Origin of the sequence: Klebsiella sp. 2680, assembly GCF_900198535.1 — a bacterium.
Classification (GTDB): domain Bacteria; phylum Pseudomonadota; class Gammaproteobacteria; order Enterobacterales; family Enterobacteriaceae; genus Klebsiella; species Klebsiella indica.
The window spans coordinates 749,730-807,400 of the sequence record NZ_FZNJ01000002.1 but is presented as its reverse complement, the minus strand read 5'-3'; the positions used below and the strand labels follow the sequence as shown (position 1 = coordinate 807,400).

The window sequence follows — 57,671 nt, the reverse complement described above, 5'->3', positions numbered from 1 at the left end:
CAGCACCGGCGGCAACAGCCAGTACCAGCCCGCAAGCGCGATGGTCATAAACAGCAGGCTCACCAGCGCCAGACCCAGCGTCGAAGCCACCAGCACCCGACGATAGCCAAAGCGATTGACCACCTGCACCACGATGCGTTTCATACTCATACTGCCAAGCACCATCGGGATCATCATCAGACCGGCATGGAACGGCGTAAAGCCGAGGCCAATCTGCAAAAATACCGGGGTCATAAACGGCAGCATACCGCTGCCGATACGCCCGGCGAAGCTGCCGCCGAGTCCGAGGGCGAAAGTGCGATTACCAAACAGCTTCAGGCTGAATAGCGCGTTGAGATTGCCGCGGGCGTGCCACAGATAGAGCAGAATCGCCGCAATGCCGAGCGTCACCAGAACGGCCAGCCATAGTGGGGAGATACCGAGCCCTTTTTGACCGTCGAGCGCCAGGGTCAGGGTCGCCATTCCCGTCGCCAGCAGAATAAATCCCAAAATATCAAAGCGCTGCGTTTGCAGGGTGTAGTTGGGCATCAGGCACAGCGTGGCGATAGCGCCGACAATCCCCACCGGAATGTTAATCAGGAAGATCCAGTGCCAGGTCGCGTATTCCACCAGAATGCCGCCGAGCGCCGGGCCGAGCAAAGGGCCGACCTGGCCGGGCAAGGTGACGAAGGTCATCGCCGCCATATACTGCTCGCGGGGAACGATTTTCAGCACCGTCAGACGGCCAACGGGAACCATCATCGCGCCGCCGATGCCCTGTAACACGCGGGCGAGTATCAACTGATCGAGCGTACCGGCCTGGGCGCAGAACAGCGAACCGGTGGTAAACAGGATGATGGCGCTGAAAAAGGTATTACGCACGCCAACCCGGTCCGCCAGCCAGCCGCTGGCGGGCAGCATCACCGCCACCGTCAGCACATAAGAAACAATCACCATATGCATATGCAGCGGACTCTCTCCCAGACTTTTAGCCATTGAGGGGAGGGCGGTATTAACGATGGTGGTATCCAGAGACTGCATAAAGAAGCCGAATGCCACTATCCATAATTGCCAGCGTACGTTGGGCGGTAAATCGATCATTTTATTCACTTACCGGTTGCGGGCGTTTGCGTGCAAAACGCCGCTGTAGACGGTCGAAGAACAGATAGACCACCGGCGTGGTGTACAGGGTCAATAGCTGGCTCATCACCAGACCGCCGACAATCGTAATCCCTAGCGGCTGGCGTAGTTCGGCGCCATCACCGCCGGATAATACCAGCGGCAGCGCGCCAAATAACGCCGCCAGGGTCGTCATCATAATTGGGCGGAAGCGCAGCAGACAAGCCTGGAAGATAGCCTCTTCGGGCGGCAGGTTACCATTGCGCTGCGCTTCCAGCGCGAAATCGACCATCATAATGGCGTTTTTCTTCACGATACCAATTAACAGCATAATGCCAATCAGCGCGATGAGGCTGAATGGCGCATTGAAAAGTTCCAGCGCCAGCAACGCGCCGACGCCGGCGGAAGGGATCGTGGAGAGAATGGTCAACGGATGAACGTAGCTCTCATAGAGGATCCCCAGCACGATATAGACCGTGGCGATGGCGGCGAGGATCAGGATCACCTGTGCGTTCATCGTTTGCTGGAATATCTGCGCGGTACCGGCAAACGCGCCGCGCACGCTGGACGGCACGCCAAGCTGGGTCATCGCCCGGTTGATGGCGTCGCTGGCTTGCGACAGCGACTTACCGATCGGCAGGTTAAAGGCGATGGTCGATGCCGCCGACAGCCCCTGATGATTCACCGACAGCGGGGCGTTGGCCGGTTGCCATTTGGCGAATGAGGAGAGCGGAATTGGTTGACCTTCGCTGTTGATGACGAACATTTTATCCAGCGCGCTGACATCCTGGGTGTAAATCGGGTCGACTTCCATCACCACCTTGTACTGGTTCAACGGCTGGTAGATGGTCGAGATCTGCCGTTGGCCAAAGGCGTTATTTAGCAGGTTATTGGCATCCTGCACGCTGATGCCCAGCCGCGACATGGTATCGCGGTCATAGAGCAGCGCCATCTCCGCGCCGTTATTTTGGCTGTCCGAGTTCACATCGGCCAGCTCCGGCAGCGCCGCCAGCGCTTTACGGATTTTGGGCTCCCACTCCCGCAGCGCCGCAAGGTCATCCGACAGCAGGGTGTACTGGTAGCTGGCGTTGGCCTGACGACCGCCGACGCGAATATCCTGTACCGCCATCAGGAACAGGTTAGCGCCCGGCTCCCTGGCCAGCTTTTTACGCAGTCGGTCGATAATCTGCTGCGCCGTTTCATGGCGCTTATCGCGGGGCTTGAGGGTGATAAACATCATCCCGCTGTTGACCCGCGAGCCGCCGGTAAAACCGGTTACGTTATCGACAGCCGGATCTTCACGAATGATCTTCATAAAGTCCTGCAGCTTGCCGCGCATCGCCTGGAACGAAATGCTTTGATCGGCCTGAATACCGCCCATCAGCACCCCGGTATCCTGCTCCGGGAAGAACGTTTTTGGAATAGAGATATAGAGCCAGACGCTTAGCGCGATGGTAGCCAGCAGCACCAGGCCAGTCAGACGATGATGTTGCAGAACCCACTTCAGCGACTTACCGTATTGGACCTGAATCGCCACCAGCAGACGGCCAAAACCGCGCTTGCGCGTCGGCTCGTCGGGCTTGCCGCTTTTGAGCAGCCAGCCGCACATCATCGGTGTCAGGGTCAGCGACATCGCCAGCGAAATAGCGATCGCCACCGACAGGGTGACGGCGAATTCCCGCAGCAGCCTTCCCGGCAGGCCGCCCATCAGCAGCAGCGGCAGGAATACCGCCACCAGCGACAGGCTCATCGACAGCACGGTAAAACCGACTTCCCGGCTTCCCTGTAGCGCCGCCTGCAGCGGTTTCATACCCGCTTCAAGATGGCGAGCGATGTTTTCCAGCACCACGATAGCGTCATCGACCACGAAACCGGTGGCGATGGTCAGCGCCATCAGCGACAGGTTATTGAGGCTGAAACCGCACAAATACATCGCCGCGAAGGTGCCTATCAGCGATACCGGAACCGCCACCGCCGGGATCAGCGTCGCCCGTCCTGAGCGCAGGAACAGGAATACCACGAGGATCACCAGCGCGACGGCGATCACCAGGGTTTGTTCGACCTCTTCCAGCGACGCGCGGATGGTTGGCGAGCGGTCCTGAGCGATTTGCAGATCGATAGACGCCGGGATCGTGCGCTGTAGTTCCGGCAGACGAGCGCGAATGCTGTCTACCGTATCAATAATATTGGCTTCCGGCAGCTTGCGGATCATCAGCAAAATCGCCGGTTTGGCGTTGGTCATCCCGGCGTTGCGCACATCCTGCACCGAATCGGTGACATTGGCTACGTCGCCCAGTCGCACCGGCGAGCCGTTGTTGTAGTGCACGATGAGCGGCTGATATTCGGCGGCGGTTTTCAGTTCGTCGTTGGTTGCTACCTGCCAGCGGCGGGTACTGTCTTCCAGCGCGCCCTGCGGCCTACGCACGTTGGCGCTGCTGATGGCGGTGCGCACCGCGTCCAGGGATACGCCCTGGTTAAACAGCGCCTGCGGGTTAAGGTCTACGCGCACCGCTGGCAGCGAACTGCCGCCGACGTCAACGTCGCCGACGCCGGCAATCTGGGAAAGGGTCTGCGCCAGTTGGGTGGAGGCGAAATCATAGAGCTCGCCCTGGGAGTACGTCTCCGAGGTGAGGGTGAGGATCATGATCGGCGCATCGGACGGGTTGGCCTTGCGGTAAGTCGGGCGCCCCGGCATGCCGCTCGGCAGCAGGCTTTGGGCGGCGTTAATCGCCGCCTGCACGTCGCGTGCGGCGCCGTTGATATCGCGGTCAAAGTTGAACTCCAGAATGATCCGCGTACTGCCAAGAGAACTGGTGGAGGTCATCTCATTGACCCCGGCAATCCGCCCCAGCGAGCGTTCCAGCGGCGTCGCCACCGAAGAGGCCATGGTTTCCGGCGATGCGCCGGGCAGCGACGCGCTGATCATAATCACCGGAAAATCCACCTGCGGCAGCGGCGCCACCGGCAGCAGGCGGAAACCGAGCACCCCGCACAGGGTGATAGCAAGCGAAATCAGAATCGTCGCCACTGGCCGGTAAATGAAGAGCGCGAAAAACTTCACTTACGCCTCCTCTTCATGCCGTGGGAACCGACGCTTCATATACAGCGACAGGCGGTCGAACAGCAGATAGATAACCGGTGTGGTAAACAGGGTCAGCACCTGACTTAGCATCAGGCCACCGACCATACCGATCCCCAGCGGCCGACGTAGTTCCGCGCCAACGCCGGTACTGAGCATCAGCGGCAGCGCGCCGAGCAGGGCGGCTAGAGTGGTCATCAGGATCGGGCGAAAACGCAGCAGACAGGCCTGATAGATCGCCTCGCGCGGCGGCATGCCCTGTTCGCGTTCGGCGGCCAGCGCAAAGTCGATCATAATGATGGCGTTTTTCTTGACGATGCCGATCAGCAGGATGATGCCGATAATGGCGATAACGTCCAGTTCGCTCCCGGCCAGCCACAGCGCCAGCAGCGCGCCGACCCCGGCAGTCGGCAGGGTGGACAAAATAGTGATCGGGTGAATAAAGCTTTCATACAGTACGCCGAGCACGATATACATCGCCACCACCGCGGCAATCACCAGCCAGACAGTGCTGTTGAGCGCCGACTGGAAGGCGAGGCTACTGCCCTGGAACTGGGTGCGGATATCGCTCGGGAAGTCCAGCGCCTGTTCCGCGCCAAGAATCGCCTCTACCGCATCGCCCAGCGAATAGTTGTCCGGCACGTTAAACGAAATCGTGGTTACCGGGAACTGATCGAGATGGTTAATCGACAGCGGCGTAAAACGCTGTTCAATTCCGGCGATGGATTTCAGCGGCACAATTCCGCCATCGCTGCTGGTCAGGCGGATATTATCCAGCGCCGCCAGCCCTGGGGTGGTTCGGGTATCATGCTCCAGCACCACGCGATACTGGTTTGCCTGGGTATAGATGGTGGAGATCAGGCGCTGGCCGAAGGCGTTATACAGGGCGTTATCAACATCGGCCATGCTGATGCCAAGACGGCTGGCGCTATCGCGATCAACGTTAATATACGCCGCCAGGCCCTTATCCTGCCAGTCGCTGCTGACGTCGGAGAGCTGCGGCAATGCCTGCAGGCGGCTCATCAACTGCGGGACCCAGTTGCTGAGCGCATCGAGCGAGTTGGCCTGCAGGGTGAACTGGTACTGGGTGCGGCTGACGGTGGTATCAATGGTCAGATCCTGGACCGGCTGGAGATAGAGTTCGACGCCGGGAAGGCCGTCCACCGCGTTTTGCAGACGGGCAATCACCGTTTGCACGCGATCGTCACGTTCATCCAGCGGCTTGAGGTTGATTTGCAGGCGAGCGCTGTTCAGCGCCGGGTTGGTACCGTCCACCCCGACATATGACGTCAGGCTCTCTACCGCCGGATCCTTAAGAAGGATTGCCGAGACCTGCTGTTGACGCTCGGCCATGTTGGCAAATGACGCCGACTGCGGCGCCTGCAGCGTACCCTGAATAATGCCGTTGTCCTGAATCGGGAAGAAGCCTTTTGGAATAAAGACCCACAGCATAATAGACAACATCAGGGTGCCGAGCGTCACGCTCAGGGTCAGCCAGGGATGATTCAGCACCCGACCCAGCCAGCGGCCATAAACGGCGATAACCTGCTCAAAAAAGCGTTCGCTGGCGCGGGAAAAGCGGTTTTGCTTGCGCAGCGAGTCATGGCTCAGCATGCGGGCGCACATCATTGGCGTCAGGGTCAGCGACACCACTGCCGAAATCAGGATCGCCATCGCCAGGGTAATGGCGAACTCGCGGAACAGGCGGCCAACGATATCGCCCATAAACAGCAGCGGGATCAGCACCGCGATCAGGGAGAAGGTGAGGGAGATAATGGTAAAACCGATCTCCCCGGCCCCTTTCAGCGCGGCGGCCAGCGGTTTTTCGCCTTTCTCGATATAGCGCGAAATGTTTTCGATAACCACGATGGCGTCATCGACGACAAACCCGGTGGCGATGGTCAGGGCCATCAGCGTCAGGTTGTTTATTGAGAAATCGAGGAACACCATCACCGCGAAGGTGCCGACCAGCGAGAGAGGCACGGCGATGCCGGGAATAATGGTGGCCGGAACGTTGCGCAGGAACAGATAGATAATCATCACCACCAGGGCGATAGCCAGCATCAGCTCAAATTGCGTGTCGCTGACCGAAGCGCGAATATTGGTGGTGCGGTCGGAAAGCACCTGCACTTTAACGGATTTAGGCAGGCTTTCGGTCAGTTGCGGCAGCATCTGGCGGATGCTGTCGGCGGTGGCGATGATATTGGCCCCCGGCTGGCGCTGGACGTTCATGACGATCGCCCGCTGATTGTTAGCCCATGCTCCGAGCCAGCTGTTTTCCGCGCCCTGTTCAACGGTGGCGACGTCGCCGAGGCGGATGGGCGCCCCGTTCTGATACGCGATAATCAGGCGACGGTAATCTTCCGCCGTCTGCATCTGATCGTTGGCGGAAAGCGTCACCGCGCGGGACGGGCCGTCAAGGCTCCCCTTCGCCGAATTGACGTTGGCGCTGGTAATTGCGGTACGGATTGTTTCACTGGTCAGGCCGAGGGCGGCAATGGCCTGGGCGTTAAGTTTTACGCGTACCGCCGGGCGCTGACCGCCCGCGAGAGTCACCAGACCGACGCCGGATACCTGAGAGATTTTCTGCGCCACGCGGGTTTCCACCATATCCTCGACCTGGGTCATTGGAATAGCGGAGGAGGTGACCGAAAGCGTCATAATCGGCGGGTCGGCGGGGTTAACTTTGCTGTAGACCGGCGGGTCGGGGAGGTCTGACGGCAGCAGGTTAGTGGCGGCGTTGATCGCCGCCTGCACTTCCTGCTCGGCGACATCCAGCGGCAGCGTCAACTGGAACTGAAGCGTGACCACGGAAGCGCCGCCGGAACTCTGGGACGACATTTGCTTAAGACCGGACATCTGGCCAAACTGGCGTTCAAGCGGGGCGGTGATCGACGAGGTGACCACGTCCGGGCTGGCGCCAGGGTAGAGCGTTACCACCTGAATTGTCGGGTAATCCACTTCCGGCAGCGCCGAAACCGGTAAAAAACGGTAGCCGATAATCCCGGCCAGCATAATGGCCACCATTAACAGCGTTGTCGCTACCGGGCGTAGGATAAACAGACGGGAAGGGCCACCCGTACTGCTCGGCGGTAACACTTGCATCAGGAGCGCGCTCCTTTTTTACCGTGTTCGCCGCGGGGGGCTTCCGCCGGTTCGGCGGCGCCGGTGGCCTTGAGGGCGTCCACCACTTCAACCTTCGCGCCTTCCGTCAGACGGTCAATACCGTCCGTCACGACGCGATCTCCGGCAGAAAGACCGGCGTTAATGACCACCTTCAGGCTGTCCTGGATACCTGGCGTCACGTTGTGTTTGCTGACTTGATTTTCGTCGTTCAGCACCCAGACGAAATGCCCTTCATTGCCCATTTGCAGCGCAGCGGCTGGGATCACCACTGCGTTTTGTTCGGTATCAACCAGCATGCGGGCGTTCACGAATTGATTGGGAAACAGGGCGTCATCCTGGTTATTAAAGCGCGCTTTAAGTTTGATGGTGCCGGTGGTGGCGTCAATCTGGTTATCAAGACTTAGCAGATAACCTTCGCTAATTTTCTGTTTGTTGGTGCGATCCCAGGCTTCGACGACCAGTTTTTTGCCCGCTTTTTGCGCCTGAACGACCGTGGCGATTTGGCTTTCCGGTAGGGTAAAGACCAGGTCGATAGGGTGGGTTTGCGTCAGAACCACAATCCCGGTGGTATCTCCGCTGGCGATCTGATTGCCGATATCAACCTGCTTTAGTCCGACCCGGCCATCGATCGGCGCAGTGATGCGGCTCCAGTTCAGCTGCAGCTGCGCGCTGGCAACGTTAGCTTCATCGGCTTTGATGGTGGCCTGGGTTTCATCGACCAGCGATTGCTGAGTATCGAGCTCCTGACGTGAAACCAGATTCGTTTTGGCCAGTTGTTGATAGCGCGCCAGATCGCGGCGGGCGTTTGCCAGGGTAGCCTGGTCTTTTGCCAGTTCGGCCTGTGCCTGGGCGAGGTTAACTTTAAACTGGCTGGGGTCGATTTCCGCCAGCAGATCGCCGGCTTTCACCTGCTGACCTTCGGTAAAGTGGATAGCCAGAAGCTGGCCGTCGACGCGGCTGCGTACGGTGACGGTATTCGCCGCCGTCACCGTACCGAGGCCGGAAAGATAGCGAGGCACCGATTCGCGGGTAGCCGTCGCCGCCTGTACAGGCGCCAGAGTGGCGCCAAAACGACCATGTCGTCCGCCACCTGACCCTGGTGCCTTAGCGCCCTGGCCTGTTGCCGCAGGAGGCTGACCGTTCGCCGTTTCGCGTCCCTGCCAAAACCAGTACGCGCCACCAGCGACGATCGCCACGACCAGTACCGCCGCCCAACGGTGTTTATTGCTATCTTTCATTACGTTGCTATCTCATCCTGAAACAATTCACGGCATGATACTAGTTTAGTCAGCGAACGCAGCTTAAAAATGGAGGAATTATGAAAAGAGTGTTGGATATATCTGGAAAATATGCTTTTTTCTGAGTAAGTTAGGTGAATATTCCTAAAACCATCCTCGGAACGTCACGACGCCAGGCGAGAGCTGTGCAAAGATGAAATTTATCAACAAAAAGAAATGGCTGCTGGCAGGTGGTGGCGCGACGGTGTTGCTTAGCGTTCTCCTGACAAATTCTCTTATGCTGCATATTCAGCGGGGTCGTTTATCTGACCAGGGCCGTGAGTTACTGAGCCATGCTGAAAATGTGACCGCGCAAATCGTCTCTTCCATCAGTCATGTTCAGGCGCGACGCATTAATAGCTGCGGTACGCAGGCGATTGTGGCTTTGCGGGAGATTGTCTGGCAATATTCAAATGTTGAAGATTTAGGCATTGTTGAGAAGGGAAAACTGGTCTGTACCGCTAATTGGGGGATGTTCGAAAAACCGTTGTTATTGCCTGATAATAAATATGTCGTGTCGAACGGTTATAATATTTACAAAGGGATGAAAAATTACCTTCCCTATGGTGTTGTCATGGATATGACTCAATATGATAATATCGTCTCTTTTACCTCTCCATTCGCCTTTCGTTCATTCTCGCAGCAGAACAGGGGGCTGAATTTTTCATTGAGCACCTTAAACGGTCGTCATGTTTTCCTCAATGAGAATAAAACGAATGGAAATTCAGCGTCATTAGTAAAAGTCAGGTTGTGCAGCAGTCAATATGATTTGTGCGCCCATTTGGCTGAAAGTAAACAGGGTTTCCATTCACTTCCCCTGGCCTTTATGGCATTAATCATCAGTCTCGCTTTTATTGTTGGGGTGGTGTTTGTCTACGCCATTCTGAGCTATCTTAATGCGCGACGTTCGCTGGAGTTTCGGCTGAAGAAAGCGCTCGTTAATCAAAAAATCTATCTGGAGTATCAACCGATAGTCTGCGCGAAAAATGAACGCATTGTGGGGGTGGAAGCGCTGGTTCGCTGGCATGACAAGATCTTCGGCCAGGTATCGCCTGAACTGTTTATTTCGATGGCGGAAAAGCTGAATGTGTATAACGAGATCTCGACGCTGGTTGTTAAAAAATCGATCAGAGAATTAAAACCGATTCTGAATGCGGATAAGAATTTCACGCTGGCGATGAATATTGGTAAGTATGAAATTAATGATCCCCGCTTTCTTGCGCGCCTTGTGCTCATCTTACGCGATAATCATATTCGTCCGCAGCAGATTAAAATTGAGATTACTGAGCGAAGTGACGAATATTATAAAAAAATTGCCGCATTCTCACGAGAGGCGATGAATCGTGGTTTAAAAATTGCGCTCGATGATTTCGGTACCGGGGCATCAAATTTACTGTGGTTAACCGAAGTCTTTTATGATGAGGTCAAACTGGATAAGTTTTTTGTCAACGGGCTAAAGAATGCGTATAAGCGCACTATTCTGATGTCGATTCTCGATGTGGTCTACGGGCTGAATAAACAGATTGTTTTTGAAGGCGTGGAAAGCAAAAGGGATTTTGAATTTGTTAAATCCTTCGATGAAAATGCGTTGATTCAGGGATGGTATTTTTACAAAGCGATGCCGATTAAAAAACTGATTGGGCTGGTGCTGGCGGATAATAACCCTATCCGGGAATAACGCATCCGGTAAGGCGAATAGCGGTTGGTTTTATTGTTGGCCGGAAGCCTTTAGTTAAAAGGTGGTTTTGGCGAAAATGTCGCATTTTTAGTTTTCGCCTGGTTTTGCTTAGTGGACTGTTCCGTTCACTATAAATACGAGGATATTGGTCATCTTCGCAGCCTGTGAACGGCATGGGGGCGTTTCGCCCGCCCCCATGACCCCCGGCATTGCGCTGAAAACCTGCCGCTGCGCGGTCCGCTCCACTCCGGCTTCATCTGGCGGACCGGGCGGGACTCGACGCTACTCGTCCCATCCCTGGGACTCGCCCTTCCAGGGCCAGCGCAAGCGCTGTTCAAAATTGCTCCCGGCAATTTTGTCCCTGTCTCGACCCGCCCTCTGGCCGCCGTCCTGGCGGCCAGTCCTGGATGCGCGCCTGCGTTCCCGCCAGGTTTCCTTGATGCGCCCAACCCCGCTGCGGTGAGTCAACAATCAATCTGTAACTACCCGGGCGCTGAACGTTATAAAAAAACAACCTAAACTCGTCATCCGGCAAACTGCATCAGGGCAGCAAACGAATAAACGCCATCAAGCTTTCGCCAAAACTCCGCTGAAAAACATTCGCGCTGATAAACGAAACATTCCCCAAAAACGTGCATAACTGCCTCGCCTTATCCGATAAAGCGTACGTCCTTTACAGCGGAATGCGTCGTCCCCGCGGGCGTATACAGCGTAAATCGGAGGTGACGGCGGGCGATTCAGCCTGACTGGTGGCGGCATCTATTTAATAATCAATTAACCCGTTCCGGGAATAATACAGACCAATGCCATCAGAGGGTTATCAATGCATTTTACCCAAGCTATCGCTCGTTTACCGGCCGCGACCTGCGGCGCCGGGCAAACAACCGCCCGGTTAGGGGCACCGGATGTTGCCAATACCACGCGTCAGTTTCTCGCCTATATAGAAACCTTATTACGACTTGGCCTCAAGGTCACCGTGCTGCCTGCCGCAGAGGATTATCCGGACGCGCACTTTGTTGAAGATACCGCCGTGGTGATGCCAGAACTGGCGGTGATTACCCATCCGGGCGCGCCGAGCCGTCGGGGAGAAGTCGATACCATCGCGCCGCTTCTGGCGGGTTTCCGTCCGCTGGTACAGATGAGTGAGCGTGGGCATATGGATGGCGGCGACGTACTGCTGGTGGATAAACAGTTTTTTATCGGCCTGACGGCGCGCACTGACGAGCAGGGGATCCGCGAGTTTGCCGCAGCCGTTGAGCCCCACGGCTATCGCGTGACGGCGGTTGACGTCAGTGCCGGCCTGCATCTGAAATCGATCGTCAACTATGTTGGCCGCAATACGCTGCTGCTGACGGAAGGCTATGTTAATCACCCGGCGTTTAGCGGTTTTAACCGCATTGTTATCCCGGAGGAGGAGTCCTACGCCGGAAATACGCTGTGGATCAACGATACCTTAATTACGCCGCAAGGTTATCCCTACACCCTGGGGAAAATCGGTCAACTGGGCATGCCCATCGTACAGCTTGATACCAGCGAATTTAAGAAGATGGATGGCGGTCTGACCTGCCTCTCACTGCGTTTTTAATCATCGCGCCAACTCCGGGGAAACCGAAAATGAAAACACGCCTTGCCGCTTTACTGGCCTGTATGGCGCTGAGCGCGCCGCTGGCCGCCCAGCAGTTTGACACGATCAGTTTTGGTGTTGATGGTGGCTATCCGCCCTTTGACGTTCTGGCCCCCAGCGGGGACATTACTGGCTTTGATATTGATATCGCCAACGCGCTTTGCACGCAGCTGAAGGCCAAATGCGTTTTCGTTAAGCAGCCGTTTGAGAGCATGATCGCCGCCCTCAATGCGCATAAATTCGATGCCATTATCGCTTCGCTCAATATTACCGATGAGCGCAAAAAGGAAGTGGATTTCACCGATCGCTACTATCGCAGCGCGGCGCAGCTGGTGGCGCGCAAAGGGAGCCCGCTGCTGCCGGATGCCGCCAGTCTGAAGGGCAAAACCGTTGGCGTGCAGACCGGCTCCACCCATGAAGCGTTTGCAAAGGCAAACTGGGCCAGTCATGGCGTGAAGATCGTCAGTTACGCTAACCAGGACAACGTTTATCTCGACTTGCTTTCCGGGCGCATTGACGCCTCTCTGCAGGATAATATCCAGGCGGCGACCGGCTTTATTGATACGCCTCGTGGGCAGAAATTTGCCTTTGCCGGCCCGGTTATTCAGGATGGCGGCATCTCTTCCGACGTCGGGATTGCAGTCAATAAAGACAACCCGGCGCTGCGCGATGCGTTAAATGGCGCCATTAAGGCAATCCGCGCTGATGGCACCTACGATGCCATCCAGAAAAAATACTTTAGCTTTGATATTTATGGCAAATAAATCGTGAAGGCGAGGGTGCCGGTTGTTGACTGGCGCCCGTTTCTGACCCCCGTGGAAGGCTGAACATGGTCGCAGACTATTTACCATTACTGTTACGCGGCGCGGCGGTTTCGCTGTGCGTGATGTTCTCTTCATTACTGGTGGCCCTGCTGCTGGGGCTGGTTAACGCGCTGATTAAACTGTTTGGCCCGCCGTGGCTGCGGGTGTTTTCTACCGGCTATACCACGCTGGTGCGCGGTATCCCGGAACTGGTGATTATGCTGCTGCTGTTTTTTGGCGGCGAAATGCTGGTGAATCAACTGCTGGGGCTGGTCGGGCTGGGGCCCGTTCGTTTCAATACCTTTATTTCCGGCGTACTGGCAATTGGCTTTGTATTTGGCGCTTACTACACGGAGACGTTTCGCGGCGCGTTTCTTACCGTCGAGAGCGGGCAAACCGAAGCGGCGCAGGCATACGGAATGCGTCCGTGGACGGTATTTCGCCGGGTGATGTTACCGCAGATGCTGAGCTTTGCTATTCCAGGGATCAACAATAACTGGCTGGGGCTGATGAAAGCATCGGCGCTGGTCTCGATCCTCGGTCTGGAGGATATGGTATGGCTGGCCGAACAGGCTGGCCGCGCCACGCAAAAACCGTTTTTGTTCTACTTTCTGGTGTCGCTGATTTATATGGTTATCACCGCGCTTTCCAGCTGGCTGTTTAACCGTCTGGCGAAACGTTATGCTCTGCGTTCTTCAACGGCGGGGGCGACGCTATGAATCTGCAAACCTTTATCGCGGCGATTCCCGGCTATTTATGGAGCGATGGCAACGGCGCGGCGAGCGGTCTGGCAGTGACCGCGGAGCTGTTTTTACTCGCCATCGTTCCCGGCATGGCGCTGGCGATATTGATGGCGGTAGGGCAGGTTTACGGCCCGCGGGTGCTGTCGATACCCATTCGCGCGTTGACCTGGTTTTTCCGCAGCACGCCGCTTTACCTGCAATTGATGCTGATTTATTACGGGCTGTCGCAGTTCGATATCGTGCAGATGGGCTGGCAGAATGACCAGCCATTCTGGCTGCTGTTCCGCGATGCCACCTTCTGCGCCACCCTGGCGCTGGTACTGAATACTTCGGCCTACGTTGCGGAACTGCTGGCGGGCATGATGTTGACTTTCCCGCGCCAGGAGTGGATCACCGGCGAGGCTTACGGTATGGGAAAATGGCAAATTGTCCGCCGTCTTGTTCTGCCTGCCACGCTCAGACGCGGGATCCCGGCGCTGAATAATGAAATGGTCTTTTTACTGCACGCGACATCCCTGGCCAGCACCGTGACATTACTGGACATCACCGGCGTGGCGCGGGCTTTCTACGCCATGACCTATTCGCCGTTTATTCCGTTTCTGATGGCCGCCGCGCTGTATCTGCTTTGCACCTTTATGCTGATTTTCGCCTTTTCACGCGCCGAACGGCGCTGGCTGGCCTTTGTTCGCCGCGGCTGATCAGGTGCGCTTAATGGACTGCAGCTCAGTCAGGGTGACGATTTTATCGACATGGAACTTTTTACTGGTTAGCCATCTGTCCGCCAGCTGGCAGTAGTGGGTCATGCTACGGCAGCCGATGCGCACCAGAAAGTCGAAGCTGCCGCTGACCAGCCAGCAATCCAGCACTTCCGGCGTCTGGCGCATTTCCTGTTCGAACATCGGCTGCGAGCGGCCATGGTCGGCCAGCGCGATTTGCGCCTGAACGATAAAAGCGTGCTCCGGATCGGGCAGTTCAATGATGGCGCTGTAGCCGCGGATAATGCCCTCGCGCTCAAGGCTACGCACGCGTTCCAGACAGGGACGCGCAGTGAGATTTACCTGCTCCGAGAGCTTCTGATAAGAAATGCGGCCATCCCGGCGCAGGATTTCAAGGATTTTATAATCGATACGGTCAAGCCGGGCTTTCTTTACCACAACCAGGACGTCCAATGAGAATTAAACACTATACATTACCTGAGCATGTCCTCAGTGGGCAGCGGCAATTAAGCCATTTTCATTTCGGCGAGCCCGGAACAGGAGAAAAAGTCTATCTGCAGGCGGGACTGCACGCCGATGAAATTCCGGGCATGCTGGTTCTCCATTATCTTAAAAGATTATTGAACCAGGCGGAACGGCGCGGTGAGCTGCGAGGCGAAATCATTCTGGTGCCGGTGGCGAATCCGCCAGGACTGGCGCAGGTGCTGCTCAATAGCGGCATTGGCCGCTTCGATCTCGTAAGCGGGCGTAATTTTAATCGCGATTTTCCCGATCTGGCGGCACTGGCGTGTCAGCGCCTGGACGCGACATCGCCGGCGTCCAGCGCGGGGTATCTGCAACGGGTGCGCGCGGCAATGCAGAGCGCGTTAGCGGCTGAGCCCGTCGGCAACGAGGTTCAGGCGCTGCGCCATCATTTATTGAGCCTCGCCTGCGACGCCGACCTGGTGTTGGATCTGCACTGTGACGATCGGGCGATTTTGCATCTGTACGCCGATCCGGCCTGGCAGAGTGAGGCTGGCGTGCTGGCGGCGTTTCTCGGTATCGGCGTCGTGCTGCTGTCACAGGAGAGCGGAGGTAACTCATTTGATGAGGCCTGCGGCCTGCCGTGGCATCGTCTGGCTGCCCGTTATCCATCGTGGCAACCGCGCCAGCCCGGCTGTATGGCGGTCACCGTCGAGCTGCGTGGTCAGCAGGATGTGAATCACGCCACCGCCTGCGATGACGCCGAACGGCTGTACCGCTACCTGCAATACCGTGGCGTGCTGGCGGGCGTTAAGCCTGCGGTTCCGCCGCAGGAAACGGTGATGCTGCCGTTTTCCGCCGGAGAAATTGTTACCGCCCCGGCGACGGGAATTTTAGTGCAGTTGAAACAGCCTGGTGAATGGGTCAGCCGCGATGATGTGGTCGCTGAAATCATTGATCCGCTCAGTGATAGTGTCAACGCGGTCCGTCCGAAATCGGGCGGTGTGATCTATGCCAGTCGTCGGGCGCCATTTGTGACGTTAGGGGCGGAAATCATGAAAATCGCCGGAGAGCAGCCGTTCAGCGGCGGGGGCGGGCTGGCGATGTAAGCGGCAGCGAACCATCACTTTTATCACCTGCCTGGAAAAACGTCCCTGTCGATCGCCCATATGATCTGGCCGTATACCTGCGCGCCCCCGGCGTGGTCAGGACATTAACACGTGAACAGGGGGCTGCAGTTCCCCGCAGGCGCGGGCGATGCTCTGACAGGCTAATTCCAACTGGGCATCATCCAGCGCGTAGGCCAGCCGCAGATATCCTGGCATCCCAAATGCGGTTCCCGGGAGGGTGGCGACATGGGCTGCGGTTAACAGGTAATCGGCAACCGCGACGTCATCATGGAGCCGATCGCCCGCCGGGGTCGATTGACCGATCAGGCCGGAGCAATTCGCGAAGACATAAAATGCGGCCTGCGGCGTCGCCGCGCTGACTCCGTTGACCTCATCAATCAGCGCCATTACCCGATTGCGGCGTTGAGTGAGGATAGCCAGCCACTGGGGCAGGAAATCGGCGGGGTGGTTGAGGGCGGCGACCCCCGCCGCCTGCGCCAGCGAACATGGGTTGGAGGTGCTCTGCGACTGCAAAATGGTCATCGCGGAAATTAACCACGCGGGCCCGGCCGCGTAGCCCAGGCGCCAGCCGGTCATGGAAAAGCCCTTTGAGAGCCCATTCACCGTCAGAATGCGATCGCGTAGTCCGGGCGCAATCTGCGCCAGCGTGCAGAATGGTGCGCCGTCGTAGCGCAGCGCCTCATAGATATCATCTGCCAGAATCAGCACCTGCGGTGCGGCCAGCAGCACCTCCGCCAGCGCCAGCAATTCCGCGCGGCTGTACAGCGCTCCCGTGGGATTGGAGGGCGAGTTGAGGATCAGCCAGCGGGTATGCGGGGTAATGGCGGCGGCCAGAGATTGCGGCGTGAGTTTCCAGCCGTTTTGCTCGCTGGTCGGAACGATGACGGGTTCGCCATCCGCCAGCGCGACCATATCGGGATAGGAGACCCAGTACGGCGCGGGGATAATGGCCTGCAAACCACTGCTTAGCGTCGCCTGCAGCGCATTGAAAATCAGCTGCTTAGCCCCCGTTCCGGCAATGATCTCCTGGGGGGTAAAGCGCAGGTCGTTGTCGCGGGCGAATTTATCCATGATGGCGGCTTTCAGGGCGACGGTACCGCCGACGGCGGTGTATTTTGTTTCACCCTGGTGGATAGCGTTGATACCGGCCTGGCCGATCGCCGCCGGTGTGGCAAAATCCAGTTCACCGAGGCCAAGGCTAATAATGTCGATCCCCTGCTGCTGGAGAGCGCGTACCCGATCGGCAATGGCCGCCGTCGGCGATGGGCGAACTCGCCGCATGCGCGGCGCGAGAAATGGTGCTGACATAGTGTTCTCTTTGGTTAAACGCCGCGTTAAATCGGGCGGCGTATTCATCTTTTCAGGAATCTCAGGCCGTTAGCGTGACGCCGCTGCGCGTGTCGGCGGCAAGGCGCAGAAGCTCCGCCCGGGTTTCGGCAATCACTTCCGGGCTGACATCGATCAGCGGCGAACGCACATGTCCGCCGTTGAAGCCGCGCAGATTCATGGCGGCTTTCACCAGTTGCGGCTGGCCGTGGCGACGGGCCAGGGCGCGGAAGCCGTACCATAAGCGGTGTAATTCTCTGGCGGTGGCGGCATCGCCTTGCTCCAGCGCCCGGAAGCTGGCTAACACCAGCTCGGGCAGGGCGCCGCTGTTGGTGGTACTGATCCCGTCGAAGCCGCACATCATGGGGCCTAAAAACGCCAGATCGGAGGCACAGAACAGACGCACACGGCCGGATAAGCGGTTGGCGATTTGATCGATGACGGTCGGATTGAGATCGCCCTGTTTGATACCCACCACCTGCGGGATATCCGCCAGTTGCTCCAGAAGAGCAGGGGATAAGGTGATGCCGATGCCCGGCGCGTTGTAGACCAGAATCCCGGTTCTGGATAACGGCGCCATTTGCTGGAAAAAGCTTACGATTTGCGCATCGGTGACTTCGGAAACAAAAGGCGGCGTGACCATCGGCAGGCCGCCGAGGTCGCCTGCCAGCGTGGTCAGTTCGCGAACCACCCGGGCGTCGGAACCCGCGCTGCACAGCATAACCGGAACGCGATCGCCCACGACTTGCATAACGTGGCGGAAAATCGCGGCGCGCTCCTCAACGCTGAGCGTCGGGAATTCGCCATAGGTTCCGCCGATCAGGATACCGTCGTAGCCGAGGCCGATGACGCGCTCAATATTGGCGGCCAGCCCCGCGAAATCAATATCGCCTTGCGCGGTAAACGGTGTCACGGTGATATTGAAAATTCCGCGCAGTCTTTCACGGCATTCAATCCTGTCTTTCATCTCTCTCTCCTTTACAGGTCATGCCCCTGCGGCATGACGATGGTGTGGTGGTAGTAACCGGCGTTTGCCTGTCGATGGTGCAATTGCGCACTGTTATTGCGCGTCATTTGTTCATTTATGTCGCAGCGACTTATAGGTGACTCAACTGGCTGAGTGGCCGAATAACGACGCCAGCGGCGGTCAGGCGTTCACGTAAGGTACGGGCGATAGCGACGCCCTGCGGGTTATCACCGTGAACGCAGATGGTGTGCACGGGCATCGGGATCCTGGCGCCGCTGATGGTACGAATCGCTTGTTCTTCAATCATTTGCAGCGCACGGCTGGCGGCACGCTCGGGATCGTGAATGATGGCATCCGGAAGGTGCCGAGGGAGGGTAAGTCCGTTCTCACCGTAGCTGCGGTCCGCGAACACTTCGCAGGCGACGCGCAGTCCGGCCTTGCGCGCCGCCCGTTCTGTCGCATTGTGTGGGGTGGTGACCAGCATCAACTGACGGTCGACGGCCAGAATTGCGCTGACAATGGCTGCCGATAATGCGTCGTCGGTGAATGCCTGGGTGGCCATTGCGCCGTGCAGCTTGACGTGCGTCATCGCATGGCCGCAGGCCCGCGCCACCGCCTGCATGGCCCCTAGCTGATACACCACCATTTTGCCGACATCCGCCGGGCTATCGCCGGTAATGGTGCGCCGGCCAAAGCCCCACAGGTCAAGAAAGCCCGGATGCGCGCCGACATCCAGCCCGCGCGCTTTGGCGTGGGTGACGGTGCGGTGCATCACTACCGCATCGCCAGCGTGAAAACCGCAGGCGACGTTGGCCGACGTCACCAGATCCAGCATGGCTTCATCGTCGCCCACGCTGAATTGACCAAAACTTTCACCCAGATCTGAATTCAGGTCCACTTCTTGCATAATGACTCCTTGAAACACTTGGTATACCAAATGCATGCAATGAGAATGCCAAAGGGTGAAAGCCAACATCACGCTGCTGGCGAGTGCGCCGATAAACGAATGTTTAACGAGGAGAGAGTGAGCAGATGAAACCATCGATCAAAGCAGGCTGTCTGACATTGGGCCTGTTGACCATGAGCTATAGCCTGTCCGCCAACGCGGATGAGCTCTACTTTGCCAGCTGGGGCGGAGCCTACCAGGACGCGATTCGTGAAGCCTGGCTAAAGCCCTTTAATAAAGAAACCGGTATTGATGTCGTCGAAGATACCGACCCGCAGGTCAGTAAACTGAAAGCCATGCAGGATACCAATACCGTTTCATGGGATGTGGTGACGGAAAACAGTTCGCGGCTGGCCCGCGGCATCAAGCTGGGCGTATTTGAAAAGATCACCCCCGAAATGGTCAATCAGCAGCATGTTATCCCCGGCGCGCGCAACGATTACGGTGTGCCGTCTGAAATTTTCTCCACCCTGATCGGCTTCTCCAGTAAAGCCTTCCCGGAAGGTAAACCGCAGCCGAAAACCTTCGCCGATTTTTGGAACGTGAAGAAATTCCCCGGTAAACGCACCTTACAGGATGAACCGGCCACGGTGATCGAAGCGGCGCTAATCGCCGACGGCGTCAAGCCGGAAGACGTCTATAAAACGCTGAGTACCCCGGAAGGGGTCGATCGGGCGATGAATCAGATTAAGAAAATCAAACCCTATGTAGCGAAATGGTGGAAGAGCGGCGCTGAACCGGTGCAGGCGCTCGCCAGCGGCGAAGTGGTGATGGCGCTGGGCTGGAATGGTCGCTTCCAGGCGGGCATCGACTCCGGCGTACCGATCAAAATGTCCTGGGACGATTCCATCGCTCAGGTTGGCTATTTCGCGCTGGTTAAAGGGGCGCACAACCGCGAAGCCGCGCTGAAACTGCTCAACTACATTATTGCGCCGAAACATCAGGCGGAATTCAGCAAGTACATCGCCTATGGCCCGACCACCAAAGATGCGATGCAGTATATCGACAAAGCGCGCCAGCAACGTTTGCCGTCGACGCCGGAACGGCTGCAGCACACCCTGTTTATGGATGCGGGATGGTGGGACAAAAATGGCCCGGCGATCATTGAGCGCTATAACCAGGTTCGCGCGCAGTAGCGGCGGCCTGTTGTGAGTGTGAAGCATATGTTGATTCAGTGAATGACTGGGCGGACGGGACTGCTGGTAGGGTCCCGTCCAGAACGGAGTGAGTTATGGTGGCAACGATATTGACTGACAACCTTACCCCATCCCGGCGGATCCGATGGCCCGGGCTGGCCCTCGTGGCGACGCTACCGTTGCTGCTTTTTTTACTGCTGTTTTTTGTCTGGCCGATTGCCGGGCTGCTGAAGCAAGGATTCCTGGTGCAGGGGCATTTTAGCCTCGAAAACTATCTCCACCTGTGGGATACCCCGATTTATCGCATCGTTCTGGAAAATACGTTTGTTATCGCGACGGCGGTTACCATTGGCTGCATTGTGATGAGCTACCCGCTGGCCTGGCTGATGGCTTCGGTGCGCCCGGCGATGGCGAAGCTGCTGTTTTTCGCCGTTCTGCTGCCGTTCTGGTCCAGCGCGCTGGTACGGACCTCGGCGTGGATCGCGCTGCTGCAGCAAAACGGCCCCCTTAACCATCTTTTGATGACCCTGCAGATAACTTCGCAGCCGGTGGCGTTCCTGTATAACTTTACCGGCGTACTGATCGGCATGGTGCACGTGCTGATGCCCTTCGTGGTGTTGCCGCTCTATGCCTCATTCCGCTCGCTGGATAGCTCGCTGCTGCAGGCGGCGCAGAGCTTAGGCGCGGATTCGCTCAGCGTCTTCACCCGTATTATTTTGCCGCTGACGCGTCCTGGCGTCGTTGCTGGCGCGGTAATCGTCTTTATGAACGCGGTCGGTTACTACATTACGCCATCGCTGATGGGCGGACCGGCGCAGCGGATGGTCGCGGAGCTGATATCACACAATATTACCGATGAACTGAACTGGGGGATCGCCGCCGCGCTGGCCTGCGTATTGCTGATCACCACCTTGTTCGCGCTGTGGTTGTTTAATCGCCTGTTTGGTCTCGATAAGCTGATGGGCGGCGCCAGCGGCAAGGGCAGCCAGTCGGTGGTGGTGACGCAACGTAGCGGCGGCGGGCGTATCAGCGCAGGCGCGGGCGTGCTGGTGGCGCTGTTTCTTATCCTGCCGATTGTTATCGTTATTCCGATGAGTTTCGGTACCGCCAGCTTCCCCACTTTTCCTCCGTCCGAATACGGCGTGCGCTGGTACGTTAACTTTTTCACCGATCCTAAATGGATGCTGGCGCTGGGCGAGAGCGTGCGGATTGGGCTGATTGTCACCATTCTGTCAATGGTGCTGGGCGCGACCGCCGCGATGGGGATTCATAAGCTACGCTCGCCGCGCAAAAGCTGGCTGGAGACGCTGTTTATTATTCCCATGTCGGTCCCCGCCATCATTACCGCGGTCTCGCTGTATTATCTGTGCGGACCTTTGGGTTTAATCAACAACTCGGTGGCGCTAATCCTCGGCCATACCGTTCTGGCGACGCCTTACACCTTTATTACGCTGCGTGCGGCGCTGAAAGGATTTGATCCCAGCCTGGAACTGGCGGCCTACAGCCTCGGCGCCAGGCCGTGGCAGATGTTTCGCCGCGTTATGCTGCCGCTTTTGCTCCCCGGCATGATCGGCGGCGCGGTGTTTGCCTTTGTGACCTCCTTTGACGACGTCGTGATGTCGCTATTTTTGACCACTATCCGTAATCGAACCCTGCCGAAGCTGATGTATGAAGGGCTGGCGTTCGATTTTGACCCGACGGTGATTTCGGCCTCCTGCGTGCTGATCGCGGCGACGGCGGGGATCCTGATTATTCAGAGCCTGGTAAAACGTAATGGAGGCAAACATGCGTCAAATGCAGGGTAAAGATGTCACTCTCAACGCCATTCGCAAAACCTACGCTGCGACGGTGGCGCTGCCGCATATCGATCTGAAGGTCGCGCGCGGTGAATTCTGTACGCTGCTGGGCGCTTCCGGTTCCGGTAAAACCACGCTGCTCAAAGTGATTGCCGGATTTGAACGGCCCGATAGCGGCAACGTACTGATCGCCGGTAAGGAGGTGACCCGCGCCCCGATTGCCGATCGCAACATTGGTATGGTGTTCCAGAACTATGCGCTCTTTCCGCATATGTCGGTCTTTGAGAACGTCGCTTTTCCGCTGCGCATGCGTCGTCTGGCAAAAGTCGATATTGAGCGCCGGGTTGGCGAGGCGCTGGCGCTGGTCAGTCTCGAAGAGTACCGCAAACGCCTGCCCGGAGAGCTTTCTGGCGGGCAGCAGCAGCGCGCCGCGCTGGCACGTGCGCTGGTATTTAATCCGGACATTCTGCTGATGGATGAACCGCTCGGGGCGCTGGATAAAAATTTGCGCCAGTCGATTCAGGTTCAGATTAAACAGCTGCACCAGGAACTGGGGCTGACGGTGGTGTTTGTCACCCACGATCAGGAAGAGGCGATGAATCTCTCCGATCGGATCATCATAATGGATAAAGGCGAAATCGTCGGCGATGGCTCTCCGCAGAGCCTTTATCGCCAGCCGGATAGCCGCTTTGTCGCCGGTTTTCTCGGCGAATGCAATTTTATCTCCGGCGAGCGCGACGGAACGCTGGGGGTTCGGCCGGAGCATATGCTGGTCGGGCGCGCCAGCGAGGGGGCGGGCTGGCGCTATCAGGGCAATGTCGTGATGGCGACCTTTTGCGGCCTGCACTGGAAATTATTGATTGCGTATCAGGGACAGATGCTGGTGGCCTATGCGCCGGTAGATCTTCCGTCCGAGGAGCGGATCGCCGGTCAGACCATCAGTTTTGGCTTTCGGCCGGAACAGGCGATGACTTTCAGGGAGTCGGCGTGAACGGCTATCCACGTTTTATTGCGGTGGGTGAACAGGCGCTGTTGGTCGAATTCGGCAACCGCATCGACGATCGGCTTAATGCCCGGGTGCTGGCGCTGGCGGCGGCGTTAAACGGGGTGAGTGGGGTGAGTGAAATCATTCCCACCTATCGCTCCCTGACGATAACCTTTGATCCGTTAACGGTAACCTGTACTGAACTGTGCGAACGGGTTGCGCTGTCTCTCGATCCGCCTGCGGCAAACCACTCATCGCGCCGTCGCTGGCGGGTGCCGGTGTGCTATGGAGGTGAATATGGCGAAGATCTGCCCGCCCTGGCGCAGGCGCACGGCTTGAGTCCACAACAGGTGATTGATCTGCACAGCACCGCGCGCTATCGGGTTTATATGGTGGGATTTATGCCGGGGTTCGCCTATCTCGGCGGACTGCCTGAGGGACTGCATACCCCGCGTCGGGCGTCGCCGCGCGCGATGACCCCAGCGTCCAGCATCAATATTGGCGGCCAGCAGACGGCAATCAGTTCGGTGGCGGGCCCCAGCGGCTGGCATCTTATCGGCCGGACGCCGTGGCGTTCATTTGACCCGCAGCGTCAACAGCCATTTTTGTTTCAGGCCGGGGATGAAGTCAGCTTTGCGCCGATTTCCCCGGCGGAGTTTACCCGCCTGAGCGACGCGTGCCGCGCGGCGGATTGGTTTCCTGAGCCGGAGGTGGCGTGATGGGCTGGCTGGATGTCATTTCGCCTGGACTATTTACCACCGTGCAGGATGAAGGGCGCCGCGGTTTCGCGCATTCGGGCGTACCGGCTTCGGGACCGATGGACATGATCGCGTTTCGCTTAGCCAATGCCGTCGTCGGCAACGGGCCGGATTGCGCGGCGCTGGAATTGACCGCGCTCGGCGGGCGATATCGGGTGACGGGGGGCGAGTGCATCCTCTGTCTTGGCGGCGCGGTTGAGGCGCAGGTGGATGGCCGGGTGCTGGAACCCTGGGTCAGCCACCGGCTGGCGGAGGGCAGCGAACTGGTTATCGGACGGATAGCGCGCGGGCTACGTGCCTACCTGGCGCTGGCTGGCGGCGTGAATGTGCCGCTGGTGTTGGGCAGTCGCGCTACGCTGACCCGCGCGGGGCTGGGCGGCCTGGAAGGACGGGCGCTGGCAAAAGGCGACCGTTTGCCGCTGGGGGACCCGGCCAATATCGGGCGTCGCCGCTGCGCGCATGAGCACCTGGCAGCACTGTACAGCAGCGGTCCGCTGGCCGTGGTGATGGGGCCGCAGCAGGAGGCGTTCACCGCCGCTTCGTTGCTCACCTTTTTACATGGCCGCTACCGGGTGAGCGCCTATGCCGATCGGATGGGGTACCGGATGGCGGGCCCGGCGCTGGCGCATTTACACGGAGCTGATATGGTTTCCGATGCAGTGGTGCCGGGAAGTATTCAGGTTCCCGGTAATGGTCAGCCGATTATTGCGTTGCACGATCGTCAGACCACCGGTGGATACCCGAAAATCGCCACCTTAATTGCTGCGGATCTGCCGCGCGTCGGGCAACTGCGACCGGGGCAGAGCGTAGCGTTTCGTGCGGTCACCCCACAGGAAGGCGTTGCGCGCTGGCGGCGTTTGCAAACGGGCATCGCCGCCTGTTTACAGCATATTCAATCAACGGAAGTGAGCTGGCTATGAGTGAAACACAGAGTGATGTAGACAATATTTTCCTCAATCCTGGCAGCGAGGATCTGACAGAAGCGACCTATCGGCAGCTACTGGAAATGATCCAGCAGGGACGGATCCCCACCAATGTTCCGCTGCAGGAGCGGACGCTGGCGGCGGCGCTGGGCGTGTCGCGTACGCCGTTGCGTGAAGCGTTCAGCCGTCTGGTTGGCGGCGGTTTCGCGACCCGGGTCGGGCGCGGACAGCTTATTGTGAAAGAGCCCACGCTCCGTGAGTATCTGGAGATTCTGCAGTTGCGCATTCTCCTTGAAGGGGAAGCGGCGTTTGCCGCCGCGACGCGAATGCCGAAGCCCCAGGCGCAAACGGTGATTCGCGCGCTGAGCGACCACCGCCAGGCGCGGGACTTTTCCGCCTCTGAGAACCATCGTATCGATAATCTGGTTCACCAGACGATAGCCGCCCACTGCGGTAACGCCATGCTTGAGCGCATGATTTTTGATCTACGCATTAAGGCGCGCACTTTTGACCAGAACGGCACCGTCGCTCGCTTCGAGCCCGGCTGCCAGGAGCATATTGCGCTAATGGAACGTATTCACGACGGCGACGCGCAGGGGGCCAGAGAGGCGATGGTCTTTCATCTGAGCCAGGCGCGGGCCGGTATTGTGGCTCGATTTACTGCAATCTGAGTAGGAAACCAGGGTAATGAACAAACTGAATGAACAGGCGAAGGGCGTCTACATTATTTCCGCCACGCCATTTACCGACAGCGGAGAACTGGATTTAGCCAGCGCGGACAGCCTGACCGACTTCTACCTCGAAAAGGGCGTCAGCGGTATCACTATTCTCGGCATGATGGGGGAGGCGCATAAGCTCACCGAAGAAGAGGCGCTGATCTTTATGCAGCGGGTGCTGGCGCGGGTCAACGGGCGCGTGCCGGTCGTGGTCGGCGTCAGCCATGCTTCCCACCGCCACGTTGAACGTCTGGCGAAAACGGCGATGGATAAAGGGGCGGCAGGGGTCATGCTGGCGCCTGGCCCGAATCTGGTCACCGATCCGCAGGTGGAAAATTACTTTCTCAGCGTTGCGCACCTGCTTGGCGGCGAGGTGCCGATTTGTCTGCAGGACTTCCCGCAATCGACCAAAGTGCATACCTCTGTCCCGGTGATGCTGCGTCTGATTGATGCGCTGCCGCAAATCGTGATGCTTAAGCATGAAGACCTGCCGGGGATGCGCAAACTCAGCCAGCTCCGCAGCCAGAGCGAGACGCTGGGGCTGCGCCGCATCAGCGTGCTGGTGGGTAACGGCGGCCTCTTTTTGCCGCAGGAGCTGGCGCGCGGAGCCGATGGCGCGATGACCGGTTTTGCCTGGCCGGAAATGCTGGTACAGGTCTGTCAGGCCTATGCCGTGGGCGATCCGGCGCGGGGCGAGGATATTTTCGACTGCTACCTGCCGCTGCTGCGCCATGAGTTTCAGTATGGCATTGGCCTGGGGCTACGCAAAGAGGCGCTGCGTCGGCGCGGAGCGATAAAAAGCGCGGCGGTTCGCCAGCCGGGGCCGGTTCTTGACAGTATCGACCAGCAGGAACTGAGCGGGCTGATGGCCCGTCTGGAACGAAAACTCGCCGAAAAAGGACTGAACTGATGGATTTTATGATTGCCGGAAAAACGGCGCTGGTGTGCGGCGCGGGAAGCGGTTTAGGGCGCGCCATCGCGCAGGCGCTGGCTGCCGAAGGCGTCAAGGTCGCGGTGACCGGACGCAATGAAGAAAAGCTGGCCGAGACGGTGAAGCTGATTACGCAGGCTGGCGGCGAAGCCCAGGCCTGGCGGCTGGATCTGGCGGCCCCGCAAACCTTTGATGCGGTCCTCAGCGAGATCCGCCAGCGCTTTGGCGCGATCGCCATTCTGGTGAATAACTCCGGCGGTCCGGCGCCCTCTACCGCCGCAGGCGTGGACCCGGACATCTGGCAACGGCAGTTCAGCGCGATGGTCAGCTCGCTTATTCAGTTGACCGATAAGGTGCTGCCCGACATGCGGGCGAACGGCTGGGGACGCGTTATTACCAGCACCTCTTCCGGCGTGGTCGCGCCAATTGCTAATCTGGGGGTGTCGAATACCCTGCGTATGGCGCTGATGGGCTGGTCGAAAACGCTGGCCGGGGAAGTCGCCGCCAGCGGCATCACGGTGAACGTGCTGGTGCCGGGACGCATTGCCACGGAGCGCGTGGGTCAGCTTGACGCCGCCCGCGCCGGGCGGGAAGGGGTGAGCGTCGAGACGGTGCGCAGTAAAAGCCAGCAGACGATCCCGGTCGGGCGTTACGGTCGACCGGAGGAGTACGGCGCGGCGGCGGCGTTCCTCGCCAGCCAGCAGGCGTCGTTCATCACCGGCAGCGTGTTGCGGGTTGATGGCGGGATGCTCCCCTCTCTTTAGCGCCTGGCCCATTAGGGCTATTTTGCTTGTCGTTTTGAACCCGGGCAGTGCTCAGAATCCTCACGTACTACGTGTACGCTCCGCTGACCGTGTTCAAACTGTCTGCGCCAATAACGTCTACCTGGATAGGCTCTTAGTATGGAGAATGGCGATGAATAAGGTGATGCATGGTGCGACCCGGGTGCTGCGGGACGTGTTGCTCTTTGACGGCGGCGGCGAGCCACCGGTGCCGGCGGATGTGGCGATTGCCGGTGAATATATTACCGCCATTGGCGCGCCCGGTTCGCTTGTCGGGGAACATATTATTGAGGCGCAGGGGCTGGCGCTGGCGCCGGGGTTTATTGATGTTCATACCCATGACGATCGGGCGTTGCTCATGCCGGGAATGATGAGCGCCAAGCTCTCGCAAGGGGTCACCACGGTGATTACCGGCAACTGCGGCCTGAGCCTGGCGCCAGCGCAGATGGCGCACGTTCCCGCGCCGCTGGATCTGATAGCCACTCCCGAGTGGCTGCGCTTTCCCCGTTTCGCCGACTATCTGGCGGCATTAACCAACAACGGGATTGCCGTCAACGCCGCCTGCATGGTGGGCCATACCACGCTGCGCGCCAGCGTGATGGGCGATTCGCTGACGCGTAGCGCCAGTGAAGATGAGTGCGCCCGGATGCGCGAACGGCTTGAGGAGTCTCTGGCCGCTGGCGCTTTTGGCTTCTCTACCGGCACCTTTTATCCCCCCGCGCGGGCGGCGACTATCGATGAGATTGTCGCGGTGGCCGAGCCGCTGGCGCGCTACGGGGCGTTGTACGCCACGCATATGCGTAACGAAGCGGAAGCGGTGCTGGAGTCGCTGGAAGAAACCTACGAGATCGGCCGTCGGTTAGGGGTGCGGGTGTTGATTTCCCACCATAAATTGGCCGGGGTGAAAAACCATGGCCGTTCGCGGGAAACGCTGGCCAGCATTCAGGCTGCCCGCGCGCGCCAGCCGGTGTCGCTGGATTGCTACCCCTATAACGCCTCATCCACCACCTTAAACCCGGCCTTTATCGCCAGAGCGGCAAAAGTGCTGGTGAGCTGGTCGACGCCGCATCCGCAGCATGCCGGACGGCTGCTGGCCGATATCGCCGCCGACTGGGGCGTCAGCGATGAAGCGGCGGCGCAGCGGCTGATGCCCGCCGGGGCGATCTATTTCATGATGGATGAGGACGATGTCCAGCGTATTCTGGCGTTCCCGCCGACGATGATTGGCTCTGACGGCATGCCGCATGATGAGCATCCGCATCCGCGTTTATGGAGTACCTTTCCCCGGGTGCTGGGGCATTACAGCCGCGAGCTGGGGTTGTTCCCGCTGTACACGGCGGTGAATAAGATGAGCGGCCTGCCCGCCGCGGAGCTGGGCATCGCCCGTCGCGGGCGGATCGCCGTTGGATATTATGCCGACCTGGTGCTGTTTAACCCGCGGACGGTGCAGGATAGCGCGACTTTTGCGCAACCGTGTCTCCGGGCCGAAGGGATCGAAAAAGTGTGGGTGAATGGTCAACTGGCCTGGGCCGAGGGCGAAATCCGCCATCAGACGGCAGGGCAGGTGATTCGTCGGTAAAGAAGTGCGCCGTTCACCGGTATCGTTCAGCCTTAACGACTGGCTTCCGGCGAACGGCGGGGATTATGCCGCCGGGATCGCGCTGTGCAAAAAGTCGTTCACCGTTTTCATGCACAGTTCCCGTTCTTCCACATGCGGCATATGGCTTGAGGCGTCGAAAATTGTCCACCGCACGTCGGGAATGTGGTCCATAAAGGGCTGCACCACCTCCGGCGTCGCTTCATCGTAACGCCCGGAAATCAGCAGGACCGGCACCGTAATCCGCGCGAGTCGGTCGATAATGGTCCACGCTTTCATGCTGCCGATCACATGGAATTCGGTGGGGCCGTTCATCGCGTGATAGACCGTCGGGTCGGCATCCATGGCATCAAAGGTGCGCCGGACTTCCGGCGGCCAGGGATCGAGCCGACAGACATGGCGTTGATAAAATACCTGGCTTGCCGCCTTATATTCCGCGCTGTCCAGCGTGCCCGCTGCTTCATGGGCCAGCAGCGTTTGCTGGACGTCAGCGGGCAGCTGCGCGCGGAGCGTTGCCGCGCCCTGTAACCACAGCGCCATTGAGGCCGGGGAGTTGGCGATAACCAGCGCTTTTAACCCCTCAGGCTGCCTTACCGCGTGCTCTGCGCCGAGCATGCCGCCCCATGACTGGCCGAGCAGGGCGTAATTATCGGCAATATTGAGATGTTGCAGCAGATTGTCCAGTTCGTCGAGAAACAGCGCCGGTTGCCAGAAGTCGGCGGGCTGCTGCGGGAGATGGGTTGAACGCCCGTTGCCTAACTGATCGTAGTGGATCACCGCCCGCCCGGTAAGGGCGATATCGCGGAACGCATCGACATAATCATGCGTACACCCCGGCCCGCCGTGGGCGATGACCAGCGGCGTCAGCCCGCTATTGAGGTCGCCGCAAATACGAAACCAGGTTTGATAGCGCCGAAACGGGGCGTAGCCTTCGCTGATGGTATACATGAATCATCTTTACCCTGCTAAGTGAACTGGCTTTCAGGGTAAAGGCTGGCGACCGGCGCTGAACACTAGCAAAAATGCTAGATCTTAGCTGTCGAGCAGGCGGTAGTGCAGGGCGCGGACCACCGCCTGCACGCGGTTGCTGGCGCCCAGCTTTTTCGCGGCGGTATTCAGATGCAGCGTCACCGTCGCCACCGAACGATGCAGCTTACGGGCAATCTCCTTGGCGGTCAGTCCTTCGGCGGACCACGCCAGGCATTCGCGCTCGCGGTTGCTCAACTTCACGTGACGGCAGGTGAGCATGGTGCTGTCGAACAGCGGAAAGGCCGATTCCTGGAACTGGTGGGCGATCAGCATCAATTGCGCCAGGGTGGCGCTGATTTCTCGCTCCTGACGCGGGCCGGTGTGAATACCGGTGAGGGTGACGAAGCCGCCATTGGGCAGATGCAGGGGAACCGTTGCGCCGCAGGGCATATTGTGTTCGCGCATATAGTCGGTGACGGCGGCGGCCTGATGGCCGAGCCTGCCGCGCAGTATGCTACTGTCTGACCGCTGATAGGACCAGACAAAGGGCGCGCAGCTTTCCAGCGCGCAGTGCTGCACCGGATCAACCTGATAATATCCGTGTTCGCACCATAGCTGGCGCATATCCTCCGGCACATTGCAGGTTTTTAGCAGCGACGGCGTAATCAGATCCCCTTCCAGTGAACGCGGGACCGGCGTGTAGTCGTAAATGACTGCGTCAAATCCCAGCGTCCGGGTATGCTGAAAAAGTCCGCCGAATGCCTCCTCCAGACTGTTCGCCCGGACGCTGCCGGGGCGTTCAAACTCCAGTCGCATATAACCCCCTTCACGTTAAAACGAGACCGGCGACGGGCACGATTTGTGCAAATCCGCCAGTTACTCAGCCTGAGGTATGCAATTCTGGTGCCGTCCCGGCGCGGCGCAAAACTAGTATTTTTGCTAACTGTTCAGTTTCCGGCGATGCCGTTAGCGTTAAAGCAACCCCGGTAGCCGGAACCATCGACGATGAGGAGCACAGTATGTGGAGCGAAATAGCGGCCGATCGATGCCATAACATTACGGTGGATGGTTATAACGTCGTGGCGTATCAATTTGGCGACGGCGAGGAGACCGTTCTCTGCCTCAACGGCGGGCCGGGATTGCCGTGCGACTATCTGCGCGAAGCCCACGCCTGTCTGAAACAGCACGGTTATCGGGTGATTGCATTTGACCAGTTGGGTACCGGAAAATCCGACCGTCCCGATGACGCCAGCTTATGGACGATGGCGCGCTACGTGCGAGAAGTGGAAACCGTCCGTCAGGCGCTGGAGCTCGGCCCGGTACACCTGCTTGGTCATTCGTGGGGCGGCTGGCTGGCGATTGAAGTGGCATTGCACCATCCTGGCGCAATTCGTTCGCTGATTCTGGAAAACACCGTTGCCGATATGCCGCATCTGGTGCAGGAACTGAATCGTCTGCGCGGGGCGCTGGGGGCGGAAACCGTTGCCATGATGCAGCGCTATGAAGCGCTGGGCTGGTTGGATCATCCGGCCTATCAGGCGGCGATTACTCTGCTGAATTATCGCCACGTTTGTCGTCTTGACGTCTGGCCCGATCCGGTTAAGCGCTCGCTTGAGGACTGGAATATGGGGCCTTATACCACCATGCAGGGGCCGAATGAATTCCTCTATACCGGGAATTTAAAAGCGTGGAACCGTAGCGCTGAGCTGGCCTCAATTCGCGTACCGTGCCTGATTACCAGCGGACAGCATGATGAGCTGACTCCCGCCTGCGCCCTGAAAATGAAACAGGGGCTGGCAAATGCCGAAATCGCGATTTTTGCCAACAGCAGCCATATGCCGTTTTACGAAGAGCCGCAGGCCTACTATCCGGTGCTGCTCGACTTTCTGGCGCGTCAGCGCGATGCGGGAGGCTGTTGATGCATCGCTACCGATTTTTGCTTTTTCGTCCGTTACAGCTGCTGCCGGTTCTGCTCGGCATTAGCCTGATTACCTTCATGATGGTGCGCGCGATCCCCGGCGATCCGGCGCGGATTCTGCTGGGCGTCCGTAGCACGCCGGCGGCGCTGGCCCGCATTCGCGCGCAGTTTGGTCTGGATGAGCCGCTATGGGTGCAATATGGCTATTTTCTGCGCAACCTGCTGCAGGGAGAACTGGGGAAGTCGATTGTTTACCGGGTCGATACCCTGAAGCTGATCGCTTCGCGTCTGGAGCCGACGCTATGGCTGGTGCTGGGCAGCGTTCTGCTGGCGATTGTGTTGACGGTGCCGCTGGCGGCCATTGCCGCCCGCCAGCGCGGGCGTCTCGCCGATCGGTTGATTCGCCTTTTTACCACCGCCGGGCTCGGGTTTCCGGCGTTCTGGCTCGGCATTATGCTGATTCTGCTGTTCAGCATCGTACTCGACTGGTTTCCGGTCTCCGGTTACGGCAGCGATTTTTTAGACCGCATGCACCATATGGCGCTGCCGTGCCTGACCGTCGCGCTGGCCCTTTCCGCCGTATTGATTCGTAACCTGCGCGCCAGTCTGCTGATGGAAATGAGTAGCGACTATGTTGTGGCGGCACGGGCGCGCGGGCAGCAGGAAAGGCGCATCTTCTGGCGGCATGTGCTGCCGAATTCACTGGTGCCGACCATCAATCTGCTGGCGGTGAACATTGGCTGGTTAATTGGCAGTACGGTGGTGATTGAAAGCGTGTTCGCTATCCCCGGCCTGGGGCAACTGCTGGTAAAGGCGATTTTTAGCCGCGACTACATGGTGGTTCAGGGCGTGGTGATGGTCTTTGCGCTGGCTACCGTGGCGGTCAGCCTGCTGGCGGATCTGCTGACCGTCGCGCTCGACCCGAGGATAAAACTATGAAGGCGATAGCTACCTTGTCCCGTTTGCGGCGCCGGGCTATTCCGCGCCAGCAGGCGTTATACGCCGGGCTGGCGATTGTTGGCTTGTGGCTACTGATCGCCTGTCTGGCGCCGTGGATAGCGCCGTTCGATCCGATTAATCAGGATGCGGCCGCGGCCCTGTTGCCGCCGGGCGGCGCGCATCCCTTCGGCACCGATAACTTTGGTCGCGATGTTTTTTCTCGCGTGCTGTGGGGCGCGCGGATAGATCTGCAGATCTGCCTGTTGGGGGTGCTGTTTCCCTTTATGCTCGGCACCACCCTCGGCGCGCTCTCCGGCTATTCTGGCGGCGTGGTTGACGCGCTGGTGATGCGCATTATCGATATCGTGCTGGCTTTTCCCTTTCTGGTGCTGATGCTGGCGATTATTGCCATTCTCGGACCAGGGCTGAGCAGCTTTTATATCGCTATGGCAATGGTCGGCTGGGTCTCCTACGCCCGACTGGTGCGCGCCCAGGTTCTGACCCTTAAACAGCGCGATTTTATTCTGGCGGCCCGCAGTCTGGGCTACGGCCATCTGCGCATTTTGTTCCGCCATCTGCTGCCGAACGCCCTGACCGGAGCCATCGTTTTTTCGATGTCCGACTGTGTCCTGGTGCTGCTGAACGGGGCGTCGGTGAGTTATCTGGGGCTTGGCGTACAGCCGCCAACCGCCGAATGGGGCGTGATGGTGGCGGAAGGGCAGAGTTTTATTACCACCGCATGGTGGATAACCACCTTTCCGGGCCTCGCTATCGTGCTGCTGGCGATGGGGTTTAGCCTGCTGGCCGACGGGCTGGGCGATAAATTAGGAGAACGTGTATGAGCCTGCTGGAGGTGAATCACCTGACGGTCACGCGCGGTGAAAATATCGCGCTGGTGGATGATGTTTCGTTCACGCTTGACGCCGGGGAGATGCTCGGCCTGGTCGGTGAGAGCGGGTCGGGGAAAACCGTTACCTGTCGGGCGCTGATGCGTCTGTTGCCGGGGGCCGGATTGCGGATCACCGGCGGTGAGGTGCTGCTGGGGGGACGGGAGATATTGTCCCTGAGTGAAAGGCAAATGTCGGCGCTGCGCGGCCGGGAAATCGGCATGATTTTCCAGAATCCCACCAGCCACCTGAATCCGGTGATGACCATCGGCGAACAGATTGCCGAAAGTCGCCGCCTCCATTTCGGCGCCAGTCGTCGTCAGGCGCGGGAGGATGCGCTGGCGCTGCTGCGCCAGGTGGGGATCCCCGATCCGCAAAACCGGCTCAATAACTATCCGCATGAGTTTTCCGGCGGGATGCGCCAGCGGGCGATGATTGCCGTCGCCCTTGCGCCAGAGCCTGCGCTGTTGATCGCCGATGAACCGACGACCGCGCTGGACGTAACCGTGCAGATGCAGATTTTGCGTCTGCTCAGCGACCTGCGCAGCGAACTGGGGCTGGCGATCGTGATGATCACGCATGACCTTGGCGTGGTGGCGCAAACCTGCGACCGGATTGCGGTGATGTATGGCGGCCGGTTGTGTGAGGTTGGCGATAAGCGTGAAGTGCTGGCCGGGCCGCTGCACCCCTATACCCGCGGGCTGATCGACTGTCAGCCCGCCAGCGAAGGTGGACAGGGGCGGTTAATGACTATCGACGGGCAGCCGCCGGTTGCCGATCACTTTCCGCCAGGCTGTCGCTTTCACCCGCGCTGCCGCCGCGCAGATGAAGCCTGCCAGCGCCAGCCCTTACTGCATTACCGGCAGGGTAGTCAGAGCCATGCGGCCGCCTGCCATCATATATTGCCTGCGCTCACCCGGCGGGAGGGATAATGATTCACGCTCACTGGCCGTTGATGGAGGCCGATAATCTGTCCGTCACTTTTCCGGTTTCCGGCGGGCTTTGGCAACCGAAACGGGTCGTACATGCGGTCAATCAGGTCTCGTTGCAAATCTATCCTGGCGAGACGCTCGGTCTGGTCGGCGAATCTGGTAGCGGAAAAAGTACCCTGGGACGGGCGCTGTTACAGCTTGAGCGGGTCGCCGCCGGAGAGGTGCGCTTCGAGGGGCAACGCATCACCCACGGCCTGACCAGCGATATCGCCCGCTTGCGGCAGCAAAGCGCGATGATTTTCCAGGACCCCTTTGCGTCGCTGAATCCGCGTCAGACCGTGGGGGAAAGTATTGCCGAGGTGTTGCGCGTACATCGGAAGGTGGCGCGGGGCGAGGTTGACCGGCGGGTGGCGGAGCTGCTCACCCAGGTGGGCCTGCGTCCGCAGCAGGCCAGCGCGAAACCGGCTCAGCTTAGCGGCGGTCAGTGTCAGCGCGCCGGTATTGCCAGAGCGCTGGCCATGGAACCCCGGCTGATTGTGGCGGATGAATGCGTCGCAGCGCTGGATGTTTCCATTCAGGGACAGATTGTCAATTTATTAATGACGCTGCGCGAGACGATAGGGCTGGCGATTCTGTTTATCGCTCACGATCTGGCGATTGTTCGTCGGCTCTGCGATCGCGTTGCGGTCATGTACCTCGGACGGATCGTGGAAGAGGGGCCTGCGGAGGCGCTCTTCACCCGGCCGTTGCATCCCTATACCGCCGCGTTGGTCTCGGCGATCCCGGAAATCGACCCGGACAAACCGTTGCCGAAGAATATGCTGGGAGGCGAACCGCCCAGCCCCGTCGCGGTGCCGCAAGGCTGTGCATTTCATCCGCGCTGTCCTTATGCGCAGGTGCAGTGCCGCACCGACGCTCCACCAACCCGGCAGATTGCCGACCGCACTTATGCCTGCGTACTTAACCACGCAGGCGATGAGACCGTTTTTCCTTTGACTGGGGGATCTTTTGATGAAGCACAGGCATGTTAAGTTACTGGCGGCCAGCGTTTTTCTGGCGCTAAGCGTGGTAAGCGAAATGGCGCAGGCGGCGGGGGTATTGAGCATAGGCCGTCGCGAGGACAGCACCACTTTCGATCCCATAAAATCGGCGCAAAACGCCGATAACTGGGTCTTTTCCAACGTCTTCGACCCGCTGGTGCGAGTCGATAAAACGGGGACGAAACTGGAGCCGGGCGTGGCCGAGAGCTGGACGGTTTCCCCGGATGGTAAGGTGTATACCTTTAAAATCCGCGATACCAAATTTTCCGACGGGACGCCGGTTACCGCCAGCGATGCGGCTTTCAGCCTGATGCGTATCCGTGATGATGAGGGGTCGCTGTGGCGCGATTCGTATAGCATTATCGCCAAAGCGGAGGCGCCGGATCCCCACACGCTGGTGGTGACGCTGAAATCCCCTTCTGCGCCATTTTTGTCGCAACTGGCATTGCCCAATGCTTCGGTGATTTCACAAAAAGCGATGGAGGCGGAAGGTGAAGAGGCATTTGCTGAAAAACCGGTGGGGTCCGGCGCGTTTAGCGTTAAGGAGTGGCAGCGCGGTGAAAAAATCGTGCTGGTGAAGAATCCTTACTTCTGGCAGGCGAAAAATGTCAGCCTGGATGGCGTGGAGTGGTTAACGATCCCGGATGATAATACCCGTATGCTGAAAGTGCAGGCGGGCGAACTGGATGCCGCGCTGAACGTGCCTTTCTCGCGCATTGCGTCATTACAGAAGGACGCGAATCTGAAGGTTGAACTCAATCCTTCCACGCGCGAAGATCATCTGCTGATCAACCATTCTCACGGCGCGCTGGGTAAAGTGGCGGTACGTCAGGCGCTGGACTTTGCGATTGATAAAGACGCGATCGTCAAGACCGTGACGTTTGGCTATGGCCAGGTGGCGAACTCCTATATTCCGGCCGGGGCGCTTTACCACTACGCGGACAATCTGCGGCGGCCATACGATCCGCAAAAGGCAAAGCAGATGTTAAAAGCGGCGGGGGCCGAGAACCTGAAGCTGAATTATGTGGTGAACGCCGGGGATGAAGTGGACGAGCAAATCGCCATTTTATTGCAACAGCAGCTGGCGAAAGCCGGGGTGACGGTCAATTTACAAAAGGTCGATCCGAGTCAGAGCTGGGATATGCTGGTTGCCGGGGATTACGATATTTCAGTGATGTACTGGACTAACGATATTCTCGACCCTGACCAGAAAACCACCTTTGTACTTGGCCACGACGCCAATATGAACTATATGACCCGCTATCATAACGAGAAGGTGAAAGCGCTGGTGGCCGCCGCGCGCGTCGAAATGGATAGCAAAAAGCGCGAACAGATGTATATCGATCTGCAAAAAATGGCCAAGGCCGATGTCAACTGGATCGATCTGTATTACAGCCCGTACCGCAACGTCAGCCGTAAAAATATTGACGGTTTTTACCAGAATCCGCTGGGCCGATTCTTCCTTGAAGATACCGTCAAAAACTGATGCCTCTTGCGCCGGTCGGCTTCAGTCGCCGGCGCTTTTTTGATCGTCCCTGATACCCGCCCGGATTGATGTACATCAACGTGCAGATTAACTTTTCCTGTAAAAACTAAAAAACAGTTGTGACCGGTCCGGCATTTATTCAATCTATGCGGTGAATATTTAATGTGCGCTAATACATAGAATATATGTGCATTAAATCAACAGGTTAAATAAATCAGGGGTTAATTTTTGTGGCAAGTGCAAACAAACTCACGCTGTTCATCGTCATTTTCATGTTGTTAGGTATCCTCTCCGGCGCGGCCATCCACGCATACGCAGCGCCAGCCGCCATCACCGCATGGTCAGAAAACATTACGCTGCTCACCGACGTGTTCCTGCGCCTGATTAAGATGGTGATTGCGCCGTTGGTCTTCAGTACCCTGACGGTCGGCATTATGCGCCTTGGCGAAACGGCGACCATCGGGCGGGTCGGCGGTAAAGCGATGGTGTGGTTTATCACTTCGTCAATTCTGTCCATTCTGGTCGGGCTGGTCATTGTCACCCTGGAGCATCCTGGCGCCGGTTTGAACCTGGCGATCCCTCAGGCGTCTGTGGATACCGGGCTGGCGGTGAGCGGGATGAGCTTAAAAGGTTTTCTGACCCATACCATCCCGACCAGCATTACAGAGGCGATGGCCAACAACGAAATTCTGCAAATTGTGGTGTTCTCAATGTTCTTCGGCATTGCCGGGGCGTCGCTGGGAGAAAAATTCAATGCGCCGCTGGTGGCGGCGCTGAATGTGGTTTCCCATATTATGCTGAAGGTGACCGGATACGTGATGTATGTGGCACCGCTGGCGATTTTCGCGGCCATTTCTTCGGTTATCGCCGCTCAGGGATTGGGGATACTGCTTAACTACGCTTCATTTATCGGCGGTTACTACGTGGCGATCCTGCTGACCAGCATGGTGCTGCTGGCAGTGGGCTATATGGTGTTGAAAAAAGAGGTGTTTCGCCTGCTGAATATGCTGAAAGACCCGGTACTGGTGGCGTTTACCACCAGCAGTTCCGAAGCGGCCTATCCGAAGACGCTGGAGCGCCTGGTGAGCTTCGGCTGCTCGCGCAACATCGCATCGTTTGTGCTGCCCATCGGTTACTCCTTTAACCTCGTCGGCTCGATGGTCTACTGCTCTTTCGCCGCGATGTTTATCGCGCAGGCCTATAACGTTCAGCTTAGCTTCGGCGAAATTAGCGTGATGATGCTGACGCTGATGCTGGCGTCGAAAGGGATTGCCGGGGTACCCCGTTCCGCGCTGGTGGTGCTGGCCGCGACAATTCCGAGCTTCAATATTCCGGTGGCGGGTATTTTGCTGCTGATGGGCATTGACCATTTCCTCGATATGGGGCGTTCGGCGATTAACGTGCTGGGTAACGGTATCGCCACCGCAATGCTGTCAAAAAATGAAGGCTTACTGGAGGATGCGATCCCGGAGAGCGAAGCCGGACCTCAGCAGGTCGAAGCCTGATAAACATGCGCCCTCTGCGAGGGGGGCGTTCATGCCGGGGATAAAGCGGGTTTGAAAAAAGAGGCCCCTGACAGGCACGCGAGGGGCAATGTGACGAAGTGAATAATCCTCGATAAAGAGGTTTTTTTTATTGTATTTCTACCAGACTGCACGTTGCAGAATGTATTAGCGGCGGTATCGTCATACCAGAAAACCCGGTCATGTTACATGCAGTCAGTAACGACTGAATAGATGTTTTTCATCCCCTTGATATATTTCGGAATCCCTTGTCAAATAACCTGTCAGATTCCTAATTTCGCCCCGCATTCCGTTATTGACGATTGACTCTGGGGCGATTACCAGCGCTCTTTCAATAAATTAATAAATTGAAAAAAGTCATAATTATTATTAAGGCGATATTTTTCCATGATTTTACTTTTGTGCCAGACGATAGTTTTGGGCGTCACGTTGTGAAGTGCGGATATTTTACCGATGTCGAAGCCATGAATAATGCCGCTGGCAACGGCGACCTGCGATCTTGATAGCATTTTATGCGGGCAGTTGCTGCATATTAGCTCAGAAGTGGCTGTTGGCGTTGGCGGCAGGTTTTCACTCTTTTTCAGTTCCCCGGCAATAATGTCAAACATTTTATTAATAGGCACGGATTTGATTGAGACAAAGGTAACGCCCTTCAGACAATTAACAATGCGTTCCTTTTCCGGAAGCGGGTCATAGCTGTGTAATATAATCACCGAACTGCCCGTTTTGCGGTTTTTTATGCTGGTATTACACAGATAAATCTCGCCGGGGAGAACTTCAGCGATAATCATATCTTTATCTGAAAAATCATTATGCTTATAAGAAAAAGTGACGTGCAGATGACGATTATGGCGGATCAGTTCGTTGATCATTGAAACCAGCGATTCTCTGAGGAAGGTATTTTTGGTATTGATTGCGATGTTAATTTTTTTCATGGCGTTACTTTCCTGATGAATCAACATAACGCCACTCCGTGGCCATACCTCCGGCGTATGCGGTGATTATTGCTATGCAAGTTTTTTATTATTATATTGCCTGGCCTTATTTTCTACGCATTGAGTTCTTCGCTGAAAACGGCAGCTTTTGTTTTTTCCTGTCTCTGAGATAAGAAACAAGACTGTAGACAGAAATGCACAGGCAAAATACGCACAGCAGTAAAGCTAACCATGTTTGCATGGTCATGGTTGGGATCCTTTAATAAATTTATTTGATAGTAAAGCGTACACCGCAGGCACGAGAATATTTTATATTCATCTACAGGTTGGGCGGGCGGCGCATGGCCCAAAGCGTACGGCAAACTCTTCGCGCGTGGTCATTGCTGAATTCTGCAACAACCTGTTTTCTTTACAGAAAACGTTGCCGGTATGTTCACGACGCCTAATCAATGTAGGAAAAATCCTAGTGGTCTGTCAGTCTCATTCCTCTCATTTCTCTCAAAAAACGAAAAAAGTTACCAAAAAATGCGGAACTCATCCGGTGAGGGGGAAAAGCGAGACAGCAAGAGCCGCCGTCAGCCGGCAACATAACGGCTGCCGGACGGGGAGAGATCAGGAGATGAACGCCAGGCCTTTGCCAAAAATAGCGCGAATCGGCAGCGTGATGCCGTGAAGACGGGCTTTATGCCGCAGGCGGCTGATCACCACGTCAATTCGGTGCAGCTCCGGCTCGCCTTCATCGGTAAACAGAGAGTCGTGTAGCTCAACTTTGCTGCACACTTCATTGCGGTTACGCATTAAGATTTCCAGCAACCGGTATTCCTGCTGGGTCAGCGGCAGGCTCAGCCCCGATGGCGCAATCAACTGATCGGTGTGCAATTTCCACGGGGAGGCGGTTGCCGGCTTTGCGGCGACCGGTAGATCAACCTGTGCTGGCGGTTTTTGCTGCTGAAGCCGGGCGCCAAGCGCATGAATGTTATCCGCGAGGGCGGAGAAATTGACCGGCTTAATCAGATAGAGATCGGCGCCGGCATTAAACGCCTGCAGTTTGTCCTGCTCATGCCCTCTGGCGGTGATAACAATCAGCCCGTACTGACCTATTTCATGCAGATAGTCCAGTACGCTAAATCCGTCTTCTCCCGGCAGGCTGATGTCGATGAGCACAATATCGACAGGGTTGCGGTGCAGCTGTCGCCAGAACACTTCGGCACTGCGTACGCCCCAGACGTCCAGTCCGCGATGGCGTAAAAAGGCCAGCAGTTCGTCGAGTAAATCAGCGCTATCTTCGATGATAGCCACGCGTAACGTCATGATTTGTCCTCCTGCTGTATAGCCGCTGGCAGCGTGAGCGCAAACTGGCATTCGGCAGAGGTATTTTTTGCCAGCGAGAGAGCGCCGCCGTGGGCGTGGATGATTTGTCGGGCGACGTACAATCCCAGTCCGGTGCCGGAGGCGTTGGTCGCATGCGGTTCGCCGCGTCGATAGCGCTCGAAAATATACGCGACCTGCTCAGGCGGAATACCGGGGCCGTGGTCGCTAATACGGATTTCAATCCATTTTTCCTGCTGATAAATTTCGACGCTAATCTCCCCGGAGACGGAATATTTGACCGAGTTGTCGAGCAGGTTGGCGATGGCAATACACAACAGCCCGCTATCGATAAACAGCACCGGAGAAGGCGACTCAGGGCCGACGGTTTGCCCTTCAAGGACAACATTTAAATAGTGATCCAGCGACAAATCCACCACTGTCGCAGCCATAAAGATGACCTGCAGCAGGGGGGTATCCTGCTTATCGGGGCTCAGGGCGTAGGAGGAGAGGCGGGCATCGGCCAGGCAATTATCGGTTAGCTGCACCAGACGGTTTGTGGCCCGTTGCATGCGATCGAGGCGCGAACTCTGGGTGAATGTGGCAGCGGACAGGCGCAGGTTTTCCAGCGCGGCCTGAATAACCGCCAGCGGCGTTCTGAACTCATGCGCCACGATGCCCATAAACTGGCGCTGGTGGAAGCTGGCCTCGCGCTCAATCTGCAGTTCACGCGCCAACTGTTTCTTGCGCATCAGAGCGCGATTTTCCGCTTGTACCCGCAGTACGGCGATAATCAATACGATGAAAATATGGACTAGCAATGCGTACTGCCAGGCGGAATAAACCATGTTGTGAAAGGGAATAATACCGTTGATAGAGAGGAGAACCAGCCCGGTACACCCTACGTATAGCGGCGGCAGTATCCCGAGTAACAGCGTTTTCCGATCAACCGCTTTGCGTCGCCACAGGGTCCAGGACGTTATCAGCAGAAGGGGAGCGGCGATAAAGAACACACCCGCTTTAATTTGCATCGCCAGACCGTAAAATCCCAGTGGAATACTGATTTGCAGAACAATATTCAAACCTATCGCCGCCAGCAGTAGTCGATGCAGGCGCGGCATATTCTTCTTCAGATCAAAGAATTCGCTATGCAGCCACAGGGTGGTGGCATAGCTCATCAGCGATATGCTGCTGATCATGTAATCCTGTACTGGCAGAACGGCGTCGCCAAATAGCCATGCCGGGTAGCCGTGCAGGGCCGCGACCAGCGGATAGTTGAGGGAGACCAGACAGATCCCCCAAAATAAACGGCGGCGCAGTACAATGGCGAGACACAGGGCGATAGCGCTGGCAATCGCCGCGAGGCCGAAGTAGAAGCTCCAGAAGGCGGTAGAGAGCGTGGCCGTATGCACAAACTCTTGTGGTGAGAAGAGGGTCGCCAGCAAAAGAAGGGTACTGGTGCTCCGGAGACGGAAGACCATCTCGTACCCCTCCGCCGTTGGCGGCGGCGGTAAAATCAGCACGCTTTTACGATAGTCGATGTCATTATCCCTGGTGGCGCTGCGATCGCCATACTCTTTTTGTATCCACGGGCCATCACTGCCATAGGGGCGATAGAACACGGTCATATGATCAACATATGACGGGCCAAGCTGTAGCCAGCGCTGTTCGCCGGAAAAATAGTCCGCAGGCAATAACGTCCGGAGCCAGAGGGTCTTTGACGAATAGCCAAACGACGGGATCTGCGCCACGGGTTTCAGCGCGCCTTTGGGTAAGGCGAGGAAGGCGTCCAGCGTCATCGTATTGCTGGCGTCGGTATACCAATAGACCGGAATATCGATCCCCAACTGGCGGACTTCCGCGTGAGCTGGCGTCCCGATGTGCAGGGCAAAAAGGACGCCACACCATGCCCAAAAAGGCAGCCTGCGGTGCATGCGGCCGGGCCCGGCGTTATGGATAGCAAAAACAGCGTACAAACGATTCAATCACGCCCCCCTTGCGGCATGGTTCAATAATATCAACAGGATATTAACGGCCAGACGACCGCAGCCCGAAATCCGGGAAATAAGTGTGTATATCCGTCATACGTCAAGTTGCTTATGCGTTGGTTACGCCCGCTCACCCTTGCTTGTCATTTTGAACCCGGGCAGTGCTCAGAATCCTCACGTACTACGTGTACGCTCCGGTTCTTTCGCGCTGGCCGTGTTCAAACTGGCTGCGCCAATAACACCTGGTGGGATAGGCTCTAAGCAACGCGAATTATTTAGGGTATAGGATGAAACGACGCCGCATTCTGCTGGTGTCGACAATATTATTCCAGCGTTATCTGTAGGCCAAAAAACTGGCCGGATCAGTAGTAGGAAAATTCTTAATTAACGTTAACGTATTCGGAATGGGGGATAAAATGCAAGGCAGAAGTTCAGTCAGAAGATAAAAATTTTTGCTGTTATCCCCGCAACGCGTTTTGTGGGAGAACTGGCGGCAAAGCGTGATGCGGCTGAGATTACTACGCCCGGTTAAAAAACGCGGTTGTTACGTTCGGGCGCGGTGATAACGGCGGCGCGATTAAACACGCCGACGTTATGGTAAGCGTCTGCGGCTAAAATCCGTAGCGGCTGAGGTCAGGGCCGACGGGGACGATACCGTTCGGATTCAGCGCCTTAATAGAGTAGTAGCCCTTTTTGATATGGTCGATATTGACCGTTTCGCGGATGCCGGGAATGGTCAGAATCTGGCGCAGATAGCGGTCGAGATTGCCATATTCCACTAACTTACGCAGATTGCATTTGAACAGGCCGTGGTAGGCGGCATCAAAGCGGATAAGGGTGACAAAAAGGCGAATATCCGCCTCGGTCAACGTCTCTCCGCAGAGAAACTGACGGGTTGCCAGATGCGCTTCAAGCTTGTCGAGCATGGCAAAAACGTCCGTGACCGCCTGCTGATAGCTGACCTGCGTGGTGGCAAACCCCGCCCGGTAGACGCCGTTGTTAAGCTGCGGATAAATCTCCGCATTGAGCTGGTCGATCTCTTCCCGCAGCGCGGCGGGGTAAAGGTCGATATCGTTGCGGGCCAGTTGGCCAAAACCGGTGTTAAACATGCGCACGATATCGGCAGACTCGTTGTTGACGATCGTCGCGGTTTTTTTATCCCACAGTACGGGCACCGTGGCGCGCCCGGTGAATCGCGGATCGGCCCGGGTATAAAGCTGATGCAGCCACTCGGCGTGGTTGAGCGTATCGCGGTCTGAACCCGGATAATCGCCAAAGTGCCAGCCTTCATCCATTAACCAGGGCTCAACGACCGATACGCTAATCACCGCTTCCAGCCCTTTAAGCTTACGGGCGATCAGCGTACGGGAAGCCCACGGGCAGATCAGCGCCACGTACAGATGATAACGATCCGGCTCGGCGATAAACCCGCCGTCGCCGGTGACGCCGGGAGAACCGTCCGGCGTCACCCAGTGGCGAAAGCTGGAGGTCTGGCGCACGAAGCCGCCCTGTTTATCGGTTGCCTGTACCGGGTGCCACTCCGCCGCCCATTTCCCGTCGATCAGCATACGGCCTCCGTTACAGTTTTACTGGCGTTGGTTTCAATGCGTATTTCCCGTCACCGGTCAGCGCCAGAACGATCAGGCCGATAATCCAGAATGCCGGAAATTCCCAGCCACCGTTAGGATTGGTGAAGAAGAACCCGGCGGGACCGTGCACGGTAAAGATGGCGCCCAGCAGGATAGGGATCAATATGACCGCCACGATGCGGGTATACACGCCGAGGATCAGGGCGATCGCGCCAAGGAGTTCAACGGTCATGGTGATATAGGCCAGCCAGCCCGGCAGTCCGAGGGAGGCGAAGAATTTAGCCGTGCCGGCAGGCGTGAAGACAAAGAATTTCAGGCCAAAATGCGCGAGAAACAGAATACCTAAAGCAAGACGCATAACCAGAGCGGCATATGGGGCAGTACGTTGGTCAATCATGATGTAAATCCTCTCCTGTGAGTGTATGCGAAGACTGTACTCGATTTCGTTTGTCTGATTATCCGTGCAAAAGGCGCATGTTTATTTCCATTACGGAAATAATGTCAACAGCGGGCGCGTTCTTCATCATTGGCAAAGACTTCGGCCAGAAAATCGATCATCACCCGGGATTTGTGCGCCAGGTAGCGTGCGGGAGGGAAAACGGCATACAGCGCCAGCGGCGGCGCTTCGTAAGCCGTCAGCAGCGGAATCACGCTACCTTCGTCAATGGCCTGGCGGGCGATAAAATAGGGGAGCCGGGCGATGCCGAGACCGGAGCGGGCGGCGGCCAGACAAACTTCAGCATTGGAAAATTTTAATTTACCAGAGACCGGCTGGGCGTGTAGCTGCTGCCTATCGAGGAACGGCCAGTGCCAGGGATCGCGAAAATTGGTATCGACAATCAGATCGTGTTGGTTTAGGGCGTCCCAGCGCGGCGGTTCACCTCGGCGAGAGAGATATTCCGGCGCCGCGACCACCACGTTGCGGATGGGACACAGGCGGCGGGCAAGCAGCGCGCTGTCGCTCAGATTGCCAATACGTATCGCAAGGTCAAAACCTTCGTCCACCACGCTGACCAGCCGATCGGAGAAGCTGACGTCGAGCTCGATATCCGGATAACGGTGGGCGAAAGTAACCAGATGCGGGGCCAGTTGCGTGGTGCCAAAGGTCACCGGAGCGGAGATCCGCAGCCGCCCGGAGGGGGCGTTGGCGATATTCCGCACCGCGTCGTTGAGTTCATCATAGTCAGTCAGCAACTGGCGGATGCGCTCATAGTAGGCCAGTCCGACATCAGTCGGCGTCAGTGAGCGGGTGCTGCGCCTTAACAGATTGACGCCCAGGCTGCGTTCGAGGCTGGAAATAAGTTTCGAGGCCTGGCCGTGACTGGTACCGCAGCGCTGGGCGGCGAGAGTAAAACTGCCGGTTTCCATTACCGCAACGAACATTCGATCGCAATCCAGCCGTTCCATAAGATTTTCCTGAGGTGTATTGTCAGTGGTGGCACTATAGCAAAGGAGAAGGCGCTGGACACGTCATCGCCTGAGCGGAGGGCCCGGTTGCAGAGGCCTCAGCAGGGGTGAGGCGACGAAAACGGGCGATTCTTTGCGCGGATTTTATTTATATCAAAGAATCCCCGGGCGACTCTGTTATGTTGGCAATTCTGCCTGGAAAATGTCCAGGTTAATTATTCATGTGTTGTGGAAGGGGACCTTACAGGATGACGACAAAATCGCTAACGCTGTCTTTGGATGAACAACAGTCAATTCCTTTGAGTACGGTCTCGGGAACGCTGGGCCATGTCGGCATGGATATCCGTCCGCTTGCGCCGCTCGGGATCTGTAGTTTTGACCCCGGTTTTACGAATACCGCGGGCTGCGCGTCGGCGATTTCCTATATTGATACCGAAAAGAGCATTCTGCTGCACCGGGGCTATCCGGTTGATCAACTGGCCCGCCAGTGCGATTTCCTTGAGGTCGCCTGGATTTTGCTGCAAGGGGATGCGCCAGACGAAGCCAGCTATCAGCAATTTAAAGAAAATATTACTCGCCACAGCCTGGTGCATGAGCAGATTGCGCGTATGTGCAGCAGTTTTCGTCGCGATTCCCATCCTATGGCCTTAATGTGCGCCCTGGTGGGGACGCTGGCGGCGTTTTATCACGATGTGCTGGATGTGGAAAACCCGGCGCACCGTGCGCTGGCCGCTACCCGTTTGCTGTCGAAAATGCCGACGCTGGCGGCGATGAGCTATAAGTTTTCCATTGAGCAACCGGCGCAGTATCCGCGCAACGATCTCTCCTACGCGGGGAACTTCCTGCATATGCTGTTTGCCATTCCGGCTGAGGATTATCAGCTCAATCCGGTGATTGAGCAGGCGATGAATCAGATTCTGGTGCTGCATGCCGACCACGGGCAGTGCGCCTCAACCACCACGGTGCGGGCGGCGGGCTCGTCCGGCGCGAATCTGTTCGCCTGCATCGCCGCAGGGCTGGCTTCCCTGTGGGGGCCAACTCACGGCGGGGCGAACGAAGCCAGTATGCGCATGCTGGAGGAGATTAACACCGTCGATCAAATCCCCGCGTTCCTCAGTAAAGCGAAACGCGATCCGCAGGCGTTTCGTCGTCTGGGATTCGGTAATTCCCGCTATCGCAATCTCGATCCGAGAGCCGCTATTCTGCGGGAGACCTGCCATCGGGTGCTGAATGAGCTGGGGATGTCTGATATGCCGCTGCAGGTGGCGATGGCCCTTGAAGAGGTGGCGCTGACCGATCCGTACTTTGTCGAGAATGGCCTGTCGCCCAGCGTTGATTTCTATACTGCGGTGATCCTGAAGGCGATGGGGCTGCCTTCGTCAATGTTTGTGGTGGTTACCGCCGTCGGCAGAACGCTCGGCTGGGTGGCGCACTGGAATGAGATGCATGAGACGCCGCTGAATATTTATCGTCCGCGGCAGATTTATACCGGTGAGAAAATGCGGGATTACGTTTCGCGCCGCAAAGGGTGATGTTGCACGTATTCTAATCCACAGGTGTGGAGACAGACGCGGCCTGGCGGTGTATGGAAAGACGCAGTGCTGGCCCGCTGCCCCCTCACATTCTGGTTCAGAGGGCTGTTCCGTTCACTGTGAATACGGAGATAGTGAGTAGGCCGGGTAAGGCGTAGCCGCCACCCGGCAAAAATGTGGGCACAATAATTTCATACAGATTCGGCATCACGCTCAAACCTGCTTCACATTCTGGTTCCGTGGGCTGTTCCGTTCACTGTCAGTACGCGGTCAGTCTTTCTGTTCGTTGCGTGTGAACGGGCAGAGGGACGTTTCGCCCGTCCCCCTGCACCCCCGGCATGGCGCTGGAAACCTGCCGCTTCGCGGTCCGCTCCATTCCGGCTTCATCTGGCGGACCGGCTGAGACGCGGCATCCTTGCCGCGACTCAGCCTCTTGCCGCCGTCCTGGCGGCCAGTCCTGGATGTGCGCCTGCGTTCCCGCCAGGTTTCCCTGATGCGCCCAACGCCCCTGCGATGGGCCCGCAGTAAAGCTGCAACTGCCCGGCCGCTGAAGGTGATAAAAACTGGGGAAAATACCTTTGCCTCACCTGAAAGACTGATATTAAGTAGGCCGGGTAAGGCGTCAGCCGCCACCCGGCAAAAATGCGGGCACAATAATTTCATACAGATTCGGCATCACGCTTAAACCTGCTTCACATTCTGGTTCCGTGGGCTGTTCCGTTCACTGTCAGTACGCGGTCAGTCTTTCTGTTCGTTGCGTGTGAACGGGCAGGGGGACGTTTCGCCCGTCCCCCTGCACCCCCGGCATGGCGCTGGAAACCTGCCGCTGCGCGGTCCGCTCCACTCCGGCTTCATCTGGCGGACCGGCTGAGACGCGGCATCCTTGCCGCGACTCAGCCTCTGGCCGCCGTCCTGGCGGCCAGTCCTGGATGCGCGCCTGCGTTCCCGCCAGGTTTCCCTGATGCGCCCAACCCCCTGGCGGTGAGCCCGCAGGAAACCTGGAACTGTCTGGCCGCTGAGGGTGATAAAACACAGAACCTCTCCTGAAAAAACGAACAGCGACGAATACCCTGCTGAAACCACAAAACTCGCAGCGATGCCCTGGTGCCCGCTGAAACCGGCGAACCGGAGACCCGAAGACAAGGGCTGGACGCCAGGGATGGCGGACAGAGGCGAATCGAGACAGGCCGTCGAGTTGAGCCGACCGCAGGCTGAGGGTCGGGAGGTAAGCGCAGTGCGCAGCACCGGTTTCTTTGCGGGACCGCGGGGATAGTAAAGGGGGAGACGGTTTTCTCCCCCTTTACCCGTTCACGGGCGACGGTAGTTCATTTTCTACGGGATTACGGTGAACGGAACCCGTGGCGTAGGGCCTGTATTTATGGGATTCCAGATCAGGTAAGGCGTCAGCCTCCACCCGGCAAAATGCGGGCACAATAATTTCATACAGATTCGGCATCACGCTCAAATCTGCTTCACATTCTGGTTCAGCGGGCTGTTCCGTTCACTGTGAGTACGCCGATAGTTTTCTGACCCTTGCGAGTGAACGGGCAGGGGGACGTTTCGCCCGTCCCCCTGCACCCCCGGCATGGCGCTGGAAACCTGCCGCTTCGCGGTGCGCTCCACTCCGGCTTCATCTGGCGGACCGGGCGCGACTCGTGATTACTCGTCCCATCCCTGGGACTCGCCCTTTCAGGGCCAGCGCAAGCGCTGTTCAAAATTGCTCCAGGCAATTTTGTCCTGTCTCGACACGCCCTCTGGCCGCCGTCCTGGCGGCCAGTCCTGGATGCGCGCCTGCGTTCCCGCCAGGTTTCCCTGATGCGCCCAACCCCCCTGCGGTGAGCCCGCAGTAAACCTGCAACTGCCTGGCCGCTGAAGATGATAAAAAACCGGGAGAAATATCTGCCACATCTGAAAGACTGACATTAAGTAGGCCGGGTAAGGCGTAGCCGCCACCCGGAAAAAATGCGGGCACAATAATTTCATACAGATTCGGCATCACGCTCAAACCTGCTTCACATTCTGGTTCAGAGGGTTGTTCCGTTCACCGTCAGTACGAGGATATTCGTTATCTCCGCAGCCGGTGAACGGCATTGCGCTGGAAACCTGCAACTGTCTGACCGCTGAAGGTGATAAAACACTGTTTTTTTAAGCAGCGACTAATACCCTGCTGAAAGCACAGAACCTACAGCGATGCCCTGGTGCCCGCTGAAACCGGCGAACCGGAGACCCGAAGACAAGGGCTGGACGCCAGGGATGGCGGCCAGAGGCGAATCGAGGCATGACGCCGAGTTGAGCCGACCGCAGGCTGAGGGGCGGGAGGTGAGCGCAGTGCGCAGCACCGGTTTCTTTGCGGGACCGCGGGGATTGTACAAGGGGGAGACGGTTTTCTCCCCCTTTACCCGTTCACGGGCGACGGTAGTTCATTTTCTGCGGGATTACGGTGAACGGAACCTTTGTCCACAGGAATGGAGACTAATCAGGTTTAACCGTGTATGGAAAGCGCAATGCTGCCTTCTCATATTCCGGTTCAGAGGGCTGTTCCGTTCACTGTCAGTACGCGGTCACTCTTCTGTTCGTTGCGTGTGAACGGGCAGGGGGACGTTTCGCCCGTCCCCCTGCACCCCCGGCATGGCGCTGGGAACCTGCCGCTGCGCGGTGCGCTCCACTCCGGCTTCATCTGGCGGACCGGCTGAGACGCGGCATCCTTGCCGCGACTCAGCCTCTGGCCGCCGTCCTGGCGGCCAGTCCTGGATGCGCGCCTGCGTTCCCGCCAGGTTTCCCTGATGCGCCCAACCCCCTGCGGTGAGCCCGCAGGAAACCTGAAACTGTCTGGCCGCTGAAGATGATAAAAAACCGGGAGAAATATCTGCCACATCTGAAAGACTGACAGTGAGTAGGCCGGGTAAGGCGTAGCCGCCACCCGGCAAAAATGCGGGCACAATAATTTCATACAGATTCGGCATCACGCTCAAACCTGCTTCACATTCTGGTTCAGCGGGCTGTTCCGTTCACTGTGAATACGGAGATAGTTTTTCTGACCCTTGCGAGTGAACGGGCAGGGGGACGTTTCGCCCGTCCCCCTGCACCCCCGGCATGGCGCTGGAAACCTGCCGCTTCGCGGTCCGCTCCACTCCGGCTTCATCTGGCGGACCGGGCGGGACTCGACGGCCTTGTCTCGACCCGCCCTCTGGCCGCCGTCCTGGCGGCCAGTCCTGGATGTGCACCTGCGTTCCCGCCAGGTTTCCCTGATGCGCCCAACCCCCCGGCGGTGAGCCCGCAGTAAACCTGCAACTGTCTGGCCGCTGAAGATGATAAAAAACCGGGAGAAATATCTGCCACATCTGAAAGACTGACAGTGAGTAGGCCGGGTAAGGCGTAGCCGCCACCCGGCAAAAATGCGGGCACAATAATTTCATACAGATTCGGCATCACGCTTAAACCTGCTTCACATTCTGGTTCTGTGGGCTGTTCCGTTCACTGTCAGTACGCAGTCAGTCTTTCTGTTCGTTACGTGTGAACGGGCAGGGGGACGTTTCGCCCGTCCCCCTGCACCCCCGGCATTGCGCTGGAAACCTGCCGCTGCGCGGTGTGCTCCACTCCGGCTTCATCTAGCGGACCGGGCGCGACTCGTGATTACTCGTCCCATCCCTGGGACTCGCCCTTTCAGGGCCAGCGCAAGCGCTGTTCAAAATTGCTCCGGGCAATTTTGTCCTGTCACGACTCAGCCTCTGGCCGCCGTCCTGGCGGCCAGTCCTGGATGCGCGCCTGCGTTCCCGCCAGGTTTCCCTGATGCGCCCAACCCCCCGGCGGTGAGCCCGCAGTAAACCTGCAACTGCCTGACCGCTGAAGGTGATAAAAACTGGGGAAAATACCGCCCTCATCTGAAAGACCGACAGCGACGAATACCCTGCTGAAAGCACAAAACCCACAGCGATGCCCTGGTGCCCGCTGAAACCGGCGAACCGGAGACCCGAAGACAAGGGCTGGACGCCAGGGATGGCGGACAGAGGCGAATCGAGGCATGACGCCGAGTTGAGCCGACCGCAGGCTGAGGGTCGGGAGGTGAGCGCAGTGCGCAGCACCGGTTTCTTTGCGGGACCGCGGGGATTGTAAAGGGGGAGACGGTTTTCTCCCCCTTTACCCGTTCACGGGCGACGGTAGTTCATTTTCTGCGGGATTACGGTGAACGGAACCCGTGGCGTAGGGCCTGTATTTATGGGATTCCAGATCAGGTAAGGCGTCAGCCGCCACCCGGCAAAAATGTGGGCACAATAATTTCATACAGATTCGGTATCACGCTTAAACCTGCTTCACATTCTGGTTCCGTGGGCTGTTCCGTTCACTGTGAATACGGAGATAGTTTTTCTGACCCTTGCGAGTGAACGGGCAGGGGGGACGTTTCGCCCGTCCCCCTGCACCCCCGGCATGGCGCTGGAAACCTGCCGCTGCGCGGTCCGCTTCACTCCGGCTTCATCTGGCGGCCAGTCCTGGATGTGCGCCTGCGTTCCCGCCAGGTTTCCCTGATGCGCCCAACCCCCCGGCGGTGAGCCCGCAGTAAACCTGCAACTGCCTGACCGCTGAAAGTGATAAAACACCGTTTCTTTAAGCTGCGACGAATATCCTGCTGAAAGCACAAAACTCACAGCGATGCCCTGGTGCCCGCTGAAACCGGCGAACCGGAGACCCGAAGACAAGGGCTGGACGCCAGGGATGGCGGCCAGAGGCGAATCGAGGCATGACAAAATTGCCGGGAGCAATTTTGAACAGCGCTTGCGCTGGCCCTGAAAGGGCGAGTCCCAGGGATGGGACGAGTAGTACCGAGTTGAGCCGACCGCAGGCTGAGGGTCGGGAGGTGAGCGCAGTGCGCAGCACCGGTTTCTTTGCGGGACCGCGGGGATTGTAAAGGGGAGACGGTTTTCTCCCCCTTTACCCGTTCACGGGCGACAGTCATCCATTTTCTGCGGGATTACGGTGAACGGAACCCGTGGCGCAGGGCCTGTATTTATGGTTTTCCAGGTGAGGTAAGGCGCCAGCCGCCACCCGGCAAAAATACGGGGACGATACCCAAAGGTCATCTATCAGAAGGTTGGCCGGGCTCCGGCTTTTTGTTTCAGGCGCATGGCGCCGCCTCCTCGACGCCGCTATTCAAAACAGACGCTGCGTTCCAGGCATTCGTCACAGCTTGGCGAGCGGCAGATCACTTCCCCTTGCTGCAGCAAACAGCGCTGACGATAAAAGAACTTTTTCCAGCGCATATTATGCTCGTTCATCACAACCAGCTGCGGAAAACAGTCGCTCATTAACAGACGCAATTCTCCCCGCGACTCAAGACCCAGATCCTGCCAGAGATGATTAAATGCCAGCGATACCTCGGCAACGATCTGCGCCATCGGTCCGGCGTCCTGCTGCATCCAGCTCGCCAGCCACAGCCTTAACTGCTGGCACTCTTCTTCACGGGTGGCGTTCAGCTCCGTCATCAGGCGCCGACGGGTTAATGTCTCGCCATCCAGCGGCGTTTCTACTTCCCCCAGCTGTTGCTGCAATGCCTGCCACTCGTCCGGGCTCAGCCCCATGCGCAGCGGAAAACTCCCTTTCCCCGCGTGATATAACCGCCATAAGCGTGTTAACCAGTCGAGTGGATGCATCAGGCGACCCCCTTATGCGTTTGCGAAGCGGACCAGTTCCCCCGACGCTGCCGCCACCAGTCGGGAAGCACTTCTGACACTGAACGCCATGCGCCGTCGATGCATGGCTCGATTCCCGCCTGTTCCAGTTTTTGCCATGGCGCATGACCAATGCGCACGCAGAATACGGCCGCCACGTCTGCCAGCAGGTCGAGGATCGCCGTGAATCGGGCATCGTTATCCTGCGGCTCGCAATCATCGTGCCCCTGGCAATATTTGGGCGTAAACCGTTCGTTGACCAGCACCATTCCGGCGGCCGACAGGCTGTAAATATAGAACCGGTCGGCGTGGCCAAAATGGCAATCAATCACATCTCCCCGGCTTGAGGCCACGGCGACCAGACAGGCGTCATCAGCCTCAGATTCCCCGCGCGTGGCAATGCTGGCATGAAGCTGCGCCCGCTGGTGGAGGATCGGCAGCCAGGCGGGGAGGCTCGCCGGGTGCGGAAGTTGCGTAAACTGCTGGCTGCGGTCTTCACCCAACATCCCGATAGCGTCGGCGCGGCACTGGTGGCAGTGGGTCATCTGCGGCATCACTTCACCACACTGGCTGCGAATCGCCGCGAGCATGTCGGCATCCGGCTCCGGCTGACCGTTGAGACCAAATACCGTACCGTGCTCCGGCCTGGCAATCAGCGGCATAATATTATGGATAAACGCGCCGCTGGCCTGAAGCTGGCGGCTGACCTCCGCCATGCTGCTATCGTTAATGCCGGGGATCAGCACCGAGTTAATTTTCACCAGCACGCCTTTAGCGGTCAGCCTGCGCACCCCCTCCATCTGACGGGCGATAAGTATTTCTCCGGCCTCGCGCCCGCTGTAGCGTTCGCCGTCCAGCCATAGCCAGGCGTAGATCTGCGCGGCAATCTCCGCATCCAGCGTATTAATAGTGACCGTTACGTGATCAACCCCGACATCCAGCAGACGGTCGACCGCGTCCGGCAGCATCAGGCCATTCGTCGACAGGCATAATTTCAGGTCCGGAAGCTGTTCACGGATGAGTTCAAGCGTACGAAAGGTCCGGGCGAGGTTGGCCAGCGGATCGCCGGGACCGGCGATGCCGACGACCGAAAGCTGCGGGATCGCCTGCGCGACCTGACGCACTTTGAGGACCGCTTGCTCCGGCGTCAGCAGCGTTGACGACACGCCGGGTCGGGATTCATTACTGCAATCGAACTTACGATTACAGTAGTTACACTGCAAATTGCAGGCGGGCGCGACCGGCAGATGCATCCGCGCAAAACGGTGATGCCCATGACGAGAATAGCAGGGGTGTGCGGCAACCTTATCGGCAACCAGCGGCGTTAACGAGCTGTTATCCGCAGCGCCGCAGGCTCTGCCGCCGGGAAAAGAAGAGCAGGAAGTCATGATCGTACCTTCGTAGTTGGGCGATACCTTCCTGCTGCAAATGCTATACCAAAGATGACTTTTTCAATTTACTGAAAAATATAGATTTTTATCATTATTCTCGGCGATAAATTGTCGCAATTCCGCCGCGCTGGCGACAATGTACTGAACCTTACACAGCGGCTCAGAGTCGCGGCATGGTAATGTCCATTATCTGAATCCGGTAAGCGACCTGGCGCGGCGTCATCCCGAGCAGCCGCGCCGCTTTGGCCTGCACCCAGCCCGCCTTTTCCAGGGCGGCAATCAGCCGCTGGCGTTCATCCAGCGTGTTATCAAGCCAGCTGTCTTCCGTCGGCGCGCTGATGGGCTGCGCTTTTGGCGGATTATCGCGATGATTGAACAGGATCACGTCCCGATCGATCAGCCCGCTTTCCGACATTACCGCCGAGCGTTCGAGACAGTTTTCCAGTTCGCGCACGTTGCCCGGCCAGCTGTACTCCATCAACAGGCGGATCGCGCCATCGCTGATCCGCAGCGTTCTTCCCTGATTGCGGGCGATTTTACGTACCAGAAAGTGCGCCAGTTCGGCAATATCCTCCTGGCGTTCCCGCAGCGGGGGCAGGGCGATGGGCATCACGTTCAGGCGATAGTAAAGATCCTCGCGGAAATTCCCCAGCCGCACTTCCTCTTCCAGATGACGGTTGGTCGCCGCGATGATGCGCACGTTCACACGCAGGGTTTCATCGCCGCCGACCCGTTCCATCTCGCCCTCTTGCAGAATACGCAGCAGCTTGGCCTGAAACGAGGCGCTGCTTTCGCCGATTTCATCAAGGAACAGGGTGCCGCCGTCAGCCAGCTCAAAGCGGCCTTTGCGCTGGCGAACCGCGCCGGTAAACGCGCCTTTCTCGTGGCCAAACAGTTCGCTCTCCAGCAACGTATCCGGCAGTGCCGCACAGTTAAATTTGACGAACGCGGCGGCGGCGCGCGGTGAATTATGGTGAATCGCGTTGGCGATAAGCTCTTTCCCGGTACCGCTTTCGCCGCGCACCAGCACCGTGGTGTCCCAGCGGGAGACCTGACGAATGATTTCTGTAATCTGCCGCATCGCCGGGCTTTTCCCGACCATATTCTCCAGGCCAAAATCCCGCGATGGCGTGCAGGTGCGCGGCCGTTCTACCCGGGGAGGCTGCGGTTGCGACGCCGATGTCGGGAGGATCATCAGCCGAATGGTCTGCGCGACCAGATTAGCGACGGTTTCCAGAAACCGCGTGCAGGCGGGCAACCGCTCTTCCTGACGCGCCATTGGCTGCGCCGCCAGTACGCCAATGGGCCGGGAATGAGGCCCCATCAATGGAACCGCGATAAAGGGCAGGTCGTAATCGTACAGGCTCAGACGATCGAGAAAACGCTGATCGTCGGCGACGCGCAGTAGTACCAGCGATTGGCCCTGCGCCAGCACGGTGCCGACCAGCCCTTCCCCTGGCCGGTAGCGAATCTGTGTACTGCCGGGCAGCATCTGGTGTTCCGTCTGCTGCAGAGCTTCGATATTCAGAATTTCCTGTTCGCTATCGTACAGGCAAATCATCCCGTGCTGCATAAAAGCATCGTTGTGTAAAACGCTCAGCACCTCCTGAAGCGTTTTGCTCGCCTCAGTGGCGCGACTCAGGATCACGCTGATCCGCTGCATGGCGGTAAACTGTTGTGAGAGATCAAAACGCCTGACAGTGGTATCCGAGTCGGATTTATGGATCATTGTTCACCTCCGGTCAGGGTGTTAAAGAGCGGGAAACGCAGAATAAGACAGGTCCCGCCCTGGGGACGGGACGTCAGCTCAATGGCGCCGCGATGGTGGGCTACCAGCGTCTGTATCAGCCGCAGTTCCATCCCTTTGCCGGGCGAGTTTAAGGCATCGGGGGAGTGGGTATAACGTACCTGCAGCAGCGGGACATTATCATTGAGGTACAGCGCCAGCCATCCTTCCTCTTCTTCGGCATAGAGTTCGATCTCCAGCGGCACGGAGGGCAACTCTGCCGCGAGCGCCAGCGTGCGGTCGAGCCATAAACTTAAACAGGCCAGTAGCTGCGTGCGCTGGCCAAAGCCGACCAGATGCGGCGAAGCCATGCCTACCTGCAGCATCGCGCGATCGTCAAAGCGGGTGCGGTACAGGGCGCACAGGTCGTCAAAGAACGGCTGAAGCGGCCAGACGGTATTGCTTTCCAGCGCCAGGGAGGGGCGGCAGCGCTGTAGCCGCGCCATTGCTTCTTCGCCTTCGCGCCACGCCGCGTCCAGCGCGACGTTGCCGCTGCCTTCGCCGTTCAGCCGCCGGGCGGCCGCCAGCATGTTTATCGGGCAGTTAAGCTGAATCAGCGCCGCGTCCAGCGACTCGCGGATGGCGGCCAGCAGCTTACCGGCGGTCATCTGCTGTTTCAGGCGATCGAGGCGACCCTGCTCCTGCTGCTGACGCTGCTGGGTGCAGTCGGCGATCACTATCAGCGTTCTCGCCGGGGCGCTATCGACAAAATAACGGCTGGCTTCTTCGCTAACGCCAGGCAGCGCCCAGCAGGTCACCGACAGCCAGCGGACCGCGCCGCGCACCACCACCGGCAGGATCTGTTCCACGCCGGGGCCGATTTTGCGTGGTGAAACCTGTAGCTCAACCAGTAGCTCTTTACCGCCGCAGTCCGCGCAGAAGGTTTTATAGGCGAGGTTATCCATCACCACCCGATCCTGCTCATCCACTACCACCACCGCGGCGGGGATATTATTGAGCACCGCCTCCATCAGCATCATATGGTTGCGCAGCCGCTGCTCCAGAGTGTAGCTGACGCTGATATCCCGCTGCATCGCCAGATAATGCTCCAGTTCGCCCTTCGGGTTTAGCACCGGCGTGATGTCGATATCCACCAGATACAGGTCGCCGTCCCGGCGTCGATTAATTAACTGGCCGCGCCACGGCTGGCGCTGGAGTAGGGTTTGCCACATCTCCTGATAGATTTCGCGCGGCGTCTGGCTGCTGGCCAGCAGGCGCGGATTTTGATTTAACAATTGCGCCAGAGAATACCCGGTCTGGCGGCAAAACGCCGGGTTGGCGTAAATAATATTTGCCCGGGCATCGGTGAGTGAAATCGCCACCGATGCCTGCTCCACCATGGTAAAAAACAGCCCCGGATGTTGTTGCGTCAGTGCGCCAGCGATGGCTTCCGGCACGGCGTTATCGAGCATCATATTCAGGGTCATTACAAACTCCTGTGTCGCAGTTATGACAATTTGTCTGACACCGCGACAGAGATGGCGCGGTTTTATCTCAACGCATATAACCATGCAAACAATGCGCCTTTGTCAGCGCGACCTGCAGAAACATTGATCCGATCGGGGAAAACCAGGCATTTTTGGCGGGATGTCGGCCCGGCGCGCCCGGTGCGGCCGGTGATGGCGGCGCAGGTGCGATCGTTATGGGGCAGGGGTGAGCCGTTGTAGTGCAAAGAAACCTGGCACAGCCTTCGCAATACCCCTGCGGTAACTCGTGTTTTCAGACACCTTTCCCGACAGGAGCACAACAATGGCGAATATTGGTATTTTCTTTGGCACC

46 protein-coding genes (2 of these 46 cut by a window edge) are annotated in these 57,671 nt (G+C 58.0%); 24 read left to right on the top strand and 22 right to left on the bottom strand.

What is annotated here, in order from left to right; all coding sequences use genetic code 11:
• The 4 genes in view from FN037_RS11155 to FN037_RS11140 are tightly spaced (at most 1 nt apart) and all read right to left on the bottom strand, a layout consistent with a single transcriptional unit that may run on beyond the window.
• Window positions 1-1,080, bottom strand: the 5' portion of a protein-coding gene (locus FN037_RS11155; protein ID WP_142502250.1) for an MFS transporter. Its footprint begins 336 nt before the window's first position; the window shows 1,080 of its 1,416 coding nt (coding positions 1-1,080); it begins with the start codon at window positions 1,078-1,080; its stop codon lies beyond the left edge, outside the window.
• Window position 1,081: 1 nt separating this feature from the next.
• A complete protein-coding gene (mdtC, locus tag FN037_RS11150) occupies window positions 1,082-4,159 on the bottom strand; it encodes a multidrug efflux RND transporter permease subunit MdtC (RefSeq protein WP_142502249.1) in 3,078 nt (1,025 codons plus the stop codon).
• Window positions 4,160-7,282, bottom strand: coding sequence for an MdtB/MuxB family multidrug efflux RND transporter permease subunit (locus FN037_RS11145; RefSeq protein WP_142502247.1), 3,123 nt, complete (start codon window positions 7,280-7,282; stop codon window positions 4,160-4,162). It abuts the gene before it with no gap.
• Window positions 7,282-8,541: an MdtA/MuxA family multidrug efflux RND transporter periplasmic adaptor subunit gene (locus tag FN037_RS11140; protein WP_142502246.1), complete on the bottom strand. Its 1,260-nt coding sequence runs from the start codon at window positions 8,539-8,541 to the stop codon at window positions 7,282-7,284. The genes FN037_RS11145 and FN037_RS11140 overlap by 1 nt, the downstream gene beginning before the upstream one ends.
• A 193-nt stretch (window positions 8,542-8,734) precedes the next feature.
• Between FN037_RS11140 and FN037_RS11135 the strand changes: the two genes are divergently transcribed.
• From FN037_RS11135 to FN037_RS11115, 5 genes are all read left to right on the top strand, one after another.
• Window positions 8,735-10,258: an EAL domain-containing protein gene (locus FN037_RS11135; RefSeq protein WP_142502245.1), complete on the top strand. Its 1,524-nt coding sequence runs from the start codon at window positions 8,735-8,737 to the stop codon at window positions 10,256-10,258.
• 823 nt (window positions 10,259-11,081) lie between these two features.
• The gene (locus FN037_RS11130; RefSeq protein ID WP_142502244.1) at window positions 11,082-11,843 is read left to right on the top strand and encodes a dimethylarginine dimethylaminohydrolase family protein; all 762 of its coding nucleotides are present in this window, start codon (window positions 11,082-11,084) and stop codon (window positions 11,841-11,843) included.
• Between the two features lie 29 nt (window positions 11,844-11,872).
• Window positions 11,873-12,646 carry an ABC transporter substrate-binding protein gene (locus FN037_RS11125; protein WP_142502243.1) on the top strand — a complete coding sequence of 258 codons (774 nt, stop codon included), beginning with the start codon at window positions 11,873-11,875 and terminating at the stop codon, window positions 12,644-12,646.
• A gap of 65 nt (window positions 12,647-12,711) precedes the next feature.
• The gene (locus FN037_RS11120) at window positions 12,712-13,404 is read left to right on the top strand and encodes an ABC transporter permease (RefSeq protein ID WP_142502242.1); all 693 of its coding nucleotides are present in this window, start codon (window positions 12,712-12,714) and stop codon (window positions 13,402-13,404) included.
• On the top strand, window positions 13,401-14,126 hold the full coding sequence (locus FN037_RS11115) for an ABC transporter permease (RefSeq protein WP_142502241.1): 726 nt from the start codon (window positions 13,401-13,403) through the stop codon (window positions 14,124-14,126). The genes FN037_RS11120 and FN037_RS11115 overlap by 4 nt, the downstream gene beginning before the upstream one ends.
• Here the strand turns inward: FN037_RS11115 and FN037_RS11110 are convergent, their stop codons facing one another.
• A complete protein-coding gene (locus FN037_RS11110) occupies window positions 14,127-14,582 on the bottom strand; it encodes an Lrp/AsnC family transcriptional regulator (RefSeq protein ID WP_142502240.1) in 456 nt (151 codons plus the stop codon).
• 14 nt (window positions 14,583-14,596) lie between these two features.
• Here FN037_RS11110 and FN037_RS11105 point away from each other — a divergent pair, with 14 nt between their 5' ends.
• On the top strand, window positions 14,597-15,715 hold the full coding sequence (locus FN037_RS11105; protein WP_142502239.1) for a succinylglutamate desuccinylase/aspartoacylase family protein: 1,119 nt from the start codon (window positions 14,597-14,599) through the stop codon (window positions 15,713-15,715).
• 96 nt (window positions 15,716-15,811) lie between these two features.
• On the opposite strand, the gene FN037_RS11100 is transcribed toward FN037_RS11105, so the two are convergent.
• The 3 genes from FN037_RS11100 to FN037_RS11090 all read right to left on the bottom strand — a co-directional run bounded on the left by FN037_RS11100 (window position 15,812) and on the right by FN037_RS11090 (window position 18,936).
• Window positions 15,812-17,044, bottom strand: a complete 1,233-nt coding sequence (locus tag FN037_RS11100; RefSeq protein WP_142502238.1) for a pyridoxal phosphate-dependent aminotransferase — start codon at window positions 17,042-17,044, stop codon at window positions 15,812-15,814.
• A 61-nt stretch (window positions 17,045-17,105) separates the two neighbouring features.
• Window positions 17,106-18,029, bottom strand: coding sequence for a dihydrodipicolinate synthase family protein (locus FN037_RS11095; protein WP_138359921.1), 924 nt, complete (start codon window positions 18,027-18,029; stop codon window positions 17,106-17,108).
• A 130-nt stretch (window positions 18,030-18,159) separates the two neighbouring features.
• A complete protein-coding gene (locus FN037_RS11090) occupies window positions 18,160-18,936 on the bottom strand; it encodes a LamB/YcsF family protein (protein WP_138359920.1) in 777 nt (258 codons plus the stop codon).
• A 125-nt stretch (window positions 18,937-19,061) separates the two neighbouring features.
• Between FN037_RS11090 and FN037_RS11085 the strand changes: the two genes are divergently transcribed.
• The 9 genes from FN037_RS11085 (at window position 19,062) to FN037_RS11045 (ending at window position 28,581) form a co-directional block, all read left to right on the top strand.
• Window positions 19,062-20,111 carry an ABC transporter substrate-binding protein gene (locus FN037_RS11085; protein ID WP_142502237.1) on the top strand — a complete coding sequence of 350 codons (1,050 nt, stop codon included), beginning with the start codon at window positions 19,062-19,064 and terminating at the stop codon, window positions 20,109-20,111.
• A gap of 95 nt (window positions 20,112-20,206) precedes the next feature.
• On the top strand, window positions 20,207-21,916 hold the full coding sequence (locus FN037_RS11080; protein ID WP_142502236.1) for an ABC transporter permease: 1,710 nt from the start codon (window positions 20,207-20,209) through the stop codon (window positions 21,914-21,916).
• Window positions 21,897-22,898 (top strand): ABC transporter ATP-binding protein, encoded by a 1,002-nt coding sequence (locus FN037_RS11075; RefSeq protein ID WP_142502235.1) that lies wholly within the window; start codon window positions 21,897-21,899, stop codon window positions 22,896-22,898. Before FN037_RS11080 ends, FN037_RS11075 begins: the two co-directional genes overlap by 20 nt.
• Window positions 22,895-23,611 carry a 5-oxoprolinase subunit PxpB gene (pxpB, locus tag FN037_RS11070; RefSeq protein ID WP_142502234.1) on the top strand — a complete coding sequence of 239 codons (717 nt, stop codon included), beginning with the start codon at window positions 22,895-22,897 and terminating at the stop codon, window positions 23,609-23,611. The genes FN037_RS11075 and pxpB overlap by 4 nt, the downstream gene beginning before the upstream one ends.
• A complete protein-coding gene (locus tag FN037_RS11065; protein WP_260607872.1) occupies window positions 23,611-24,570 on the top strand; it encodes a biotin-dependent carboxyltransferase family protein in 960 nt (319 codons plus the stop codon). Before pxpB ends, FN037_RS11065 begins: the two co-directional genes overlap by 1 nt.
• The gene (locus FN037_RS11060; protein ID WP_142502232.1) at window positions 24,567-25,244 is read left to right on the top strand and encodes a GntR family transcriptional regulator; all 678 of its coding nucleotides are present in this window, start codon (window positions 24,567-24,569) and stop codon (window positions 25,242-25,244) included. Before FN037_RS11065 ends, FN037_RS11060 begins: the two co-directional genes overlap by 4 nt.
• A gap of 16 nt (window positions 25,245-25,260) precedes the next feature.
• Window positions 25,261-26,199, top strand: a complete 939-nt coding sequence (locus FN037_RS11055; protein WP_142502231.1) for a dihydrodipicolinate synthase family protein — start codon at window positions 25,261-25,263, stop codon at window positions 26,197-26,199.
• Complete coding sequence (locus FN037_RS11050) at window positions 26,199-26,984, top strand: SDR family oxidoreductase (RefSeq protein WP_142502230.1); 786 nt, start codon at window positions 26,199-26,201, stop codon at window positions 26,982-26,984. The genes FN037_RS11055 and FN037_RS11050 overlap by 1 nt, the downstream gene beginning before the upstream one ends.
• Before the next feature lie 151 nt (window positions 26,985-27,135).
• The gene (locus tag FN037_RS11045) at window positions 27,136-28,581 is read left to right on the top strand and encodes an amidohydrolase family protein (protein ID WP_221887624.1); all 1,446 of its coding nucleotides are present in this window, start codon (window positions 27,136-27,138) and stop codon (window positions 28,579-28,581) included.
• Window positions 28,582-28,644: 63 nt separating this feature from the next.
• Here the strand turns inward: FN037_RS11045 and FN037_RS11040 are convergent, their stop codons facing one another.
• Window positions 28,645-29,547, bottom strand: coding sequence for a proline iminopeptidase-family hydrolase (locus FN037_RS11040; RefSeq protein WP_142502229.1), 903 nt, complete (start codon window positions 29,545-29,547; stop codon window positions 28,645-28,647).
• Between the two features lie 84 nt (window positions 29,548-29,631).
• Window positions 29,632-30,384: a helix-turn-helix transcriptional regulator gene (locus FN037_RS11035; RefSeq protein WP_142502228.1), complete on the bottom strand. Its 753-nt coding sequence runs from the start codon at window positions 30,382-30,384 to the stop codon at window positions 29,632-29,634.
• 203 nt (window positions 30,385-30,587) lie between these two features.
• Between FN037_RS11035 and FN037_RS11030 the strand changes: the two genes are divergently transcribed.
• The 7 genes from FN037_RS11030 (at window position 30,588) to FN037_RS11000 (ending at window position 38,275) form a co-directional block, all read left to right on the top strand.
• Window positions 30,588-31,487 (top strand): proline iminopeptidase-family hydrolase, encoded by a 900-nt coding sequence (locus FN037_RS11030; RefSeq protein ID WP_142502227.1) that lies wholly within the window; start codon window positions 30,588-30,590, stop codon window positions 31,485-31,487.
• A complete protein-coding gene (locus FN037_RS11025; protein WP_142502226.1) occupies window positions 31,487-32,425 on the top strand; it encodes an ABC transporter permease in 939 nt (312 codons plus the stop codon). Before FN037_RS11030 ends, FN037_RS11025 begins: the two co-directional genes overlap by 1 nt.
• A complete protein-coding gene (locus FN037_RS11020) occupies window positions 32,422-33,267 on the top strand; it encodes an ABC transporter permease (RefSeq protein ID WP_142502225.1) in 846 nt (281 codons plus the stop codon). Before FN037_RS11025 ends, FN037_RS11020 begins: the two co-directional genes overlap by 4 nt.
• On the top strand, window positions 33,264-34,244 hold the full coding sequence (locus tag FN037_RS11015; RefSeq protein ID WP_142502224.1) for an ABC transporter ATP-binding protein: 981 nt from the start codon (window positions 33,264-33,266) through the stop codon (window positions 34,242-34,244). Before FN037_RS11020 ends, FN037_RS11015 begins: the two co-directional genes overlap by 4 nt.
• Window positions 34,244-35,275, top strand: coding sequence for an ABC transporter ATP-binding protein (locus FN037_RS11010; protein WP_185929254.1), 1,032 nt, complete (start codon window positions 34,244-34,246; stop codon window positions 35,273-35,275). The genes FN037_RS11015 and FN037_RS11010 overlap by 1 nt, the downstream gene beginning before the upstream one ends.
• Entirely contained in the window at window positions 35,256-36,770 is a 1,515-nt protein-coding gene (locus FN037_RS11005) for an ABC transporter substrate-binding protein (protein WP_138359905.1), read from the top strand. The genes FN037_RS11010 and FN037_RS11005 overlap by 20 nt, the downstream gene beginning before the upstream one ends.
• 230 nt (window positions 36,771-37,000) lie before the next feature.
• Window positions 37,001-38,275, top strand: coding sequence for a dicarboxylate/amino acid:cation symporter (locus FN037_RS11000; RefSeq protein ID WP_142502222.1), 1,275 nt, complete (start codon window positions 37,001-37,003; stop codon window positions 38,273-38,275).
• A 335-nt stretch (window positions 38,276-38,610) separates the two neighbouring features.
• Here the strand turns inward: FN037_RS11000 and FN037_RS10995 are convergent, their stop codons facing one another.
• The 7 genes from FN037_RS10995 to FN037_RS10965 form a co-directional block, all read right to left on the bottom strand.
• Window positions 38,611-39,228 (bottom strand): transcriptional regulator, encoded by a 618-nt coding sequence (locus tag FN037_RS10995; protein ID WP_138359903.1) that lies wholly within the window; start codon window positions 39,226-39,228, stop codon window positions 38,611-38,613.
• Between the two features lie 106 nt (window positions 39,229-39,334).
• On the bottom strand, window positions 39,335-39,475 hold the full coding sequence (locus tag FN037_RS10990) for a small membrane protein (RefSeq protein WP_138359902.1): 141 nt from the start codon (window positions 39,473-39,475) through the stop codon (window positions 39,335-39,337).
• A 365-nt stretch (window positions 39,476-39,840) separates the two neighbouring features.
• Entirely contained in the window at window positions 39,841-40,539 is a 699-nt protein-coding gene (locus tag FN037_RS10985) for a response regulator transcription factor (protein WP_142502221.1), read from the bottom strand.
• Window positions 40,536-42,470: a sensor histidine kinase gene (locus FN037_RS10980; protein ID WP_142502220.1), complete on the bottom strand. Its 1,935-nt coding sequence runs from the start codon at window positions 42,468-42,470 to the stop codon at window positions 40,536-40,538. The genes FN037_RS10985 and FN037_RS10980 overlap by 4 nt, the downstream gene beginning before the upstream one ends.
• Window positions 42,471-43,135: 665 nt before the next feature.
• On the bottom strand, window positions 43,136-44,092 hold the full coding sequence (locus tag FN037_RS10975) for a glutathione S-transferase family protein (protein ID WP_138359900.1): 957 nt from the start codon (window positions 44,090-44,092) through the stop codon (window positions 43,136-43,138).
• 10 nt (window positions 44,093-44,102) lie between these two features.
• Window positions 44,103-44,510: a DoxX family protein gene (locus FN037_RS10970; protein ID WP_142502219.1), complete on the bottom strand. Its 408-nt coding sequence runs from the start codon at window positions 44,508-44,510 to the stop codon at window positions 44,103-44,105.
• Between the two features lie 104 nt (window positions 44,511-44,614).
• Window positions 44,615-45,520 carry a LysR family transcriptional regulator gene (locus FN037_RS10965; protein WP_142502218.1) on the bottom strand — a complete coding sequence of 302 codons (906 nt, stop codon included), beginning with the start codon at window positions 45,518-45,520 and terminating at the stop codon, window positions 44,615-44,617.
• Window positions 45,521-45,768: 248 nt separating this feature from the next.
• Between FN037_RS10965 and FN037_RS10960 the strand changes: the two genes are divergently transcribed.
• Complete coding sequence (locus FN037_RS10960) at window positions 45,769-47,052, top strand: citrate synthase (RefSeq protein ID WP_138359897.1); 1,284 nt, start codon at window positions 45,769-45,771, stop codon at window positions 47,050-47,052.
• Window positions 47,053-49,613: 2,561 nt separating this feature from the next.
• On the opposite strand, the gene FN037_RS10955 is transcribed toward FN037_RS10960, so the two are convergent.
• The 5 genes from FN037_RS10955 to nifL all read right to left on the bottom strand — a co-directional run bounded on the left by FN037_RS10955 (window position 49,614) and on the right by nifL (window position 57,319).
• Window positions 49,614-50,018 (bottom strand): hypothetical protein, encoded by a 405-nt coding sequence (locus FN037_RS10955; RefSeq protein WP_142502217.1) that lies wholly within the window; start codon window positions 50,016-50,018, stop codon window positions 49,614-49,616.
• A 2,175-nt stretch (window positions 50,019-52,193) separates the two neighbouring features.
• A complete protein-coding gene (locus tag FN037_RS10950) occupies window positions 52,194-52,697 on the bottom strand; it encodes a nitrogen fixation protein NifQ (protein WP_142502216.1) in 504 nt (167 codons plus the stop codon).
• Complete coding sequence (gene nifB / locus FN037_RS10945; protein WP_142502215.1) at window positions 52,697-54,103, bottom strand: nitrogenase cofactor biosynthesis protein NifB; 1,407 nt, start codon at window positions 54,101-54,103, stop codon at window positions 52,697-52,699. The genes FN037_RS10950 and nifB overlap by 1 nt, the downstream gene beginning before the upstream one ends.
• A 163-nt stretch (window positions 54,104-54,266) precedes the next feature.
• A complete protein-coding gene (gene nifA / locus FN037_RS10940) occupies window positions 54,267-55,835 on the bottom strand; it encodes a nif-specific transcriptional activator NifA (protein WP_142502214.1) in 1,569 nt (522 codons plus the stop codon).
• Window positions 55,832-57,319, bottom strand: a complete 1,488-nt coding sequence (gene nifL, locus FN037_RS10935; RefSeq protein WP_138361747.1) for a nitrogen fixation negative regulator NifL — start codon at window positions 57,317-57,319, stop codon at window positions 55,832-55,834. The genes nifA and nifL overlap by 4 nt, the downstream gene beginning before the upstream one ends.
• A gap of 322 nt (window positions 57,320-57,641) precedes the next feature.
• Between nifL and FN037_RS10930 the strand changes: the two genes are divergently transcribed.
• A protein-coding gene (locus tag FN037_RS10930) for a flavodoxin (RefSeq protein ID WP_142502213.1) crosses the window boundary here: on the top strand, window positions 57,642-57,671 show its 5' end (the start). It continues 501 nt past the right edge of the window; 30 of the gene's 531 nt are visible here — the first part of the coding sequence; it begins with the start codon at window positions 57,642-57,644; the stop codon falls past the right edge of the window.

Coding starts and splice junctions, on each gene's coding strand:
- FN037_RS11145 (WP_142502247.1), bottom strand. CDS start 7,282: ATGCAAGTGTTACCGCCGAGCAGTACGGGTGGCCCTTCCCGTCTGTTT.
- FN037_RS11140 (WP_142502246.1), bottom strand. CDS start 8,541: ATGAAAGATAGCAATAAACACCGTTGGGCGGCGGTACTGGTCGTGGCG.
- FN037_RS11135 (WP_142502245.1), top strand. CDS start 8,735: ATGAAATTTATCAACAAAAAGAAATGGCTGCTGGCAGGTGGTGGCGCG.
- FN037_RS11130 (WP_142502244.1), top strand. CDS start 11,082: ATGCATTTTACCCAAGCTATCGCTCGTTTACCGGCCGCGACCTGCGGC.
- FN037_RS11125 (WP_142502243.1), top strand. CDS start 11,873: ATGAAAACACGCCTTGCCGCTTTACTGGCCTGTATGGCGCTGAGCGCG.
- FN037_RS11120 (WP_142502242.1), top strand. CDS start 12,712: ATGGTCGCAGACTATTTACCATTACTGTTACGCGGCGCGGCGGTTTCG.
- FN037_RS11115 (WP_142502241.1), top strand. CDS start 13,401: ATGAATCTGCAAACCTTTATCGCGGCGATTCCCGGCTATTTATGGAGC.
- FN037_RS11105 (WP_142502239.1), top strand. CDS start 14,597: ATGAGAATTAAACACTATACATTACCTGAGCATGTCCTCAGTGGGCAG.
- FN037_RS11100 (WP_142502238.1), bottom strand. CDS start 17,044: ATGTCAGCACCATTTCTCGCGCCGCGCATGCGGCGAGTTCGCCCATCG.
- FN037_RS11095 (WP_138359921.1), bottom strand. CDS start 18,029: ATGAAAGACAGGATTGAATGCCGTGAAAGACTGCGCGGAATTTTCAAT.
- FN037_RS11090 (WP_138359920.1), bottom strand. CDS start 18,936: ATGCAAGAAGTGGACCTGAATTCAGATCTGGGTGAAAGTTTTGGTCAA.
- FN037_RS11085 (WP_142502237.1), top strand. CDS start 19,062: ATGAAACCATCGATCAAAGCAGGCTGTCTGACATTGGGCCTGTTGACC.
- FN037_RS11080 (WP_142502236.1), top strand. CDS start 20,207: ATGGTGGCAACGATATTGACTGACAACCTTACCCCATCCCGGCGGATC.
- FN037_RS11075 (WP_142502235.1), top strand. CDS start 21,897: ATGCGTCAAATGCAGGGTAAAGATGTCACTCTCAACGCCATTCGCAAA.
- FN037_RS11065 (WP_260607872.1), top strand. CDS start 23,611: ATGGGCTGGCTGGATGTCATTTCGCCTGGACTATTTACCACCGTGCAG.
- FN037_RS11060 (WP_142502232.1), top strand. CDS start 24,567: ATGAGTGAAACACAGAGTGATGTAGACAATATTTTCCTCAATCCTGGC.
- FN037_RS11055 (WP_142502231.1), top strand. CDS start 25,261: ATGAACAAACTGAATGAACAGGCGAAGGGCGTCTACATTATTTCCGCC.
- FN037_RS11050 (WP_142502230.1), top strand. CDS start 26,199: ATGGATTTTATGATTGCCGGAAAAACGGCGCTGGTGTGCGGCGCGGGA.
- FN037_RS11045 (WP_221887624.1), top strand. CDS start 27,136: ATGAATAAGGTGATGCATGGTGCGACCCGGGTGCTGCGGGACGTGTTG.
- FN037_RS11040 (WP_142502229.1), bottom strand. CDS start 29,547: ATGTATACCATCAGCGAAGGCTACGCCCCGTTTCGGCGCTATCAAACC.
- FN037_RS11035 (WP_142502228.1), bottom strand. CDS start 30,384: ATGCGACTGGAGTTTGAACGCCCCGGCAGCGTCCGGGCGAACAGTCTG.
- FN037_RS11030 (WP_142502227.1), top strand. CDS start 30,588: ATGTGGAGCGAAATAGCGGCCGATCGATGCCATAACATTACGGTGGAT.
- FN037_RS11025 (WP_142502226.1), top strand. CDS start 31,487: ATGCATCGCTACCGATTTTTGCTTTTTCGTCCGTTACAGCTGCTGCCG.
- FN037_RS11020 (WP_142502225.1), top strand. CDS start 32,422: ATGAAGGCGATAGCTACCTTGTCCCGTTTGCGGCGCCGGGCTATTCCG.
- FN037_RS11015 (WP_142502224.1), top strand. CDS start 33,264: ATGAGCCTGCTGGAGGTGAATCACCTGACGGTCACGCGCGGTGAAAAT.
- FN037_RS11010 (WP_185929254.1), top strand. CDS start 34,244: ATGATTCACGCTCACTGGCCGTTGATGGAGGCCGATAATCTGTCCGTC.
- FN037_RS11005 (WP_138359905.1), top strand. CDS start 35,256: ATGAAGCACAGGCATGTTAAGTTACTGGCGGCCAGCGTTTTTCTGGCG.
- FN037_RS10995 (WP_138359903.1), bottom strand. CDS start 39,228: ATGAAAAAAATTAACATCGCAATCAATACCAAAAATACCTTCCTCAGA.
- FN037_RS10990 (WP_138359902.1), bottom strand. CDS start 39,475: ATGACCATGCAAACATGGTTAGCTTTACTGCTGTGCGTATTTTGCCTG.
- FN037_RS10985 (WP_142502221.1), bottom strand. CDS start 40,539: ATGACGTTACGCGTGGCTATCATCGAAGATAGCGCTGATTTACTCGAC.
- FN037_RS10980 (WP_142502220.1), bottom strand. CDS start 42,470: ATGCACCGCAGGCTGCCTTTTTGGGCATGGTGTGGCGTCCTTTTTGCC.
- FN037_RS10975 (WP_138359900.1), bottom strand. CDS start 44,092: ATGCTGATCGACGGGAAATGGGCGGCGGAGTGGCACCCGGTACAGGCA.
- FN037_RS10970 (WP_142502219.1), bottom strand. CDS start 44,510: ATGATTGACCAACGTACTGCCCCATATGCCGCTCTGGTTATGCGTCTT.
- FN037_RS10965 (WP_142502218.1), bottom strand. CDS start 45,520: ATGGAACGGCTGGATTGCGATCGAATGTTCGTTGCGGTAATGGAAACC.
- FN037_RS10960 (WP_138359897.1), top strand. CDS start 45,769: ATGACGACAAAATCGCTAACGCTGTCTTTGGATGAACAACAGTCAATT.
- FN037_RS10950 (WP_142502216.1), bottom strand. CDS start 52,697: ATGCATCCACTCGACTGGTTAACACGCTTATGGCGGTTATATCACGCG.
- nifB (WP_142502215.1), bottom strand. CDS start 54,103: ATGACTTCCTGCTCTTCTTTTCCCGGCGGCAGAGCCTGCGGCGCTGCG.
- nifA (WP_142502214.1), bottom strand. CDS start 55,835: ATGATCCATAAATCCGACTCGGATACCACTGTCAGGCGTTTTGATCTC.
- nifL (WP_138361747.1), bottom strand. CDS start 57,319: ATGACCCTGAATATGATGCTCGATAACGCCGTGCCGGAAGCCATCGCT.